This is a genomic window from Vreelandella zhaodongensis (assembly GCF_013415115.1).
GTDB lineage: Bacteria > Pseudomonadota > Gammaproteobacteria > Pseudomonadales > Halomonadaceae > Vreelandella > Vreelandella zhaodongensis.
Genome location: NZ_JACCDD010000002.1, coordinates 519,044 through 575,224, shown reverse-complemented (window position 1 = coordinate 575,224; position 56,181 = coordinate 519,044). Strand labels below are relative to the sequence as shown.

The 56,181-nt window shown below is 52.8% G+C and carries 57 protein-coding genes (2 of these 57 only partly in view); 30 read left to right on the top strand and 27 right to left on the bottom strand.

What is annotated here, in order from left to right; translation table 11 throughout:
• The 5 genes in view from HZS79_RS05985 to argE are tightly spaced (at most 59 nt apart) and all read left to right on the top strand, a layout consistent with a single transcriptional unit that may run on beyond the window.
• Positions 1–710: the 3' portion of an ATP-binding cassette domain-containing protein gene (locus HZS79_RS05985; protein ID WP_246311405.1), read on the top strand. It extends 106 nt beyond the left edge of the window; 710 of the gene's 816 nt are visible here — the last part of the coding sequence; its start codon lies off the left edge, out of view; its stop codon occupies positions 708–710.
• On the top strand, positions 707–1,471 hold the full coding sequence (locus tag HZS79_RS05980) for a transporter substrate-binding domain-containing protein (protein ID WP_179927316.1): 765 nt from the start codon (positions 707–709) through the stop codon (positions 1,469–1,471). Before HZS79_RS05985 ends, HZS79_RS05980 begins: the two co-directional genes overlap by 4 nt.
• A 52-nt stretch (positions 1,472–1,523) precedes the next feature.
• Positions 1,524–2,249, top strand: a complete 726-nt coding sequence (locus HZS79_RS05975) for an ABC transporter permease (RefSeq protein ID WP_179927315.1) — start codon at positions 1,524–1,526, stop codon at positions 2,247–2,249.
• On the top strand, positions 2,242–3,006 hold the full coding sequence (locus HZS79_RS05970) for an ABC transporter permease subunit (protein WP_179927314.1): 765 nt from the start codon (positions 2,242–2,244) through the stop codon (positions 3,004–3,006). The genes HZS79_RS05975 and HZS79_RS05970 overlap by 8 nt, the downstream gene beginning before the upstream one ends.
• 59 nt (positions 3,007–3,065) lie before the next feature.
• On the top strand, positions 3,066–4,226 hold the full coding sequence (gene argE, locus HZS79_RS05965) for an acetylornithine deacetylase (protein ID WP_179927313.1): 1,161 nt from the start codon (positions 3,066–3,068) through the stop codon (positions 4,224–4,226).
• Positions 4,227–4,513: 287 nt separating this feature from the next.
• Here the strand turns inward: argE and HZS79_RS05960 are convergent, their stop codons facing one another.
• The 6 genes from HZS79_RS05960 to HZS79_RS05935 all read right to left on the bottom strand — a co-directional run bounded on the left by HZS79_RS05960 (position 4,514) and on the right by HZS79_RS05935 (position 11,579).
• Entirely contained in the window at positions 4,514–7,087 is a 2,574-nt protein-coding gene (locus HZS79_RS05960; RefSeq protein ID WP_179927312.1) for a restriction endonuclease-like protein, read from the bottom strand.
• A gap of 81 nt (positions 7,088–7,168) precedes the next feature.
• Complete coding sequence (locus HZS79_RS16715) at positions 7,169–9,196, bottom strand: McrB family protein (protein ID WP_218927939.1); 2,028 nt, start codon at positions 9,194–9,196, stop codon at positions 7,169–7,171.
• Complete coding sequence (gene dcm / locus HZS79_RS05950) at positions 9,193–10,410, bottom strand: DNA (cytosine-5-)-methyltransferase (RefSeq protein ID WP_179927311.1); 1,218 nt, start codon at positions 10,408–10,410, stop codon at positions 9,193–9,195. Before dcm ends, HZS79_RS16715 begins: the two co-directional genes overlap by 4 nt.
• Positions 10,400–10,732, bottom strand: a complete 333-nt coding sequence (locus HZS79_RS05945) for an HVO_A0114 family putative DNA-binding protein (protein ID WP_179927310.1) — start codon at positions 10,730–10,732, stop codon at positions 10,400–10,402. Before HZS79_RS05945 ends, dcm begins: the two co-directional genes overlap by 11 nt.
• 338 nt (positions 10,733–11,070) lie before the next feature.
• The gene (locus HZS79_RS05940) at positions 11,071–11,277 is read right to left on the bottom strand and encodes a hypothetical protein (protein ID WP_246311404.1); all 207 of its coding nucleotides are present in this window, start codon (positions 11,275–11,277) and stop codon (positions 11,071–11,073) included.
• 44 nt (positions 11,278–11,321) lie between these two features.
• Entirely contained in the window at positions 11,322–11,579 is a 258-nt protein-coding gene (locus HZS79_RS05935; RefSeq protein WP_179927309.1) for a helix-turn-helix domain-containing protein, read from the bottom strand.
• Between the two features lie 514 nt (positions 11,580–12,093).
• Here HZS79_RS05935 and HZS79_RS05925 point away from each other — a divergent pair.
• Both HZS79_RS05925 and aqpZ read left to right on the top strand, forming a co-directional pair.
• Positions 12,094–12,651 (top strand): histidine phosphatase family protein, encoded by a 558-nt coding sequence (locus HZS79_RS05925; protein WP_179927308.1) that lies wholly within the window; start codon positions 12,094–12,096, stop codon positions 12,649–12,651.
• 529 nt (positions 12,652–13,180) lie between these two features.
• Positions 13,181–13,930: an aquaporin Z gene (gene aqpZ, locus HZS79_RS05920; protein WP_162218059.1), complete on the top strand. Its 750-nt coding sequence runs from the start codon at positions 13,181–13,183 to the stop codon at positions 13,928–13,930.
• On the opposite strand, the gene HZS79_RS05915 is transcribed toward aqpZ, so the two are convergent.
• Positions 13,927–14,538: a DNA-3-methyladenine glycosylase family protein gene (locus HZS79_RS05915; protein WP_179927307.1), complete on the bottom strand. Its 612-nt coding sequence runs from the start codon at positions 14,536–14,538 to the stop codon at positions 13,927–13,929. The genes aqpZ and HZS79_RS05915 overlap by 4 nt on opposite strands.
• Positions 14,539–14,608: 70 nt before the next feature.
• Positions 14,609–15,304 (bottom strand): extensin-like domain-containing protein, encoded by a 696-nt coding sequence (locus HZS79_RS05910; RefSeq protein WP_179927306.1) that lies wholly within the window; start codon positions 15,302–15,304, stop codon positions 14,609–14,611.
• A gap of 185 nt (positions 15,305–15,489) precedes the next feature.
• Here HZS79_RS05910 and gmk point away from each other — a divergent pair, with 185 nt between their 5' ends.
• The 4 genes from gmk to ridA all read left to right on the top strand — a co-directional run bounded on the left by gmk (position 15,490) and on the right by ridA (position 19,136).
• Positions 15,490–16,122: a guanylate kinase gene (gene gmk / locus HZS79_RS05905; RefSeq protein ID WP_179927305.1), complete on the top strand. Its 633-nt coding sequence runs from the start codon at positions 15,490–15,492 to the stop codon at positions 16,120–16,122.
• An 87-nt stretch (positions 16,123–16,209) separates the two neighbouring features.
• A complete protein-coding gene (rpoZ, locus tag HZS79_RS05900) occupies positions 16,210–16,470 on the top strand; it encodes a DNA-directed RNA polymerase subunit omega (RefSeq protein ID WP_009723287.1) in 261 nt (86 codons plus the stop codon).
• A 48-nt stretch (positions 16,471–16,518) separates the two neighbouring features.
• Complete coding sequence (locus tag HZS79_RS05895; RefSeq protein ID WP_179927304.1) at positions 16,519–18,651, top strand: RelA/SpoT family protein; 2,133 nt, start codon at positions 16,519–16,521, stop codon at positions 18,649–18,651.
• A 95-nt stretch (positions 18,652–18,746) separates the two neighbouring features.
• Positions 18,747–19,136: a deaminase RidA gene (gene ridA, locus HZS79_RS05890; RefSeq protein WP_162218054.1), complete on the top strand. Its 390-nt coding sequence runs from the start codon at positions 18,747–18,749 to the stop codon at positions 19,134–19,136.
• 53 nt (positions 19,137–19,189) lie between these two features.
• Here the strand turns inward: ridA and HZS79_RS05885 are convergent, their stop codons facing one another.
• Both HZS79_RS05885 and HZS79_RS05880 read right to left on the bottom strand, forming a co-directional pair.
• Positions 19,190–19,831, bottom strand: a complete 642-nt coding sequence (locus HZS79_RS05885) for a response regulator (protein ID WP_179927303.1) — start codon at positions 19,829–19,831, stop codon at positions 19,190–19,192.
• Positions 19,828–21,141, bottom strand: coding sequence for a sensor histidine kinase (locus HZS79_RS05880; protein WP_179927302.1), 1,314 nt, complete (start codon positions 21,139–21,141; stop codon positions 19,828–19,830). The genes HZS79_RS05885 and HZS79_RS05880 overlap by 4 nt, the downstream gene beginning before the upstream one ends.
• A gap of 222 nt (positions 21,142–21,363) precedes the next feature.
• Between HZS79_RS05880 and HZS79_RS05875 the strand changes: the two genes are divergently transcribed.
• Together HZS79_RS05875 and HZS79_RS05870 are read left to right on the top strand one after the other, a co-directional pair.
• On the top strand, positions 21,364–22,047 hold the full coding sequence (locus HZS79_RS05875; protein WP_179927301.1) for a hypothetical protein: 684 nt from the start codon (positions 21,364–21,366) through the stop codon (positions 22,045–22,047).
• Between the two features lie 45 nt (positions 22,048–22,092).
• Entirely contained in the window at positions 22,093–22,608 is a 516-nt protein-coding gene (locus HZS79_RS05870) for an acyloxyacyl hydrolase (protein ID WP_179927300.1), read from the top strand.
• Between the two features lie 38 nt (positions 22,609–22,646).
• On the opposite strand, the gene HZS79_RS05865 is transcribed toward HZS79_RS05870, so the two are convergent.
• Positions 22,647–23,525: an NAD-dependent epimerase/dehydratase family protein gene (locus tag HZS79_RS05865; protein ID WP_179927299.1), complete on the bottom strand. Its 879-nt coding sequence runs from the start codon at positions 23,523–23,525 to the stop codon at positions 22,647–22,649.
• Between the two features lie 147 nt (positions 23,526–23,672).
• Here HZS79_RS05865 and HZS79_RS05860 point away from each other — a divergent pair, with 147 nt between their 5' ends.
• Positions 23,673–24,602 (top strand): hydrogen peroxide-inducible genes activator, encoded by a 930-nt coding sequence (locus HZS79_RS05860; RefSeq protein ID WP_162218052.1) that lies wholly within the window; start codon positions 23,673–23,675, stop codon positions 24,600–24,602.
• The gene (gene recG, locus HZS79_RS05855) at positions 24,599–26,677 is read left to right on the top strand and encodes an ATP-dependent DNA helicase RecG (RefSeq protein ID WP_162218117.1); all 2,079 of its coding nucleotides are present in this window, start codon (positions 24,599–24,601) and stop codon (positions 26,675–26,677) included. Before HZS79_RS05860 ends, recG begins: the two co-directional genes overlap by 4 nt.
• A 15-nt stretch (positions 26,678–26,692) precedes the next feature.
• On the opposite strand, the gene yccS is transcribed toward recG, so the two are convergent.
• The 4 genes from yccS to HZS79_RS05835 form a co-directional block, all read right to left on the bottom strand.
• On the bottom strand, positions 26,693–28,939 hold the full coding sequence (gene yccS / locus HZS79_RS05850) for a YccS family putative transporter (RefSeq protein WP_179927298.1): 2,247 nt from the start codon (positions 28,937–28,939) through the stop codon (positions 26,693–26,695).
• Positions 28,940–29,206: 267 nt separating this feature from the next.
• A complete protein-coding gene (locus tag HZS79_RS05845) occupies positions 29,207–29,563 on the bottom strand; it encodes a hypothetical protein (RefSeq protein ID WP_179927297.1) in 357 nt (118 codons plus the stop codon).
• On the bottom strand, positions 29,563–29,835 hold the full coding sequence (locus HZS79_RS05840) for an HU family DNA-binding protein (protein WP_162218049.1): 273 nt from the start codon (positions 29,833–29,835) through the stop codon (positions 29,563–29,565). Before HZS79_RS05840 ends, HZS79_RS05845 begins: the two co-directional genes overlap by 1 nt.
• A gap of 104 nt (positions 29,836–29,939) precedes the next feature.
• Positions 29,940–31,133: an NAD(P)/FAD-dependent oxidoreductase gene (locus tag HZS79_RS05835; protein WP_162218048.1), complete on the bottom strand. Its 1,194-nt coding sequence runs from the start codon at positions 31,131–31,133 to the stop codon at positions 29,940–29,942.
• A gap of 87 nt (positions 31,134–31,220) precedes the next feature.
• Between HZS79_RS05835 and HZS79_RS05830 the strand changes: the two genes are divergently transcribed.
• The 5 genes from HZS79_RS05830 (at position 31,221) to HZS79_RS05810 (ending at position 35,438) form a co-directional block, all read left to right on the top strand.
• Positions 31,221–31,787: a chorismate lyase gene (locus HZS79_RS05830; RefSeq protein WP_179927296.1), complete on the top strand. Its 567-nt coding sequence runs from the start codon at positions 31,221–31,223 to the stop codon at positions 31,785–31,787.
• Positions 31,788–31,821: 34 nt separating this feature from the next.
• Complete coding sequence (gene ubiA, locus HZS79_RS05825) at positions 31,822–32,712, top strand: 4-hydroxybenzoate octaprenyltransferase (RefSeq protein WP_162218046.1); 891 nt, start codon at positions 31,822–31,824, stop codon at positions 32,710–32,712.
• Positions 32,713–32,832: 120 nt separating this feature from the next.
• Positions 32,833–33,522, top strand: a complete 690-nt coding sequence (gene phoB, locus HZS79_RS05820) for a phosphate regulon transcriptional regulator PhoB (RefSeq protein WP_162218045.1) — start codon at positions 32,833–32,835, stop codon at positions 33,520–33,522.
• Between the two features lie 2 nt (positions 33,523–33,524).
• Complete coding sequence (phoR, locus tag HZS79_RS05815) at positions 33,525–34,817, top strand: phosphate regulon sensor histidine kinase PhoR (RefSeq protein ID WP_179927295.1); 1,293 nt, start codon at positions 33,525–33,527, stop codon at positions 34,815–34,817.
• A 318-nt stretch (positions 34,818–35,135) separates the two neighbouring features.
• Entirely contained in the window at positions 35,136–35,438 is a 303-nt protein-coding gene (locus HZS79_RS05810; protein ID WP_162218043.1) for a hypothetical protein, read from the top strand.
• 284 nt (positions 35,439–35,722) lie between these two features.
• On the opposite strand, the gene HZS79_RS05805 is transcribed toward HZS79_RS05810, so the two are convergent.
• From HZS79_RS05805 to HZS79_RS05775, 7 genes are all read right to left on the bottom strand, one after another.
• The gene (locus HZS79_RS05805; protein ID WP_162218042.1) at positions 35,723–36,205 is read right to left on the bottom strand and encodes a copper chaperone PCu(A)C; all 483 of its coding nucleotides are present in this window, start codon (positions 36,203–36,205) and stop codon (positions 35,723–35,725) included.
• Positions 36,206–36,306: 101 nt separating this feature from the next.
• A complete protein-coding gene (gene cysZ, locus HZS79_RS05800) occupies positions 36,307–37,041 on the bottom strand; it encodes a sulfate transporter CysZ (protein ID WP_162218116.1) in 735 nt (244 codons plus the stop codon).
• 67 nt (positions 37,042–37,108) lie between these two features.
• Positions 37,109–37,834: a phosphate signaling complex protein PhoU gene (phoU, locus tag HZS79_RS05795; RefSeq protein ID WP_162218041.1), complete on the bottom strand. Its 726-nt coding sequence runs from the start codon at positions 37,832–37,834 to the stop codon at positions 37,109–37,111.
• 30 nt (positions 37,835–37,864) lie between these two features.
• The gene (gene pstB / locus HZS79_RS05790; protein ID WP_162218040.1) at positions 37,865–38,680 is read right to left on the bottom strand and encodes a phosphate ABC transporter ATP-binding protein PstB; all 816 of its coding nucleotides are present in this window, start codon (positions 38,678–38,680) and stop codon (positions 37,865–37,867) included.
• Positions 38,674–40,083 carry a phosphate ABC transporter permease PstA gene (gene pstA / locus HZS79_RS05785; RefSeq protein WP_179927293.1) on the bottom strand — a complete coding sequence of 470 codons (1,410 nt, stop codon included), beginning with the start codon at positions 40,081–40,083 and terminating at the stop codon, positions 38,674–38,676. Before pstA ends, pstB begins: the two co-directional genes overlap by 7 nt.
• Positions 40,083–41,201 (bottom strand): ABC transporter permease subunit, encoded by a 1,119-nt coding sequence (locus HZS79_RS05780; protein ID WP_179927292.1) that lies wholly within the window; start codon positions 41,199–41,201, stop codon positions 40,083–40,085. Before HZS79_RS05780 ends, pstA begins: the two co-directional genes overlap by 1 nt.
• Positions 41,202–41,296: 95 nt before the next feature.
• Positions 41,297–42,244 carry a PstS family phosphate ABC transporter substrate-binding protein gene (locus HZS79_RS05775; RefSeq protein ID WP_246311403.1) on the bottom strand — a complete coding sequence of 316 codons (948 nt, stop codon included), beginning with the start codon at positions 42,242–42,244 and terminating at the stop codon, positions 41,297–41,299.
• A gap of 84 nt (positions 42,245–42,328) precedes the next feature.
• On the opposite strand from HZS79_RS05775, the gene HZS79_RS05770 reads away from it, so the two are divergent.
• Positions 42,329–42,742 carry an acyl-CoA thioesterase gene (locus tag HZS79_RS05770; RefSeq protein ID WP_162218037.1) on the top strand — a complete coding sequence of 138 codons (414 nt, stop codon included), beginning with the start codon at positions 42,329–42,331 and terminating at the stop codon, positions 42,740–42,742.
• Between the two features lie 88 nt (positions 42,743–42,830).
• Here the strand turns inward: HZS79_RS05770 and HZS79_RS05765 are convergent, their stop codons facing one another.
• From HZS79_RS05765 to hexR, 3 genes are all read right to left on the bottom strand, one after another.
• Positions 42,831–43,919, bottom strand: coding sequence for a TRAP transporter substrate-binding protein (locus tag HZS79_RS05765; protein ID WP_162218036.1), 1,089 nt, complete (start codon positions 43,917–43,919; stop codon positions 42,831–42,833).
• A gap of 135 nt (positions 43,920–44,054) precedes the next feature.
• Positions 44,055–46,253 (bottom strand): DNA helicase II, encoded by a 2,199-nt coding sequence (uvrD, locus tag HZS79_RS05760; RefSeq protein WP_162218035.1) that lies wholly within the window; start codon positions 46,251–46,253, stop codon positions 44,055–44,057.
• A gap of 80 nt (positions 46,254–46,333) precedes the next feature.
• Positions 46,334–47,188 carry a transcriptional regulator HexR gene (gene hexR / locus HZS79_RS05755; RefSeq protein ID WP_162218034.1) on the bottom strand — a complete coding sequence of 285 codons (855 nt, stop codon included), beginning with the start codon at positions 47,186–47,188 and terminating at the stop codon, positions 46,334–46,336.
• Between the two features lie 248 nt (positions 47,189–47,436).
• Here hexR and HZS79_RS05750 point away from each other — a divergent pair, with 248 nt between their 5' ends.
• Positions 47,437–47,649: a PA3496 family putative envelope integrity protein gene (locus HZS79_RS05750; RefSeq protein WP_162218033.1), complete on the top strand. Its 213-nt coding sequence runs from the start codon at positions 47,437–47,439 to the stop codon at positions 47,647–47,649.
• A gap of 109 nt (positions 47,650–47,758) precedes the next feature.
• Here HZS79_RS05750 and HZS79_RS05745 read toward each other — a convergent pair whose 3' ends face one another.
• On the bottom strand, positions 47,759–49,102 hold the full coding sequence (locus tag HZS79_RS05745) for a sodium-dependent transporter (RefSeq protein WP_162218032.1): 1,344 nt from the start codon (positions 49,100–49,102) through the stop codon (positions 47,759–47,761).
• Positions 49,103–49,257: 155 nt separating this feature from the next.
• Positions 49,258–50,112, bottom strand: a complete 855-nt coding sequence (locus HZS79_RS05740) for a DUF72 domain-containing protein (RefSeq protein WP_162218031.1) — start codon at positions 50,110–50,112, stop codon at positions 49,258–49,260.
• A gap of 192 nt (positions 50,113–50,304) precedes the next feature.
• Between HZS79_RS05740 and HZS79_RS05735 the strand changes: the two genes are divergently transcribed.
• The 8 genes from HZS79_RS05735 to aspT form a co-directional block, all read left to right on the top strand.
• Entirely contained in the window at positions 50,305–50,487 is a 183-nt protein-coding gene (locus HZS79_RS05735) for a periplasmic nitrate reductase, NapE protein (RefSeq protein WP_162218030.1), read from the top strand.
• 93 nt (positions 50,488–50,580) lie between these two features.
• The gene (gene napF / locus HZS79_RS05730) at positions 50,581–51,090 is read left to right on the top strand and encodes a ferredoxin-type protein NapF (RefSeq protein WP_179927291.1); all 510 of its coding nucleotides are present in this window, start codon (positions 50,581–50,583) and stop codon (positions 51,088–51,090) included.
• A complete protein-coding gene (locus tag HZS79_RS05725; protein WP_162218028.1) occupies positions 51,083–51,370 on the top strand; it encodes a chaperone NapD in 288 nt (95 codons plus the stop codon). The genes napF and HZS79_RS05725 overlap by 8 nt, the downstream gene beginning before the upstream one ends.
• A complete protein-coding gene (napA, locus tag HZS79_RS05720) occupies positions 51,367–53,871 on the top strand; it encodes a nitrate reductase catalytic subunit NapA (RefSeq protein WP_179927290.1) in 2,505 nt (834 codons plus the stop codon). The genes HZS79_RS05725 and napA overlap by 4 nt, the downstream gene beginning before the upstream one ends.
• Before the next feature lie 20 nt (positions 53,872–53,891).
• Positions 53,892–54,377 carry a nitrate reductase cytochrome c-type subunit gene (locus HZS79_RS05715; protein ID WP_179927288.1) on the top strand — a complete coding sequence of 162 codons (486 nt, stop codon included), beginning with the start codon at positions 53,892–53,894 and terminating at the stop codon, positions 54,375–54,377.
• The gene (locus tag HZS79_RS05710) at positions 54,374–55,057 is read left to right on the top strand and encodes a NapC/NirT family cytochrome c (RefSeq protein WP_162218025.1); all 684 of its coding nucleotides are present in this window, start codon (positions 54,374–54,376) and stop codon (positions 55,055–55,057) included. Before HZS79_RS05715 ends, HZS79_RS05710 begins: the two co-directional genes overlap by 4 nt.
• Before the next feature lie 66 nt (positions 55,058–55,123).
• Positions 55,124–55,561 (top strand): type II 3-dehydroquinate dehydratase, encoded by a 438-nt coding sequence (aroQ, locus tag HZS79_RS05705; protein ID WP_162218024.1) that lies wholly within the window; start codon positions 55,124–55,126, stop codon positions 55,559–55,561.
• Positions 55,562–55,836: 275 nt separating this feature from the next.
• Positions 55,837–56,181 carry the beginning of an aspartate-alanine antiporter gene (aspT, locus tag HZS79_RS05700; RefSeq protein ID WP_202932325.1) on the top strand. Its footprint extends 1,350 nt past the window's final position, so the window shows 345 of its 1,695 coding nt (coding positions 1–345); its start codon is at positions 55,837–55,839; its stop codon lies beyond the right edge, outside the window.

The window sequence follows — 56,181 nt, the reverse complement described above, 5'->3', positions numbered from 1 at the left end:
TCATGGCTTATCGAGGAGAAGTCATTGCCCTGATCGGCAGCAGTGGCTCGGGCAAGTCCACCATGCTGAGATGCATTAACCTGCTTGAGACACCGACGCGCGGCACTCTGCGTCTGTTGGATCAGGAAATTGTCTTCCCTCAGCATGGTGCTCAGAGGCAACCGATTGATCGCAAAAAACTTCGCCGCCTCCGTGCTCGTCTGGCGATGGTGTTCCAAAACTTCAACCTCTGGCCGCACATGACTCTGGAGGCCAACATCATGGAGGCTCCCATCCAGGTGCTCCGAAAGTCCCGAGCCGAGGCCCGTGATGAGGCTCAAGCATGGCTTTCTCGGGTCGGTCTCTACGCTCACCGGCATGCCTATCCCGACACTCTGTCCGGCGGCCAGCAACAGCGCGGCGCCATCGCTAGGGCGCTCGCCATGTCCCCAGAAGTATTACTTTTCGACGAGCCCACTTCGGCACTCGACCCTGAGCTCGTTGGTGAAGTGCTGGAGGTCATACGCAATCTGGCCGATGAGGGCCGCACTATGATCATCGTTACCCACGAAATGAAGTTCGCTGCTGAAGTGGCCGATAGGGTTATCTTCCTCAACCAGGGGGTCATCGAGGCAGAGGGTTACCCGGAAGCAGTCTTTGGTGCCACCACATCCGACCGACTCAGGCAGTTTATGGGCTCGGCCTATCCACTTAATGGAGAACAACAATGAAGCATCTACTGCTTGTCCCTATCATCACCACTTGTCTCATCACTGCCTCTCAGGCGGAAACAGTTCGCGTCGGCTTCGGTGCTGAACCTTACCCGCCCTTCGCCACGCCAGACGCCGCTGGCGAATTGCACGGCTGGGAGGTCGATATCACCCGAGCTGTCTGTGCAGCGGCTGAGCTTGACTGCGAGATCATCATGACCTCCTGGGATGGGCTCATCCCGTCGCTGACCACCGGCAAGATCGACTTCATCGCTGCCTCACTGACCATCACACCCCAGCGGCTTAGAGCAATCGACTTCTCTGACAAGTACTACCAGACCAGCGCGGCCATTCTTGGCCCCCAGGGCGATGATCTATCCGCCACGCCTGAGGGGGTCGCGGGGCGAACCATCGGTGTGCAGTCGGCCTCGATCCATCAAGCCTATGCCAACCATCACTTCCAGGAGGCGAGAATTCGGGAATATCAAACTCAGGACGAAGCCAACCAGGATCTCTTCTCTGGCCGACTCGACGGTATTCTGGCCGATCAGCTGATTCTCGCTGACTATCTGACCACCCACCAGGGGCAGATCTGCTGCGAACTGAAAGGCAGCGTCGAGCACGATGAGGCGATTCTGGGGGGCGGTGTCGGCTTTGGTGTGCGCAAGGGAGATAACGCGCTACGCGAGACACTCAATGCCGCCATCGCTGACATTCGGGAAGATGGTACCTATGACGAAATCAGTGCGCGTTATTTTGATTTCGATATTTACGGCGATTGAACTCATGTCCCGCCGTTCATACTAGGTCAGGGACAACTAAGGGAAGCCTCATATGGTGAATTATCGGGATATGAGCATAGGCGAGCTGCTCGCGTTGACGCCACCCGGCTGGGGCGGCGCTCTACTGAATGGCCTGTCACTGTCATTGCAGGTCGCGGGTGGCGGCTATTTACTGGGTCTGCTGATCGGCGTGGCCGGGGCTGCCGGTAAGCTCTCTGGTGGCCCCGTGACCCGCGACCTGCTGACCTGCTACACCACCATTATTCGTGCCGTACCGGAGTTGGTGCTGATCCTGATGATCTACTTTGGTTTTCCGCTGGCGCTGAATCAACTGCTTACTACCTTGGGGTTTGGCAGGGTTGAGGTTAGCGCCTTCGCCGCAGGCATCGTGGTTATTGGTCTGGTTCAGGGAGCCTATGCCACCGAAGTAATTCGGGGGGCCATTCGGGCTATCCCCAGGGGACAGCTCGAAGCCGCCTACGCCATGGGTATGTCCTCCTTCCTTACCTTTCGCCGGATCACCATACCTGCCATGTTGCCTGGGGCTATACCGGGGCTCTCGAATCTGTGGCTGATTGCCACCAAGGATACTGCCTTACTGGCTGTCGTTGGGTTCACTGAGCTCACTTTAGCTTCTCGACAGGCGGCGGGTGCCACCAAGCACTACCTGCTTTTTCTAGGTATCGCGGGTCTCCTTTACCTGTTCGTTTCATTTATATCAAATCGGCTATTCCGAACCTTAGAGCGCCGCGTCACTCCAGGTGAGCGGCATGCCTAGTTTTCACCTGCCACCCCACCGTATTGTCCTGCTCCTCATCGGCCTCGTCATTATTGGCCTCATGGCTATCAACATGCGCTGGGATTGGATCCCCGCGTATCGTGCGGATATTCTCGCTGGCTTGCGCCTTACCCTGGTTTTGCTCGTAACCACCAGCGTGGCGGGGTTCCTGCTGGCCGTGCCGCTTGGTTTGGCGCAGGCAGCCGGACCACGACCGTTGGCTTGGCTCGCCCGTGGCTACTGCACGCTCATTCGCGGAACCCCGCTACTGCTGCAGCTATGGTTGCTTTACTACGGCCTCGGTTCACTCTTTCCATATTTGCCAGGATTGCGAGATAGCTGGCTATGGCCCTATTTGAGCGAACCATGGCTCTACGCTTTCCTGGCACTGACCCTCTCCTTTGCTGGCTACGAGGGGGAAATCATGCGCGGTGCTTTTGCCAGAGTACCTAAGGGAGAACTGGAAGCGGCTCGCTCCCTGGGTATGCATCCCTTAACGACGCTACGCCGTATCTGGTTGCCTCGGGCCGTGCGACGGGTCTTACCGACCCTTAACGGGGAGCTGATTATCCAGCTCAAAGCAACGCCATTGGTGGCCACAATAGCGGCGGTAGACATGTATGCAGTATTTGGCCGTATCCGCCAGGAAACATATATTGTCTACGAGCCTCTTTTGCTGATGGCACTGCTTTATTTGGTATTGGCTGGGTTGATCACGTTAGCCTTCCATGCTGTCGAGTCACGCCGTTCGCACTAGCCTGGGTTCTCGTCGCTAGCGCTACGAGCCCGCGAATTCAACCAACCTAAAGAGGCGCTATGGAACCCACGATCGAGCTGATCTCGTCACTGATTGGATTCGATACCACCTCGGATCGCTCCAACCTACCGTTGATCGATTTCGTCGCTGATTATCTGGCCGATTTGGGCATTGAGGCCCACCTGGTCCCTAGTGAGGATGGTCAGAAAGCCTCGCTCTTCGCAACCATCGGCCCTATGCTGCCTGGCGGTGTGATCTTATCCGGTCATACCGACACGGTCCCCGTGTCAGGCCAGGTATGGCAGTCGAACCCCTATCGGGCAGTAGTGCGCGATGGCCGCCTGTACGGGCGTGGTGCCGTAGACATGAAAGGCTTCATCGGCGTGTGCCTCGCCATGGTGCCAGTATTTCTCGATTCCCAGCTGAGCCGTCCGATTCACCTCGCCCTATCCTACGATGAAGAAACCAGCTGTCGTGGCTGTCTGCCCCTCATTGACCGAATGAAGGCGGTGCTGCCACCGGTTGAGGCGGTGATCGTAGGCGAGCCTACGTCCTGTTCTGTGGTCTCGGCCCACAAAGGTGTTTACTCCTGGCGAACTCGGGTTACTGGAGCACCCGCCCACTCCAGCAATCCCAGCCTGGGAGTCTCGGCGATCTCCTACGCGGCTCGCCTGGTAGGGGAGCTAGACCGCATTGCTGATACGTTGATGTCTAGCTCGACCCGTAACTGCCTCTTTGACCCACCTTACTCCACCATGCATGTGAGTTGCCTGACAGGGGGCAATGCCCCCAACATCGTTGCTCGCGATGCCGAACTGCATTGGGAGCTGCGTAACCTCCCTGAGGATGATCCTCTAGCGATCCTAGAAGAGTATCGGAATTTTTCATCAGAACTGGCCCAAGAGATGCGAGAGCGATCTCCGCAATGCGCGGTTGTCACCGAAGAGGATTATCCCCCCATTCCCGCCTTTAAACTCCAGCAGAACAACTCTGCAGAGACGCTCGCCTGGCGCTTGGCAGGGCAGGAGGAGCGGCGTGCTGTAGGCTTCTGTTCAGAAGCGGGCTGGTTCCAGGAGCGAGGTTTTCCTACCGTGGTCTGGGGACCAGGGGCAGTTGATCAGGCGCACAAGGCAGACGAGTACATCACGCTGGACGAGCTCGACAAGTATCGGACCATGCTCTTTCGCCTTGCCTCCGAGCTGCGTGGAGCTGAAGGTTGATTGAGAAGATGTGGGGGGAGATTCAGAATATTGAGTGATTTTTTATGGCTATGGAAGGCCGATATGCCAAAGTAATTTACGGTGGCTCTCCACGAACTAGCTAAGCCGTGTATCGCCTATAAAACCGTTGCCGATGAGGTAGAACCTGTCTGAACGTTGAGCATACTTCTGCCCACACAACTCACTCAGTGACCTGCCGCCCGTTGATTATGCTCAAAGGGCGGCATAATGAGGAGAATCTCATTGAGCCAGTGGTACAAATCTAGGGGAAAGAGCAGTGCCAACCATCACACCGCCACCTTTTTGTATACTTCGTCCACATCAGAGAACCTGATGACATTTTCTAGCCTAGAAAGAGTAGTCAGTTTCATTGAATGTGAGAAATTTCGAAGTGGCACATGACTTACTGCCAGCTGTAGCGTTAGTGGCTTACCAAGCTCAAACAAATAGTACAAACTATCCTTTTTAGACGTTACTCCCGCTTGTTCCTTGGTGATAGCGTAACGTGGTAACAACGATACTCGCTTTATCGGCCATACCTTATCTATTTGTTTCGTATTGGGATACTGTTGTGACGGTGAAGCTAGAGCTAAATAGCGAATCTCATCAACAATGTGAGTTCCAATTTGCCCCTCTAGCTGCCGAATAGCTTCTTGCTTAATGTGATACCACTTAGCAGCACCATTCTCGAACCTTTCCAGATAGCTTTCATCACGACCTTTTTGGGGACCTAAAGCAGCTGTGAGAGTTAAATCAGAGTACAACATTTGGCGCATCCCGTAATAAGGTATGCGAGCGGCCTCTTGCACGTATAATCGCTCTACCATCCCTGCTACTGGGTACATGGCTTCATTGGTTTTTCCTGGTTGCGTGCTTGGTGAGTTACCGATTTGGGTTTGCAAAAACTCCAATAACCATTGATGACCGCAATAATTACTAGCGGTTTGGCTGGGTAGTAGAGCAAATGCGCCAATACCTACTTCCTCGATAGCATTCGCGTAAGGGTTGGTCTCTTGAGTTTGATCAAAAAAGCCTGGGTATAATGCAAACGCACCAAATACAGGCCGACTTTTCTTATAGTGTTTTGATGCAGTGTAATCGTTTGATTTCTGAGTCTTGTTGTCGGGTGTGGACAAGCGAATTAACGCATCTCGGTAACGGTGCATTTGGTTAATAGCATCGTCGGGTACGTAATCTATTTCCGCGATATTTTCTTCGTTCGAATCAAAGCGGTTCTTATCGGTTTTAATGCGGTATTTCGCATCAAACAGCCAAATAAATTTCTTCTTAGTATGTGAGTCATTTGATTTAGGTAAAGTTACTTCTAAGACAATGTCAGGTTCTTGATTTACCAAATACGATCGAATGGACTTGCCCTTTTTGGTGAACTTGGGCTCATGGGCTAGCTTTGCTGTCACGCCATCATCACGCTGAAAGCGGAAAGCCCCAGCAAAACCATCTTCTAATTGATATTCAAAAAATTCATTTTGCGACAATGTCGCTACGCTATTACTGATTAATTCAAAACCAAGGTCGCGTTCTAAAATCTGTTTCAGGCAGAGAAAGCACCACACTTCGTAAATTTCAGCCACTGACTTCATTGAAATGCTCGACTGATTACCAAATACATCTAAATAAAATTTGAGCTCTTGCCATACACGATAAACGGCGCTGTACCCTGTTTTTTGTTGCAGCACTAGAGACTCACGGCTCAGCCCGCCATACGCACCTACATCTTTTAAAAAACTTCGATTCAAAACCTTTTGCAACGGTTGCTGCCAACTGTGCAGCTCAATTAAAAAGGATTCCGATAAGCGTTGGCGTTCTGGCGCTTGATTGCTAGCACGCAACGTAGCTTCAAACTCGGCCAATTGTCGCTTGCATCGGTTAACTGCCATTTTAATAAAGCGGTTTTCAGGTGTATCCACGCTAAGCTGCTTCTTCTCTATCCGATAGCGTTTATCATATTGGCCATTGGCAAAGTCTTGCTTAACCTGCTCAGTGAGCCTATAGGGTAAACGCCCTTTTAATTTGGCCGCTTTTATATTGACAACCGTCGGTTGTAAACGACTATGTGGTGCGGCACAGATCACCTTGAGTCCTTGTTCAAAGCGTTCCCTTAAAGCAGCAAAGTTGGCCAACCACATTAGTGGAAAGTGCCCCCGCTGTTTGCTGGATGCCGCATCTTGATCGGTTTTTTCAACCAAACTAAAACGCCATAGCGGGTAAACAGCATCAATTTCCTGGTACATGGCTGGTAAATCTTGATGCAACGCAATTTTGGTAGGTAATACTTCAAACGAAATATGTTGCGAGTGCGTTTTACCATCTATTTCAAAGCTCAAAGGTAAACGCATCCAGCCGACATCATTTCCTGTGTTGATCGTGCCTGTTAGGCGAGCTGGAAGTGGGCCACGTTGAGCAGCAAAACGAAATGCTTCACTAACGCTTTGACTGCGGTGTACTAAACGGGCATTCGAAACTGCCCCAAAGAAGACCCATTCAAACTGATACAGCGTGTTTTCAAAAAACAATGGGGAATGTAAGCTGAGCGTTGCCCGTTTTTCAGGCGAAACTACATCTGATACCAAAACGTCTTGTGCTTGAATCAGACTATTATCTAGCTCAAGACAGTGATGCTTATCATCAATAATGGCAATATCGACCAACTTAGCTTCTGGTGCAAAGCGCAGTGCTGGTTTAGGGGGTATCGGCTCGGGCGTTGGCTCCACACCATGCCTAACCGTTAAACTTGCTCGCTTTGCAACAGTGTCCTGGTACACCTTTGCACGGGCGCTGATATCATTGGTCCAAACCGAAAATTCAAAATCAGGCGTTTGTATTCTTAGTAGTTCAGGCATGGGCACCTCTTGCGACAAAAGGGACTAGCAAAATAGCCTGAATCGTTTTACACCCATGCTTCATGCGAGGTACCCCTTAACTTATGGCCAAAAGCTCGTGAAGGTCGCGCTGTCCAAGCGCTGCTTCATCCATGCAAGCTTGTATTTCGTGCGACAAGCAATGTGGAGGACTTTGTCTTCCTCTGATACACCCTCGCTAACGTTTCTCTCTCGATACAAATCTGGCCGCTGGCTGACTTGATTATTATCTTGCTCAGCATTCCAGATGGGAGATAGCTGTACAGATAAGACTTTATTCAGCTCAGCTAATAAATTTTCACCCGTTGCCGTTCTCAGCTTGTCGCTATCCCCTTCAATGCGTGGCAGTACTTTACACATCATAAAGTCATCCCATACAGCTTTCAGAGTGAGCTCATCCTGTGGCTGGTTGCTGACCACAGCCAGTAATAACTCATTAAGTGCGCGGTAGGCTAACTCAAATGGGGTGGTCTTTAATGCCGTATTCACAGCACTCAAAAACGCCAATGTTTGCGAGCCATCGACATCATACGTGTTGGTCAGATCATCTTTTCGCGCTTGCGACCAAATAGGGTAACTGAGTGGTTTATTATGACTGGCTGGGGCGAAAAACGAGTCGTAATCATTTGGAAAAAACTCACCAAAATCAAAACTTAAAGCGCGGTCGATAACTTTGCGCGAAAAGCCATGGGTGGTTTCATCCATATTAACCGTGCCCGCCACTATCAAGTTAAATGGAATAGCCAAACCATGCTGACAGATTAATTCCCAAAGCTCATCATAGTCTGGCAATTCAAAGCCCAAATCGGCTCTTAATTTATCCGTATCCGCAACGGCGTTAATCGTAGCAGGCTTTAATAATGCATCGCTGCTGTAAATGAAGGTATCTCCATCCCAATCCCATTCACGGGTTTCGAGCACCGACAGGTAATCAGCAAAATACTGCTCAACAGGTGCAAGATTCATTTCATCTAAACAAAGCCAATAGGGCAACACGGCTTGCAGAGTACTCCGGTCACCACTGACCACCAGACGCTCACCTTGGTCATCACTATTTTGTACATCAATCGTTAAGCTACTATCGGCGATGGCACGCCAAGCTTTGGCAATAAACTGAAGTACATCAGTAGTAATATATTCTGCCTGGCCGCTACTTGAGAGTCGCGAAATATACCCTAATAAATCACTGGGTTCATGCCAATCAGGGCGCACCGAAGTTAAACAATAGGTTTCATTAAATTGGCCCGTGGATTTTGCCTGTTCACGAACAAAACGGGTTTTGCCAGTACCAGAGATACCAGCCAGGAGTAGGAAGGGTTTGGGCAGAGAAGAAAGAGTAGTATTGTTTTTATATTTCAGAAACTCTGCTAATTTTTTACAAGCACCACTATACATAGAGTTACCATTCTTATCTGCTTGCAACCAATCATTTATTTTATTTAATTCATTAAGTGAATTTAATACTTGTTTGTGGTTTAATCTATAAAGATTTACTGCATTTATATTAGTGCTAGCTAAATATTTGTTACAAAAGGTGATTCCTGTTTCCGAATAGGATGACGCAGTTCGTTCAGATAAGCCATTTTTTATCATCCAAATTCTGAAAGATTCTTTTATGTTATCATTGTTTATTACTCCTGATTTTGAAGGAGTAATAACCACTATGTCATCCCAGTTTTCAAGAGCAACCTTGATATAATCTTTATCAAAAAAAGTATTTTTTTCAGGGGATTCATAATTTTTTCTGCTTAAAAAACCAATTAATTTTGCAATTAGCTTTGTCAAAGCTTTGGTCTGGCTGCGACCGGCTGAAGATATTATTTTCAGCTCTTCGTCGCTAGCTGATTTATATATCTCCCTGTATGATTTTTCTTCATATTGATAAATATGTTCTTTTCTTGTTGATACTTTCTCCCACGAGGAAATAACTAAATCAAAATTGTTTAGCAAAAATAAAAGGAAAACCCTGATGCTCTCCGGTGATATGCTGAATGCCTCATTCTTAGAGTTAGTGTATGTTAATAATAAAGTTTTTTCTGATTTTATCTTCTGGCCATCCTGAATCGAGTCACAGTATTTTTGAAAATTCATAGGGCATCCCTTATAATCTTTTTAGCTATTTCCTCGATGATTGGAACAACTACAGAGTTACCGAATTGTTTGTACGCAGGTGTTCGAGATTTAGGTACGATAAAGCATTCAGGGAATCCTTGGAGTCTGGCGCATTCTCTTGGAGTAAGGAGTCTTGGGTTTTTATTTTTCTGAGGGATTAAGCACTCTTTCCCATCTTTACCATAGCGAGCCACTATTGTGTTAGAGGGTTTGTCAAGATCAGCGGTATGAGCCGTAAAACCGGTCCCTCGCTCTATATTTCTCTTTGTTCTATTCATATGGCCAAGCCATAGCCTATCAGATATTGTATATATATCATCAACTTCATTTTCAAGTATCAAGCTAAGGGGTTTCGGCTCACCATGAAAATCTGGAAAACAGAATTCAACTGATATATCAGACCGTATGGCCACCATATAACAACGAACTCTTCTCTGAGGAACAACTGAACTAGAGTCAATTACTTTGTAATAAAAATTATAGCCACTCTTCTCGATAGTTTCTTTTATTGTCTGAAAAGTGCGACCTTTGTCATGCCTTTCTAAGTTTCTAACATTTTCAAGGAAGACTATTTTCGGCTTTTTGGAATCAATAATACGCATTACATCAAAAAAAAGAGTGCCTTGAGTATCACAAAGAAAACCATGTTTCTTGCCAACAGAGTTTCTAGCCGATACTCCTGCATTTGAAAATGGCTGGCAAGGGAAGCCAGCTAGTAAAACATCGTGCTCAGGTATTCCCTCTTCATCTATTTTTGTTATATCGCCAAATGGAAACTCACCATGATTGACCTTGTATGTTTTTTGAGCGGACTTATCATATTCCGAAGAGAAAACACAAGCGCCCCCGTTGTGTTGAAATCCTAGCCTAACACCGCCAATTCCAGCAAAAAGATCAATAAATCTAAACTTTGCATCCAGGTCGGGCTTCAACTTTAAACCGCTGAATACTTCGTCAAAAAATGATTCCCTCGATAAGAACAAGTTTTTCTCTTGCAAAAGTGATAAAGTTTTTTCTTTGAGCTTCTTTGGCTCAGCCAACGTGGGATTGCAATAAAATTGACTATCAGTTGCGAGTGCATGCAACCACTGGTCAATAACCGCATCAACGTCGCTTTCTTGGGGCACATGAGAAAGCGCTAATGGTTTGATGAGCTCTTCTGCTTGTTGGAGGGCCTTGGATCTATTTTTCATCATTCACTACGACTAAAAAATCTTGATGGGTGGTTTTAGGGCAAAGCATTTTTTTTGCGCTCTGCATCTCTACCAGATTGTATTTTCCTAAAGTCTTCAGCGTTCTCGATACATTACTTACCGCCCGACCTGTCAGTTCGGCTAGCTCGGTGACTGACTGTGGCTGCTGTTCAGCGATCACTTTTAATAAGTGTTGGTTTTCTTTAGACAGCACGTTGGCGATTGATTTTAGTGAGTCAAACCAAATATCTACTGGGTAATCTGGGTCGGGTGTTTGGCCGCGTATGCCAATCACACAGCGCTTTTGTCCTGTGCTTTCCATGACGCTCTCTTTGGCTAGTTTGTTAAAAACTGTACACATATACATAGGACGGATATCTTATCAACTGGTGATAATTGAGCAAGTGAATTTTCCTGTTAAAACGACATGGCCAGAAGGTACTGGGGCGGTATTATCAGGTGGGTTGGCTTCACGCTCGTAACCAACACTCGCACGGTGGTGGGCTTCAATCTATCGATAGATATCGCTCAACGAAGCCACGATACGGGATCCAATAAGAATGGAGTGCGGAAATCACCACTGGTCATCAATGCTTTAATGGTGCAGTGGACAAGTTAATAATGCGCTGCGGCTCTGAGAAATCTTGGTTTACATCGATGCTATCGACGTAAAGTTATAGGCTCCCCTGCATGCAGAGTGAGCAAGGGGGCAATTTGCAAACAGTAGGGTGATTTTAAAAAAGCGTTGTCATAGGAAAAGCTAAATACGCCGCCACGACTAGAATCACTATAAGCCAACTGACCAATTAATAATGGTTGCTCAATGGGATGCCAATCCGCATAAACCTCTACCAACTCACGGCTCATTTTGAACCTTCCAGAAGTTTGATGTTTTGCAGTTTGATGCCTAGCTAGTCATGTGCAGCCACTTCAGAGAAGTTACTTTCCATGCCCAACACAGCCATAATTTTCAAATAGGTACCAATTGCCACACCAGGATCGCCAGCAAACACCTTGTTCACGGTTTTATGATCAAAACCTGTTCGCTCGCAGAGCACTTTTTTGGTCAATCCTCGTCGCTTCATCGCTAGCAACAAATCCTCCCCAAAATGAGTGAGAATTTTGCGCTGCTTTGGAAACAGCACACGGTGTAAGTCTCGCTTTGCCATACAATCACCAAGGAAGGGACTATATTCCCATTTTTTTATTGAATTATGGGAATATAGTCCTATCTATGCACTAGCTCTGCAGCTTTGGTTGATCGCCTTTGCAAATACCCGTCGAGGGCTTGGGTATTTTCTATTCGCAGAAGGGTGCGATAGTGGGTCCAGCTCAATTCGGTATGCACTGCGTTCCGTTTTGGAAAGCTTTGATAAAAAAGCTTTGATAAAACTGGTGCATATTGCGTAGGTTGGTGACATCAAAGCCTTTGTCCAGCCGCTCGGTAAGCTGTTGTGAGAGCTGCTGTAGCTGTTGGGTAATGGCGCTCACAAGGTGACTAAAAGCGATTGGGCTCTGCTCGGTTATAGGCTTACCCTTGGCGTCATAGAGTAATTACAGCTGGCTTATGTCTAACAATATCAAATTTTGCCGATTTAAATGGTGGGATAAATATCAGCTGCATCGAAAGGCTGTGAGGCCCGCAGCATTGTTGTCTGCTCATACTGATTAGAGGACGCCCTCATGCCTATCCTACGCCACTTCACGTTAGTCCTGCTGCTTGGTGTGTTGTCGGCCTCGGCCCAGGCAAACGAATCAACCTGGCAGGCGCTGCAGGAGGGTGGTTTGGTGATTTTGATGCGTCATGCGTTGGCCCCAGGCATTGGCGATCCGGCTGGGTTTGAGCTTTCTCAATGTGGCACCCAGCGCAACCTTTCAGCCCAGGGGCGTGCTCAGGCTGAGGCCATTGGACGGTCGTTTCGTGAGCGGGATGTGCCCATTGCCGCGGTGTATTCGTCTCGCTGGTGTCGAGCGCTGGAAACCGCTGAGCTGATGGCGTTGGGCCGCGTGGAGCCAACCCCATGGTTAGATTCGTTTTTTCGCCAGCGCAGCGAGCGAGATGCTCGCACGCAGACGGCGCGTGAACAGATTACTGCTTGGCAGAGTCCAGGCAATTTATTGCTGGTGACCCATCAGGTTAATATTACGGCGCTGGCAGGCGGCGCAGTTAGCTCAGGCGAAATGATCGTCGTGCGCCCATTGGCTGGTTCGTTTCAGGTGGTGGGGCGGTTGAGTGATTAGCAGACGTGGTGAGTAGTGTTAATGCTTCCTTTATAGTTTGAATTAAAGCGTTAAAAAGCATGGTATTTAAGAAATGATTTTTAGCGATTCAATATTTTCATGCTTTTTTATTACGGGTGGTTAACACGCAAAGTGTTTCTTACTGTTTATTTTTAGGCTTCTTGTGATATTTAGTTGCCCGTTTTTTGAGGCTGGTATATAAAAGCTGAGCTATATTATAGGTGCTCGGTTAAATGTGCTTCACACTGAGTTATCCATAATAAAATTTAACACTTTTTCTGATTCGGGCCTTTACTAGCCAGGTTTTAAGGGCTTTTCAATAGCTTTTTTAAGAGCTTGGTTTTAAACGTGCGGGTTATTAAAAGTCGGTTGTTAAAACAGAGCGGTTAAAAACTGTTTTCTTCTTAACTAATTAAAAAATACCGTGCCCTGAGTGCGTGCATTACTGCGTGAACAACAGGTGGCCATAACGGTGCTGGGTTAGGTGGCGCGGTATTCCCAATGGTGCGCGGGCACTAAGGAGAGGGTTGTGAAAAAATATGCAGCGGAGCTAATCGGTACGTTTTGGTTAGTGTTGGGAGGGTGTGGCAGTGCGGTGTTGGCAGCGGCTTATCCAGACGTAGGTATTGGTCTGTTAGGAGTATCGCTGGCGTTTGGTTTAACGGTTGTCACGATGGCATATGCGATTGGGCATATTTCGGGCTGCCATTTAAACCCTGCGGTATCAGTAGGGCTTTGGGTGGGTGGGCGCTTTCCAGCTAAAGAGTTGCCTTACTATATCGGCGCGCAAGTGCTGGGTGCTATTGTTGCTGGCGGCGTACTGTATCTCATTGCCAGTGGTCAGGCGGGGTTTGATGTATCGGCCGGGTTTGCCTCCAATGGGTATGGTGAGCATTCACCCGGTGGCTACAGTATGACGGCGGCGTTACTGGTTGAGGTTGTGATGACCATGATGTTTATCTTTATCATTATGGGGGCAACCGACGGTCGCGCACCGGCAGGCTTTGCGCCTTTGGCGATTGGTTTGGGCTTAACGCTTATTCACCTAATCAGCATTCCGGTTACCAATACTTCGGTGAATCCGGCACGTAGTACGGGCGTTGCTCTGTACGTGGGGGATTGGGCGACGGCGCAGCTATGGCTGTTCTGGGTAGCACCGATGATCGGCGCGGCGTTAGGGGCATTAGCTTATCGCTTTATCGCTCAGCCTGAGGCACTCATCGCGCCGCCATCACCTTCTGATCATGACGATGATCTAACGGGTAAGGCTGTTCCTTAAAGCGGCTCTCCTCGGTAGTAGTGCCATAGAAACAGCGAACCCACGCTGCGCCAGGGAGCCCAGTGTTCGATTAACTGGCGAGCCTGTTTAGGCGTGGGTTTGTCTTCCAGCTTCTTTAGGCGGCCAAGCGCTACGCGTAAGGCAAGGTCGTCGGCCGGAAATATATCCGCGCGCTGGAGCGAAAACATCAGGTAAATTTCGGCGCTCCAGCGGCCAAAGCCACGCAGTTGAGTGATGGCGGCAATCGCTTCGCCATCGCTCAACAATTCCAGCCCGTCGGCGCTGAACGTGCCTGCAAGCTCGGCTTCCGCTAGCCCTTTGGCATACTCAACTTTGCGCCAGGAAAGCCCTGCATCTCGAAGCGCCTGCTCTTCAATATCCATCACCGCCTTTGCATTCAATTCGGGCAGCAGTGCCTTCACACGGCTCATAATGGCGCGGGCTGCTTCCGTCGAAATTTGCTGGCTAACAATCGTGCTAAAAAACGTGGCGAAGCCGGGGTCGCGTTGGCGCGGTGCGGGCGCGCCAACGAGTGGGTAGGCACGGGCGATATCTGGGTCGGCCTCGGTGAGTGCCGCCATGGCGTGCTCAATAGTATCTAGTGTCATGAACGTCTCGCTTCTTTAACAATTTAAAACGCACCTTCCAGACTGCTGAGGGTTATAACTAACCCGAGGTTTAACGACAAAGCCTAAAACCGCGCATGCCCAGGTGAAAATGATCGGCATGTGCGGCGTTATAGTCTGGGCCTAGCACATTGCCAAAGGTGTTGCAGGCACCATCTCTGGCCGCTCTTAAGAACTCTCCCGTTTCGCCTTCATCATCCCAGTGATCGATCAGCGTAATGCGTTGGCCGTTTTCGAACTGGAACCCCGCTACATCTAACGCTTCAGCGGTGGCGTGTTCACTGCGTCTGCCTGTTTCTCGGCCATAGACGTTACGGCAGGCAAAGCTGCCAACGTGATTTACCTGTGCCACACGACTGCCCATGATCTCCTGGGCGGCAGGTTGTAGGGCGTGACGCTCGTACATCACCCATGACAGTGCTAATGGGCAGGTGGCCACAAAGCTTTGATTGAAGCGAACGCTGCTAGACTGCATGCGGACAATATTGGTGAGCGGACAGCTTTCGGTTGGCGAGTAATCTGCTAACGGTGTGTAATGAAGCTCTCCCTCTGGCACGGTGTCCAGTGCTGCTAGGCAGGCTTCTGGATCATTGTTTAGGCGCTTGAGTTTTATCTGAGTAATGGGTGTCACTGGGTCGTCGATATAGAGCGGTGCCCAGGGAGCCCAGTGGCGGGGGATCTCAATGAGTCCTTTTTGTAGCGCTACTCCTAAGGCAATTAAGCATAAAATAACGATAACACTGCGCATAGTGAGCTCCTGGTGACTGCGTCGAAACGCTACAGTCCATGGCATGTGTGTGCGATACTGCGCGCAACGTTTTATATGGCAGTATGTACGCCGGTTGTCTTACTGGCCTTGGCCAACTACTCGTCCACTATTTTTTTCGCCAACTGTTTGTTGCTAACTATTTTTGCTAATTAGGGAAGCGCTTCATGTCCCAGGGTACGCTTTTTATTGTTTCTGCCCCGTCGGGTGCTGGTAAAACCAGTTTGGTCCGCGAGCTGATCGAGAGCCTTGATGGCATACAGGTGTCGGTATCGCATACCACACGCGCTAAACGCGAGGGCGAAGTGGATGGCGTTAACTACCACTTTACTCACGTAGCCGACTTTGAAGCGATGATCGAGCGCGGCGAGTTCTTTGAGTATGCCAAGGTCTTTGATAATTACTACGGTACGTCTCGCCGTGCGGCGCAAACCGTGCTGGATGCGGGGCAGGACGTTATTTTAGAGATCGACTGGCAAGGCGCTCAGCAGGTACGTGAACAAATACCCTCGGCGGTGTCGATTTTTATCCTGCCGCCTTCGCGTAGCGAGCTGGAACGTCGCCTTTCTAACCGGGGTACCGATGAGCACGCTGTCATTGCTCGGCGTATGCGTGATGCGGTGAGCGAAATGTCCCACTTTGATGAATATGACTACTTGGTCATCAACGATGACTTCACTACGGCACTGCAAGCGTTGCAGTCGCTGGTGATCAGTCGCCGCTTAACACGTGAAGCGATGCAGGCACGTCACGCACCACTGCTCGATGCGCTCTTGTCACAGGCGCCTAGCGTCGAGTAATCTAGCAGGTTCCATTACCACTTTTTTGCTGGGTCAGCGGCGTTTCACCACAACGCTGGCCCAGCGTTGTCATTACAGGAAGGCCCCATGGCTCGCGTAACCGTTGAAGATTGTCTGGAAAATGTTGAGAACCGCTTCAAACTGGTGATGATTTCTACCCAGCGCGCGCGCCAGCTTGCCCGTGGCTCCCGTGAAGCGCAACTCCCCTGGGAGAATGACAAACCTACCGTTATGGCACTGCGTGAGATTGCCGCTGGCCTAGTAAATCACACCGTGCTAGATGAGCCGGTTGAAGCTCCAGTTCGTGCGCGTCCAGCGATGGCACCGACCACACATATCGACGACTAAGGTTTGTGAAAGAGAGACTGGGCTTAGAAGCGACTAGGGGCGCGGTAAATGTTCACCATTGATGACCTGGCCGATCGACTCGGCGGCTATTTACCTCCAGACGAAATACAGCAGGTCAAACGCGCTTTCTACTATGCTGAACAAGCCCATGACGGCCAACGCCGTCGCTCCGGTGAGCCTTACGTCACTCACCCATTAGCGGTCGCTAATATCCTGGCCAATATGCACATGGACCATCAAAGTTTGATGGCTGCCATGCTGCATGATGTCATTGAAGATACCGGTGTCTCAAAAAAAGCCCTGTCTGCGCAGTTTGATAAACCTGTCGCCGAATTGGTGGATGGCGTTTCCAAGCTGACCCAGATCACTTTTGAAGACAAAGCCGTCGCCCAGGCGGAAAATTTCCAGAAGATGGTGTTGGCGATGTCGCGGGATATCCGCGTCATTATTGTTAAATTGGCTGACCGCCTGCATAACATGCGTACGTTAGGTGCTCTGCGCCCAGATAAAAAGCGCCGCATTGCCCGTGAAACGCTGGAAATTTATGCCCGTATCGCAGGGCGTCTAGGCATCAATACCATTCGTGTTGAGCTGGAAGACCTCTCTTTCCAGGCGATACACCCTATGCGTGCAGAACGCATTAAGCGCGCGGTGGCTAGCGCGCGGGGTAACCGTCGTAGTGCGATGCGAGAGATTCAATCATCGCTACAGCAGAGTCTGGACGACGAAGGGCTTAAAGGGACCGTGATCGGTCGGCAGAAGCATTTGCTATCGATTTATAAAAAGATGCGCGACCAGCGTAAACCGTTTGCGGAAATTATGGATGTCTTCGGTTTTCGCATCATTACCGAAGATGTCGCTAGCTGTTATCGCATCTTAGGCGTTGTTCATAATCTCTATAAGCCTGTGCCAGGGCGGTTTAAAGACTACATCGCCATTCCGAAAGCCAACGGCTACCAAAGTCTTCACACCACGCTGTTTGGGCAGGGTGGAATGCCAATTGAAGTACAGATCCGCACCCGTGAGATGGAAGCGATGGCGAATAATGGCATCGCTGCCCACTGGCTCTATAAAGCAGGGCAAACCACCCATCCCATTGCTGAAGGCAGCCATGCCCGCGCCCGTGCTTGGGTCAAAGGGTTGCTGGAAATGCAGCGTCATGCGGGTGATTCGCTGGAGTTTATAGAACACGTCAAAAACGACCTGTTTCCAGACGATATTTACGTGTTTACCCCCAAGGGCGACATCATGGAGCTGCCCCAGGGGGCGACGGTGATCGACTTTGCTTACAGCGTGCACACCGACATCGGCAATAATTGCATCGCTTGCCGCATTGATCGTCATTTAGCACCGCTCTCGACTCGCCTTGAAAGTGGTCAAACGCTGGAAATTATTACTGCTCCTGGGGCACGGCCTAACCTGGCATGGCTTAACTTTGTCACCACTGCCAAGGCGCGCTCTGCGATTCGTCATGCTTTGAAGCACCAGCAGCAGGCGGAAGCCATTACATTAGGGCGGCGGCTGTTGAACAAAGCCCTGACACCGTTTGAGACAAGCCTGGAAGAGCTGGACGAAAGTATATTTACGAAGGCGCTGAAGGAGCTGGATGCCGCTTCATTAGATGCGTTATTGGAATCCGTTGGGCTGGGCAACCGTATGGCTCATGTGGTGGCACGGCGCTTGGTTGATGTCGCCCACGGGGGGACTTTCGACTATGTTCTTAGCACCGATAGCGAAAAAGCGGTAGTGATCAACGGCAGCGAAGGCATGGTGATTAACTTTGCTCGCTGCTGCCACCCGTTGCCAGGCGACCCTGTCGTTGGACATCTATCGGTTGGCAAAGGGCTGGTGGTTCATCGTAGCGAATGTAAAAACCTCGCCGAGCGTAAAAATGACCCTGAGAAATTGTTTGCCCTTGAGTGGTCAGATATTGTCGATGAAGACTTCCCAGTCGCGCTGCGTATTGAAATTGAGAGCCGTCGTGGGCTGGTGGCTGAACTGGCCGGTGTGGTAACCGATGCTGATGCGAATATTGAGCGCATTGGTATTGAAGAGCGTGATGCACGGCTTTCCATTGTTAATTTGACCTTATCTGTAAAAGGCCGTGTTCATCTTGCCCGCATTATTAAACGCATTCGTAACCTGCCTAACGTTGGCAAAATAACAAGAATGACCAATTAATCACCCGCTTATCTACCGCTGGCGACAGGCTGGCGGCGAAGGCTATGGCGGGCCACAAGAATTAATGCCTAACCCATACAGGAGCATAAGATCTTATGAGCAACAAAGCGGTTATTAACACCGAAAAAGCCCCCGCGGCGATTGGCCCTTACTCTCAGGCGATCAAGGCAGGCAACACCGTGTATCTGTCGGGTCAGATTCCGCTGAATCCAGCGACGATGGAAATTGTCTCCGACGACTTTGAGGCTCAGGCGCGTCAAGTGTTTACTAACCTGCAGGCGGTTTGCGAAGAAGCAGCCGGCTCGCTTGGCGATATCGTAAAGCTTAACCTGTACCTGGTTGATCTGGATAACTTCGCGATTGTTAACAAGGTGATGGAAGAGTTCTTCTCTACGCCGTTCCCCGCTCGCGCGGCAGTCGGCGTAAAAGCGTTGCCTAAAGGCAGTCAAGTAGAAGCAGAAGCCGTGATGGTCATTGGCGACTAAATATTATTTTTAGGTGCGCTGGTGCGCTCGCCCGTGCTTGGCCCTTGCTCGCGTCAGATCCAGCCCAGCTCGATGCCGCGTAGCACCGCACGCACCCGGTCGCGTACGCCCAGCTTGGAAAGAATGCTCGAAACCTGATTCTTCACCGTTCCCTCGGCAGTACCCAGGGCCAGCGCCACCTCTCGGTTGTTGAGCCCACTGGCCAGCAGGCGCAGGATCTCGGTTTCTCGCACGGTCAGCTGGGAAGGCGGATCGAGGCAGTCGAATTCAGACACCGTCTGGCGGACGCCGGCCAACACCCGTTCGGTAATCGAGGGGCGGATGGCCGTGCCTCCCGCGGCGACATGCCGGATATCATCGGCCAGCTGTTCCAATGAGATATCCTTGAGCAGAAAGCCGCGAGCCCCTGCACGGATGCCAGCAAGCAGCGCCTCATCATCGTCGAAGGTCGTCAAAAGGATGGTCGCTGGCAACCGCTTCTCCGCGCTCAAACGGGTAAGAACCTCAATGCCGCTCATGACGGGCAAGCGTACGTCTAGCAGCATCACATCGGGTTCTCTGGCGGCAACCAGCGCCATGACTTCCTCTCCACTCGCTGCCTCGCCGACAATTTCGATATCATGCGTGAGCCCCAGCAGCCCGGCGATGCCACTTCGCACCAGATGCTGATCGTCGACCAGGAGTACTCGAATCATGCTTTTCCACTCTCCATAGGCAGCCATAGCCGAACCTGACAGCCTGCACCAAGCTGTGCTTCTACCTCCATACTGCCGCCAACCTCCTCGGCCCTTTCACGCATCCCCGTGAGCCCATTGCCGGGCAGGATACTGGCGGCGCCACGACCGTCATCGACGATGCAAACGTGAATGTTGCCGGCTTTGCACCCCACGCTGATCTCGACCTTGTGTGCATTGGCATGGTGCAGGGTATTGGAAAGCGCCTCCTGCACACTGCGGAAGATTACGTGTGCCAGAGCCGGATCGCGCACCTGGCAGCGTGGATCGTAGTGCAACTCGATGTAGGGCTCGGGTATCCCAGAGCAGAGCGTCTGCAGGCTGCGAGAGAGATCGATCGGCACGGCAAGGCGCTCGCGCTCGATCGTTCTCCTCACTTCCTGATAGAGCTCCTTGGCGATGTCTCGCGCGGTGCGCACCGAGGACATCATGCCCTCCGGCTTGCGTATGGCAAGTTCCAGGTGCAGGTTCAACGCCGCCAAGTGATGGCCGAGCCCATCGTGCATGTCGCGGGAGATGCGCAGGCGTTCACTGGCGCGCGTGCTATCCGCCAGCAGCTGACGAGTGGCCGTGAGTTCGGCGTGGGCCTTGGCCAGTCGGTAACGTTGGCGGCGTTCGGACATGGCCATAAACCCCAGACAGAAGGCGAACAGCTGCCAGAAGAAAAACATCAGGAAGGCCATTCCCAGTAGGCTCATCAGGCTGATGACCGGCAACTCGATATCGGCCAGCTCGGCCGCTATGAGGACAGCCTCCATCGGATCTGCCGTCATCAAGATCACACCCCACAACAGTGCCTTGAGCAGGGCTTGGGTCAGTAACCAGGTAAACGCCAGAGGCAAGGGGTAGAGGAAGGGAAGCTGAGCGGCCACGATCAACAGAAGCTCTTCATTGAATATCAGACCGATGCCGATCTGGACGGCCAGCACCCAGGGCGTTCGGCTCTGACGGTAGGCATACGGCGCCATCGCCAGACAGAACGCCGCGACGAAGATGACGAAGCCAGCCAGAACCGACGTTTCGCTGAAAATTAACGTCGCCACCGCGTCACTGAGCCATTGGCGCGCCAAGGTCTCGCCACTTAGCGTGAGGATCAGCTCGTTTTCCGTGGACAGTGCTTCGCGTATACGATGCAAGGCATAGATCGCCACACAGGCGATCAGGCAAATGGCGCGAAATAATCCGGTCGGAGAAGCGAAGAAGCGCACGAAGGCGTGCCATCCCGCGAGGGTTCCATGGCGCCAGTCCGGTATCGATGATCCGGCACTCATCCGACAGTTCTCCTATGTACTGGCTTGCCTGTACCTCCCCGCAAGGCACGGCTGACACCGATTTCCGCAAGTCTATCAGGTTCTGCACAGCCTGGCGTATGCAAGAAGTCACATGAGCGGCACCTGACGGACGGGACATGTGGATGCTTCTATAGCGCTCTATTCTGGCGTCTCGTCGAGGCCGGTTCAGGTGACCGGCCGACTATTAACGAGGAGTTAAGAATGAAGAACATTTTCATCGCGGTGGCATGTCTGACAACCCTATCGTCTGCCGCGGTCCTGGCGGAGGGGGGCACTACTGGCTCAGGCGTCTTCGTCTACAGCAAACTCGGCACTGGCGTAGGCGCTGGCGTCGGCTATGCCATCGACAGCCAATGGGCACTGCGTCTAGGAATAAAGGCCGAGACCAACGAGTTCAAGACGGACCGTACCTTGGAGGAGATTGAGTACGAACTCAAGCGCAAGCAGGGTACTGCCATCGAGGCGCTGGTCGACTGGTATCCCATTATGGGTAGCGGTTTTCGTGTGAGCGGTGGCTTGCTGTTCGCCAACCCCGAGACACGTCTAAAGGGTAACCGCGACAGCCAAGGTGGCTATACCATCAATGGCACGCGCTACTCCTCGGCGGAAGTGGGCGACCTGCGAGGCAAGGTGGAACACAATCGGGTCGCGCCCTACTTGGGGCTGGGCTGGGAGTCGTCCCCACCCTCGCAGCCGGGCTTGCGCTTCACCAGCGACGTGGGCGTAGCCTACCACGGCAGCGGCAGCGCTATCCTGGAGGCCTCGCGGAGTGGCAGCAATAGCAACTTACGCGCAGACCTGCGCGCCGAGAGCGATCGGCTCTCGCTGGAGAAGCAGGACGAGTTCGGCCTGAGCATGTCGATTGGCGCCGCTTATACCTTCTGACGCAGGCAACATGTCGCGGCTGTCACCTTGGTAGGGAATAACCATATGCAACGAATTTTGCTTCGCCGCCTTGTCGCAGCGCTGCTGCCGGGTATTATTCTGCTGGGCGCCCCAGAGATGAGCCAGGCCGACGGCTACATCACGCTGGGCACCACTAGCGAGGGCACTCCGGCCGTCAGCCTGGGGCTGGATCGCACCTTCGACCTTGCTCGCTGGCATCCGCAACTGACTCTAAGGCTCGGCAGCGGGGTATTGCTGCTGCCGGGGGATGATGGCGAAGATAACGTCGCCTGGACGCTGACTCCAGCCCTGCGCTGGAGTTTTGCCGGTGAGCGCGGGGTGTTCGTCGAAGCTGGCATCGGTGCGGCGCTGTTCCTCAACACCCATCATGAGAAGCGCCGCCTCTCCACCGCCTTCCAGTTCGAAGACCGCCTCGCCATCGGTATGGCACTGGGCAGCGGTGAACTTTTGGCCAGTCTGATCCACTACTCTAACGCGGGGATTAAACGACCGAACAACGGCTTCGAGACCCTATCACTCGGCTACCGCCACCCTTTCTAACGGCGCAGCGCTGGGCGCGTAACGCCTGGCGCCATCGCCTACGCCTGGGTGGGCAGAAAGCCGCCCTCCTTGAGCACCTGGGCATAGCCCTCTTTATAGCTTGGATAGCGAAACTCATAGCCCGTTTCACGGATACGGCTATTATCGCAGCGTTTGCTGGTTCGGCGGCGCAGTGGCGACTGCATGGTCTCGGTAGATTCAACCTTGAGCTGTTTGGCTAACCACGCCATAACATTATGTAGGGTGACCGGCTCGCAGTCGCAGCCTAGGTATAAGTCTGCCAGCGGAGATCCGCTTTCCTGACAGCGAATTAAGTGCGCCAAGATACCGGTACAGTCATCACGGTGAATGCGGTTGGAGTAAATAACCGGCGTTACGGCAGCAATGCGGCCTTCTATCACTTGGTGAATTAAACGGTCACGACCAGGGCCATAAATGCCAGCAAAACGCACCACCGTGCCGGGAAGCGGGTGATTAAGCAGCGCCTGCTCAGCGTCGCACATCAGTTTACCTGAGAAGCTAGTTGATTCCGTCGGGCTTTCCTCGCTAACGACTTCGCCTTCTTGCTGACCATAAACACTGGTCGATGAGACAAAGAAGACGCGCCGTGGCGGTGTTTTGTGCTGCTCTAATACGCTAAGTACACGCTTTAGACCGTCAGGATAGGCGCTTTGGTAAGCGCTTTTCTCAAAGTGGTCTGCGCTGACGGTGTAAACAACATAGTCAGCTTGAGGCAGCGCGCTAGCGTCAGCCCCTTCAAGATCGTTGAGATCAAGTGCTAACGGCTCGATGCCCGTATCTTTTAATGCGTCGACCTGGCGGCGTACGCCAATGACGCGATGTCCTTCACTGAGTAGCTCACGCCCGAGTGTTACGCCGAGATCTCCACAGCCAATAATCAGTACCGTTAGCTTCACCTTGCTCTCTCCTGTTGATAAATATTCCCTATCAGATACAAAGTCCCTATGAGATGTGCCATCTTCATAGGAGAATTTGTTCTTTTCCATACCGTAACCACGAATACGTGTAACGAGCTGCAACGAGAGGATGCCACTGGCACCGCTATGACTTTAACAGAACTACGCTACATCGTAACCCTTGCCCAAGAGCGACACTTTGGCCGCGCCGCAGAACGTTGCCATGTTTCACAGCCAACACTCTCGGTAGCGGTGAAAAAGCTTGAGGATGAGCTTGATATTCCATTGTTTGAACGCTCCAAGTCGACCGTTCAGGTTACCCCGCTGGGTGAAAAAATAGTGGCTCAGGCGCAGCGCGTATTGGAGCAGAGCCGCCTGATTTACGAAATGGCCAATTCGGGTAAAGACCAATTAGCCAACCCGCTGCGTATCGGCGCTATTTATACGATAGGGCCCTATTTATTTCCCCACTTGGTGCCAGCCCTGGCGAACGCCGCGCCACAAATGCCGCTGTATATTGAAGAAGGGATGACCGGCTCGCTGAGGGCGAAGCTGCGCAGTGGCGAGCTGGACGTGATTATCGTGGCGCTTCCTTTTACGGAGACCGATGTGGTGACCAAGCCGATTTACGACGAGCATTTCGAAGTCTTGATGCCCGCCAGCCATCGTTGGGTAACCCGTGACGCGATCCACAAAGAAGATTTGCTCGAAGAGCGGCTGCTGCTACTGGGAGAAGGGCACTGCTTCCGCGATCAGATTTTAGAAGCGTGCCCGGCGATTACGCAAAAGCTCAACAGCCCGAATAATACGCTGATTGCTGAGGGCGGCTCGTTGGAAACCATTCGCCACATGGTTGCCTCGAAACTGGGGATTACAGTATTACCCCAGTCGGCGTTGGGAACCGACCAGTATGAAAACGCCATGCTGGTCAGTCGTCCCTTTGCTGACCCTGCGCCCTCGCGCACGGTCGCCATCGCCTGGCGGGCAAGCTTTCCCCGCCCGAAAGCGATTGATGCGCTGGCCAAGGCAATTAGCCAATGCCAACAACCCGTCCACAAGACCCGCGTATCCTCATGAGTGACCTTTCTGCACCAGTTTCGTCGTTGAAAGGGGTTGGCGAGGCGCTTGCGCTAAAGTTGGCGCGGTTGGGCGTAGAGTGCGTCAGCGATTTGCTGTTTCACCTGCCACTGCGCTATCAAGATCGTACACGGCTAACGCCTATTGGCCTTTTGCGGGCCGGTAGCGAGGCCGTCGTGGAAGGAGAGGTCACTGCCTGCGACGTGGTGAAAGGGCGTCGGCGTAGTTTGTTAATCCGATTGCGTGATGGTAGCGGTATTTTAAGCCTGCGTTTTTTTCATTTTTCCCCTGCCCAGCAGCAACAGATGCGCCCTGGCGTGACAGTGCGCGCATTTGGCGAGGCGCGCGCGGGGGCAACCGGCCTGGAAATTTATCATCCGGAGTATCGGCTAAGCGGCGGCAGCGAAACGCCGGTAGAGGAGTATTACACGCCGATTTACCCCACTACGGAAGGCCTGCACCAAACACGCCTGCGCGCACTTACCCAGCAAGCGCTAGCGCTATTGCAGCGCTCCCCTGAGTCGCTGCCGGAGGTGATTCCCGAGACTCTACGCCAGCGCTTCAATCTACCTGAGCTACACGCTAGCCTACAATTGCTGCATCAGCCGCCGCCGGATGTGGATATAGAGCAGCTTGCCCATGGCCACCATCCCGCCACGCGCCGGCTGGCGCTGGAAGAGCTGCTGGCGCACCAACTCAGCCTGCGTGAAGTGCGTCTGCGTATTCAAGCAGATGGCGCGCCGACGCTTCCTTCTGGGCGCAGTCTGCAAACCCGCTTTTTAGCCCAACTACCGTTTGCCCTTACTGGGGCACAGCGGCGCGTGCTGGAAGAGATAGCCCTGGACCTTGCGCGGCCTGCCCCGATGCTGCGGCTCGTGCAGGGCGATGTCGGCTCAGGGAAAACCGTTGTCGCCGCGATGGCGGCACTCTCTGCGCTGGCGGGCAACTGCCAGGCGGCCATGATGGCCCCAACGGAAATCCTCGCTGAGCAGCACTATCGGGCGTTTAAAGCCTGGTTTGAGCCGCTGGGTATTGAAGTGGCCTGGTTGGCAGGCAAGCTAAAAGGTAAAGCGCGATTAGATGCTAAAGCCGCTATTGCCGATGGCCGTGCGCGCATGGTGGTGGGTACTCACGCGCTGTTTCAAAGCGATGTGCATTTTCAGTGTTTGGGGTTAGCAATTATTGATGAGCAGCACCGCTTTGGCGTTCATCAGCGCTTGGCGCTGCGCGAGAAAGGCGAAGCCGGTGGGCTAACGCCGCACCAATTGATCATGACCGCGACGCCGATTCCCCGCACGCTGGCCATGAGCGCTTACGCTGACCTGGATGTATCGGTGATTGATGAGTTGCCGCCAGGGCGTACGCCGGTCAAAACCGTGGTGGTGTCTGATGAGCGACGACCTGAAGTGGTCGAACGCATCCGCAACGCCTGCAGTGATGGTCGCCAGGCCTACTGGGTGTGTACGCTGATTGAAGAGTCAGAAGCGCTGCAGTGCCAGGCTGCCGAAGTCACCCGCGATGAGCTGACCCAAGCACTGCCTGAGCTCGCCATTGGCCTGATTCATGGGCGTATGAAGGCCAGCGAAAAAGCCGAGGTCATGGAGGCCTTCAAGACCGGCGAACTCGACCTTCTCGTGGCCACCACGGTGATTGAAGTGGGCGTGGACGTGCCCAATGCCAGCCTGATGATTATCGAGAACCCTGAACGTCTGGGGCTTTCCCAACTGCATCAATTGCGCGGCCGGGTAGGGCGCGGCAGCACCGAAAGCTTCTGTGTGTTGCTTTACCATCCGCCGCTATCGAAAAGCTCTCGTGAACGCCTGGGGGTAATGCGCGAAACCACGGACGGCTTCCGCATTGCCGAAAAAGATTTGGAAATTCGTGGTCCAGGCGAAGTCCTCGGCACCCGCCAAACTGGGCTTGCTCAGATGAAAATTGCCGACCTTGAGCGCGACGCCGACCAGCTAGAGCGTGTTACCGCCCTTGCCCAGGCGCTTCAGGGTAATGCAGAAGTCACCGCGGTATTAGTGCGGCGCTGGCTAGGCGAAGCTGCCGGACGTTATGGGCAGGTCTAGGAAGAGACACAATGCTTAAGCGGCGGGGCTTGCTTCATGGTGGTTTTCTGCTGGAACGTCAGTTAACCGGTTGGCAGCGTCACCAAGGGGGCCTAGCTGCGCGGCGATCAGGCGTAGTTGGCTTTGAATGGGGCGATAAAGAGTAACGGCTTTTTCATTTTCCTCTTGGGCCTTTTCATCCACAGCCTTCTTCTCTGAAGAATCTGAGGCATTCTGCTCAAGCTGCGCTAGTAGATTGTTGACTTGATCAGCTAAGGGCGTGACGGGCTGGCGCTTGTTGAGTTGTTCTGCCAATTGCTCAAGCAGCTCGCTAATGCGCTTGGCAAGCGGCACTAAGGCAGCGTCGTCTTCATCGTCTGCCAGCTGATGGCGGTGAGCGCCAAGGGCGGATAAATGGCTTAGTAGCGTGTTAGAAAGCACTAGAAAGCGCAGGCCGTTATCAGCGTCTTGTTTGCGGTAGTGACCTGGCTCGTGGAGCATATTGGTGAGCAGCGTTGACAGCGCCGCATCGGCATTGTGGGCATTGCGGCGGGCTAAACGGTAAGCCAGATCGTCCTGCTTGCCCTCTTCGTACTGGTGAACAATTTCATCTAAATAACGGCGGTGATTGTTGAGCACGTTGGCCGCTTCCCGATACAGTTTGCGGCCCTGCCAGTCGGGTAGAATAAAAAATACCGCGAGTCCTGCAATTAACGAGCCGATCAATGTATCAAATAGGCGTGGCCAAATCAGATTAAAGCCGTCACCTACTTGGTTAAAGCTGCACAGTACCAGCAGCGTGATAGAGGCAGTGGCAATAACGTAGTGACGTTCGCGGTTAGCAAAAAAGCAAACCCCCGCGGCCACCGCAATCATGCTTTGAATGCTGGCCTGGGGAAACAAGCTAATCGATGCCCAACCCGCAATGAGGCCCAGCACAGTGCCTAAAATGCGCTGTGAGAGAAAACGGCGCGTGGTGGCAAAATTGGGGCGGCAGACAAACAGGGTGGTCAGCAAAATCCAAAAGCCCTGTTCAGGGTCGAGCCACTGGAGCAGCCCATAGCCCACCAACAGCGCGGTAGATAAGCGCACCGCATGGCGAAACGTAGGTGAACCCAGCGTCAAATTTAGCTGAACGCGTTTCCACGCTTCTAGCGCGCTAGAGGGCGAGCGATCATAAAGTGAGCTATCGAGGCGGTTGTCAGCGGTATCGGGATTATGGGCGCTGGCAATTTGCGCTTCTAAGATGGTGAGGTTGTCGGCAAGCGCGTTAAGCGGATGCATGAGCGGACGCCACTCTGGCTTGCCCTGCTCGCTTAGGTTGTGGATTGAGGCGCGCAAGTCGGCCAGCGCTTGCTCGCTTTGTTCATGGCCAAAGGGGCGGTTAAGCAGTAGCGATTTGGCTAACTGGCGACAGGCGCGGCCTTGCTGGTCTAAGAGTCGCTGGCAACGAAACAGAACGTCATGGTGAAAAAACGCTTCGGTGAGCGCGCTATAGGGGTAGTGGGTAGAGCTTGCCCGCTCGTGGATATCCTGGGCAATAAAGTAAATCTGCAGGTAGCGGTTTAGCTTGCGGCTGCCGCGCTGCCCTTCTAAACGGCGAAAAATCATCTCTTTCGCTTGGTTGAGGGCATCGACCACCTTGCCGTTTTGCCTGGCTAGCGCCACACGACGCGCCTCCAGATCTACCCCACGGACAGGCTCAAACAGCGCAGACTTCAAGATTAAAAACTCACCTAGCGCTTTATATACCCGCGCCATACTTTGTTTAACTGGCTGGCGCGAAAAGAGGGCGCACCATAGGATTGAGATAACCCCATACCACGCGGCTCCCGCAAGCAGCAGCAACTGCCGGGAAGCCACATCTTCATCCACGCCACCATGCTGTTCAATATTGATCATGGAGTAGATCGAGAGAATTAACGTGCCTGAGGCAATCGTTGCGTAACGCTGGCCGATGGCTCCCAGCATAATCAAGATAAATGTAGAGATTGCCAAGCCCACCGCAAATAGCCACGGCCAGGGGAACAGCCACTGCACCACAAACGAGGCCGACGCAAAGCATATAAGCGTTACCAGCAGCGCTTGTAAGCGCCCCTGCCAGCTGTCATCGGTTTCTGACAGGGCGCAGGCGATAATACCAAGAAACAGGGGGATCACTAGCCCGACATCACCCATAAGGCCGCTAAACAGTAGCGCCCCGCTGAACGCAATAAACACGCGCAGGCTGTAGGCGAACTTGTCTAGGGTCCAAAGACGCCTCAGGGGCAGTGAAATAGGCATAGAGTTTCTAATGGATCCCTTTATTAGACTTTAGTTTAATCTCCAGTATGCGGGTTACGCCGTGCACTTGTCTTCAACGATAGTCTAACAATGAGAGGTTTGTGATTACTCAACCAACGGCTTAGCCAGCATGAAGCTTGGCAGCCCGTGATGATACCGATCGATGGGGAACGCGCTGGGGGAGGCTACTGGGAAAAGTGGAGAAGAACTAGTGAGAAAATAGCAGGAAAAATCACGCCACCTTGAGGTGGCGTGGCGTGCTGATTGTTACATATTTTTCAACAGCTTTTGCAGCTTGGTCATATCGGCGGAATCGCCTACCAAGCGGACTTCACCTGCCACCATGCCATCGAGAAATGCCTGTTGAGTGGGCTTCTTGAGAATTTTTAACGCGGCATCCTGGTCGCGAAAACGAAGCTCAAGATCCAGGTCAACGGGCAAACCTTTGCCAGTGACAATACTCTTCGGCGTCATCCGATAATAACGAGCAATGCTTAAGTCTTCCGTAGCAATGCCCCAGTCCAGGCCGCGCATTCGTTCAAGCTGTTCACGAAAGCGCGGCTTGCGGCGCAGGGCTCTTTTGAGTAAGAAGCTCAGTAGCCACAGCGTCAACTTGAGTTTCATTAGGAAACGGCGTCCTTGAGCGCTTTGCCCGGCTTGAACGCAACATTTTTGCTGGCGGGAATCTGCAGAGGCGCGCCAGTTTGTGGGTTTTTGCCGGTACGTGCGGCACGCTGACGTACGGTAAACGTACCAAAACCAATGAGAGCGACATCTTCGCCTTTGGCAACGCTGTTAGTGATTTCGTCCAAAATAACATTCAGGACCTGGCCTGCTTTGTCTTTGGATAGATCAGCGCTTTGAGCAATTGCGGCGGCGAGTTCAGGTTTGCGCATAAAGGTATCTCCCTATGTGAAAATCAAGCGTAAGCTCATCAGTGTTGTTAGAAGCACTGCCTGGCTGGTTAGCTATTTTAGCCTAGCCGTGAATGCGGCGAGAATCAGCCTAGCAGCGCAGGTGCTACTCTGGAAAGCTCCACTTTCCTTCTCACGCAGCCGCCTGTCAACGCAAATCCAATCAAACGTCCGTCTTTATTTTCAGCAATCGCTGCCATTTCGCGCCCTTCTCCCTCGATTCGCCACCGTGTTGGCGTGGTTGCTGGTGGGTAGGCAACCACCGGTAGCAATGCGGTTTTTACAATAATTGGCCACGCGCCAAAGCTGACGCTCGCCGAGTTTCCGGATAGCGTTGAAGCCAGTGCTTTAACACTTGCTTGCAACGGCTGCACGTACATAGCGTTAACTCCCTCAACGCAAGCCACATCGCCCAACGCAAATATGTTCGGTTGAGAGGTGCGCAATTGTCGATCAACCACGATACCGCGGTGGGACACCGCCAGTCCGGCTGCTTCAGCAAGCTGAGTGCGCGGGACTAAACCGGTGGCCAGTAGTGCGATGTCAGCAGAGTAGTGGTCATTATTATCAAGGCGCAGCGACAGGGCGCTGTCTGCGTCAAGTGCCAGCGACTGCAGGTTGCGCCCTAGCGCAAGTTGGATTCCAGCTTCCTGGAAAGCATCAGCCAACGCTTGGCCTAGCGGTTCGGGTAGCAAGCGTCGCAGCGGTGTGTCCTCTGGCGCAATCAGTGTGACTTGATGGCCGCCAGCATGTAGATCATTGGCGAACTCGCAGCCTACCAGCCCGGCGCCTACAATCGCTACGCGGGTAGGCGCTGGCCCTAACGCGGCATAAAAACGGCGATATTCGTCTAAGTTGTTCACCGTGAAGCATTGTGTGGTGACGCTTTCAGGCACGCTGAAAGGCGTACGTGGTGCCGCGCCAGTCGCCAGTACAAGATCATCGTAGTGGAGCTGATGGCCGTTACTGAGCTCTATGCGCTGTTTATCCACATGCAGTTGTACTACTTGGGTGTGGGTAATTAACTCGGCATTGAGCTCTTGCGCGACGCCCCTGGCATCCCGCTGGGTGAGCTGGTCTGGCGCTAAGCGTTTTGTGAAGCCAGTGGATAGCAGCGGTTTACTGTAATCATCGCCACTATCAGCGCTGATAAGGGTAATGGCACGGGTATCACCTTGTCGGCGTAGGGCGCGGGCAAGGCCGATCCCCGCCATACCGGTGCCAACAATAATCAGCGCTGATGGCGAATGGGAGGGAGTTTGTGTCTCGGATGCGGGCATGCAGTCACCAAAAGTCGGTGGAACAAAAGCCTGTGAGGTCACCATGTTACACTAGCTTTCTCTGTATTGACCGCCTTGGAGACCCTGGTGATCGCCCCTATTTTTCGGCAAGCCTCTTTATTTCCTCACTGGCTCCCCGTTGCTGCGGCTCGTCCCGCGATGAGCGCTTCTTGGTGGCAATGGGTGGCATCGACGGATTCCTTAACGACGCGACTAACCGTTGCTGGCGGCGCAAAAGCGTTTCGGGTGCGCTTGCTACGTCAAACGATTGGCTTGCCCCGGCGGGACGAAGCGCTAGCGTTGGGAATTGCACCGCGCCGCAATGCATGGCTGAGAGAAGTCGCGCTGTGCTTGGACGATACACCTTGGGTGGTTGCGCGCTCGGTAGCACCGCTCAGCCAGTTACAAGGTAAGGGGTTAGAAGGGCTTGGCGAGCGCTCATTAGGCAGTTGGTTGTTTCAACAGCCTGACTTGGTGCGTGGGCCGCTCTACGTCACCCGCCACCGGCCACGCTTTGTCACCGAACAGTCAGCTTCACTTTCAGACAGCGTATGGGGGCGGCGCTCCGTGTTTCAGCACAGCGGACTGTCGCTACTGGTACAGGAATATTTTTTATCGGCCATGGCAGATGATCTTGGCCTGCCTTCGCGCTAGGCTATCGCCAGCGTTTTCTTTCTGAGAGGTAAGCATGGACCGTTCTCTGTTGCGGCCAACGGGATGGGCCCGAGTGGCAGATTTCTTACATTTAATGCGGTTGGACCGCCCGATTGGTACTTGGCTATTGATGTGGCCCACCTTATGGGCACTATGGATAGCGGCAGAGGGCGTGCCTGGGCGGAATGTGCTGTTGATCTTTATTGCCGGAGTGTACGTGATGCGTGCCGCAGGCTGCGTGGTCAATGATTACGCTGATCGCCACTTTGATGGCCATGTAAAGCGTACTAAGCATCGCCCTTTAGCCACTGGGCGTATTAGTGAAACCGAAGCACAGCTGTTGTTTGTGGCGCTGGTGGCTGCTGCTTTTATTTTAGTGTTACTCACCAACTGGTTTACGGTGCTGCTCTCGTTTGGTGGCGTGGCGTTGGCCTTTATCTACCCGTTTATGAAGCGCTACACCCACTTTCCCCAGGTGGTCTTGGGAGCGGCCTTCTCTTGGGCGATTCCCATGGCATTTGGGGCGGTATTGGGGCATGTGCCTTTGGAGGCGTGGCTGTTGTTTAGCGCGAACTTGCTGTGGACAGTGGCTTACGACACCCAATATGCCATGGTCGACCGCGATGATGACTTGAAGATCGGTATCAAGTCGACGGCGGTACTGTTTGGTAGTGCTGACCGTCTTATGATTGGCTTGCTGCAAATGGCCACGCTGGTGTTGCTCGCATGGGTGGGGCTACGCGTTGGTTTAGGAGGCTTTTTTTGGCTTGGGTTAGCAGGTATGGCCACCACGTTTGTTCACCAACAGCGGTTAATTCTTCACCGTGAACGTGATCGCTGCTTCCAGGCGTTTCTTAACAATTACTGGTCGGGCTTATTGATTTTTGCTGGTATTGCACTGAATTGGTGGCCGATAACTGGCTAAATATCGTGAGTGTCATAAAATTGTCATCAGGTCATGGTGTTATCGTCACTGACATGTCATTTAACTATTTTTTGAACTGTTGTTTGAACTAGTTTTCATTGGACACCGTGAGGCTCTGGAATGACCGCCAAGACCGTTTTGATTGTCGATGATGAGGCGTCTATTCGCGAGATGATCGCAGTGGCGCTGGAAATGGCTGACTATCGCGTGCTTGAGGCGGATAACGCACAGGATGCTCACGCTATCGTGGTCGATCACCAGCCTGATCTAATATTGTTGGACTGGATGATGCCAGGCACCAGCGGTATCGAGCTGGCAAGGCGTCTGAAGCGTGAAGAGGCCACTGCTGAAGTGCCCATTATTATGCTGACGGCTAAAGGCGAAGAGGACAATAAGATTCAAGGCCTCGAGGCAGGGGCTGATGACTATATTACCAAGCCTTTTTCGCCTCGTGAGCTGGTGGCTCGTTTGAAAGCAGTGTTGCGCCGCACTACGCCTCGTGGTGTTGAAGACCCTATCGAGATCAATGGCCTGCTTTTAGATCCCGTTAGTCACCGGGTGAGTGCTTACGGTAAGGCGCTGGAAATGGGGCCTACGGAGTATCGTCTCCTGCAGTTCTTTATGACCCACCAAGAACGCGCTTACACACGTAGCCAACTGCTTGATCAAGTATGGGGCGGTAATGTGTATGTCGAAGAGCGTACGGTAGATGTTCATATTCGCCGTTTACGTAAAGCCTTAGGGGAAGCCCACCAAAACCTCATCCAAACGGTGCGGGGCACGGGGTACCGCTTCTCTGCTCGGGTTTAACTGTGCGTTTGTGGAGCCGAGAGCTATGGCGAATCGTGTGGTGGGCTATTCTAGGCGTTTGTTTAGGATGGTTCTTAGATGCTCCAGGCCTTGGGTTGGCTGCGGGGGTTGCCATTTGTCTCGTCTACCATTTACGCCAACTGCGCGCACTATTCCAGTGGTTAACACTCCAGCCCCACGATGAGCCGCCCGCCGCTAGGGGAATGTGGGGGGAGCTGTTCGACCGCTTGTACCGTTATCAAAAGAGCCAGCGGATAACTCAGAGCCGTTTGCGCTCTACCCTTGCACGTATTCAAGAATCATCCGAAGCTATGCGTGACAGTGTTGTCATGCTTGATCGGCACGGAGACCTTGAGTGGTGGAACAGCGCCGCTGCTGACATGCTGGGGCTGCAAACCGCTCACGACCGCGGTCAACATATCACCAACCTTCTACGTGACCCGCGTTTTATCAGCTATTTCAATGCGTGCAAATATGGCGAGCCATTAACACTGACATCGCCGATAGATGAACGGCGCATTCTTCAGTATCAAATTACCCTCTATGGTGATGATGAGCGCTTGTTGATGGCGCGTGATATTACTCGTTTACATCGTCTGGAGCAGATGCGCCGTGATTTTGTTGCCAACGTCTCCCATGAGTTGCGTACCCCGCTCACGGTGCTAACTGGTTATTTAGAAACCTACGGCGAATTACGGGAACAGCTGCCACCACGATTAGGCCGAGGTATCGGCCAGATGGAGGAGCAGACCAAGCGCATGCAAAACTTGGTCAACGACTTGTTACTACTTTCGCGGTTAGAAATTGACCAGGGGGGAGAGGATCATCAGCCGTTGGCGGTAGGGCCTATGCTAGATCGTATTCGCCGTGATGCGCTGGCGCTTTCTAGCCAACAGCATAATGTTCAGGTAGTGCTTGAGAGCGATGCCCGTCTGGTTGGCAGCGAGCAGGAGCTACACAGTGCAATTTCTAACTTAGCGTTTAACGCTGTTCGTTATACGCCAGAAGGTAGCCAGATAACACTTCGCTGGAAAACCATGCCGAATGGCAGTGCTTGCATCGAAGTCGACGACGACGGTGAGGGTATTGACCCTGTGCATATTCCACGCTTGACCGAGCGCTTTTATCGCGTGGATAAAGGGCGTAGTACTGCAACGGGCGGGACAGGACTCGGGCTGGCGATAGTGAAGCATGTGCTATTAAGGCACGATGCGTTGCTACAAATTGAGTCGCATCCTGGCGAAGGCGCTCTTTTCCGCTGTGTTTTCCCTTCTATTCGCGTTGTTCACACCTAATATTTGACCAGAACCACCTGCCTGAAATGTAGTTTTTGTATAAGTGTGTCATGTTGTCATATAAGCATGGTCAAACAATGCTCATGTGTCATTTTTAAACACATATTAGTGTGCGCTAGCTAATAGTGACAATGAAATAGTATCTCTATTTTTTTGTTAGATTGTTGTTTTATATATATTTATTATTATTTAAATATTTATTGGCATGATGGCTGCAAAGTTATAGACAAGAAAGGAAGAATAGCGCTAGAACTGGTAAGCCATTAAGGCAGTCTTCCTTGCTTAAGCGGTATCAAACAGCGATCGAGGAGATGGAATATGATGTCCAAGGAACTACTCAAGAAAGCTGGTATTTTAAGTGTAGCGTTCGGTCTAGTTGCTAGCCCTGCGGCATTTGCTCAAGAGCCAGCAGACCCAGCGAATAATATTTCTCCAGATGAGCAGCCTGTAGAGTCACATTCAGGAAGTGATGCAGACCCTGCTGAATATACCCAAGATGATCTTATTCGTGACGAAGGCGAGCATCCTAGCGATATGGAGCCAAATTCAATGAGTCATGATGACAGTGATGCAACGTTTGATGGCCCAGATGACTTGCCAGAAGAGAACAGTGGGATGTAACATTAACTTTGGTTACATATCTTTTCATAAAGTAGTAAAGCTTTTACGCTAAGAAATGAGCCAATGAATGGCAAGGATGTCTATATTGAAAGGATGCTCTTAGATTCAAGGATTGAATCAAGTAACGATCAAAGCGTTAGTCAGGGTTAATTCCAAGGTTGGAGCCCCTCAAAAGGATAGGAAGCTAGCGTTACGCATCGCGAAAAGTAATAAGTGCTCAGAACCCCACTTCGGTGGGGTTCACTTTTTTGATACGTTGTTTGGCAAAACGCCAACTTACATGATTAATGATGGTGGTGGTGAGCATCCGCATCTTGACTGCCTTGCTCGGCGCTTTGCACCCAAACTTCTACCTCAACGTCGCCATGTTCAGCGAACTCTAGTGTCATGGGAAACCGCTCGCCTTCTACCAGCGGCTGCTGTAGTCCCATGAACATGATGTGGTAACCACCGCCTGGGCGCATCGTCAGCGTTTCTCCCGCGTCAACGCTGATTGAGTTGACCTGACGCATCTTCATCATATCGCCTTCCATCTGCATATCGTGCAGCTCAACGCTCTCACTTACTGGCGAACGCACGCTGACCAGGGTGACGGAATCAGAGTAGGCTTCTATATCTAGGTACGCAGCGCCGTTGGTGACACTGGGAGGCGTTGGGGTGGCAAAGGGATGAGCAATCCTTAAGTGTTCGGTTTGGACATCGTGAGCCGAGGCAAACGAGATAGAGCCAGTGAGTAGAGCTGTCAACCAAAGAGCGCGGGTTAGCATGGTCATATTCCTTGTATGAGCCTTATCGTTAATCAATGCCTGTCAGCCAAGCAACCTTAAGGTAGCAAATAGGTTTTGCCAGCGTTAGAACAAGTTAGCCATTAGCGATGAGGCGAAATGTCGCGCGCGCCTCGGTAGTGGTGATCCCACATCAGCACTGCGCCGGCCACCGCGCCGGGAATCAGGAATAAATTGGCCAACGGTATCCACGTCACTAGCATAATTAGCCCACCGTAGGTGAGGCTGGGCCACCAGCGCTGTGATAGCCGAGCACGCATATCCCGAAACGTTACCTTGTTGTTATCCATCGGGTAGTCTAGGTAGGTAATAGCCATGATCCAGGCGGAAAAGAGCACCCATAAAATAGGCGCTACGACGTTGATGCCAGGAATCCAGCTAATCACAAATAGGGCTGCCATGCGAGGCAGGATATAGCCTAGCTTGACTAGCTCCCGCCCGATGGCATCGACCGCTGTTTTCGCTAGCCCGCGGTCGTCCAGCGGTTCGCGCCCCGTTGCTTGGCGCTCTACTTTTGCCGCTAGAAAGCCGTAAAAAGGCGCAGCAATAAGGTGTGTTATCAAGGTGAAGGTAAAAAAAATTACGACCACCAAGCTGATGAAAAACAGTGGCCAAATCAGCCAGGATAACCAGTCAAGCCAGCCAGGTACTGCGGCCATAGCGCTATCAAGCCAGCCAGAAAAACGGTTAACCACGACGCTGAGCATGCTAGCGTAAACGATGAGATTGACCAGAATCGGTAGGAATATGTAGCGTCGCAATCCCTTTTGATAAACCAAGCGAGTGCCGCGGGTTAACGCCGTCATGGCATCCAAGATGCTAACTCCTTATGAAAACGCCCAGATAAAGTATCTGGGCGTATTGCAGGAGGAAATGCGTGTTTGGTCAAGATTTTTTCAGTACTTCCTGATCTAGTTTGTCTGGATCGCTATGCCGAATGTCTAAGCCTTTCACCAAATAAACAACGTACTCCGCTAAGTTATTGGCATGATCGCCTACCCGCTCAAGTGCTCGCAGCACCCACATGATGCTGAGTACAGAGCTAATCGAGCGCGAGTCTTCCATCATAAAGGTCATCAACGAGCGCATGGCACTGCCATACTCGTCGTCAACGAGCTCATCTTCGCGAACGACCTGCATCGCTAGTTCTGTATCGAAACGAGCGAAGGCCGTGAGGGCATCACGCAGCATTTTACGCACATGTTCGCTGATATGACGCACTTCTACCAAGCCACGAACATTGCCATTGCTTTCACTTAATAGCATCGCGTTACGGGCTATTTTGCTGGCTTCATCGCCAATCCGTTCAAGGTCTGAGGTAGCGCGAATAACTGCTAGAACCAGGCGTAAGTCAGAAGCCGCTGGTTGGCGGCGTGCCAAGACGCGAGTACATTCATCGTCAATTTGCAACTGTAAGTCATTCACTTGACGATCGTTGTCGCGCACTTTTTCGGCTAGATGACTGTCGCCTTCTAACAACGCAAATACGGCATCTTGCACCTGCTTTTCCACCAGGCCGCCCATGGCCATCAGGTGGGTTTTTAGCTCTTCCAGCTCTTGGTTAAACTGGCGGGAGATATGCTGGCTGTGGGTATCGCTCGTAATATCCATTGAGCACTCCTGACATGAGGTCTGTGGGGCCTAAGTGGTGCGGCCGGTGATGTAGTTTTCGGTGCGTTGTAAACGCGGGTTGGTGAACACTTGATCCGTTGGCCCATACTCAACGAGTTCGCCGTGCTGCAAAAAAGCCGTGTAGTCAGAAACTCGCGCGGCTTGCTGCATGTTGTGGGTAACCAGCACAAGCGTCAGCTGTGATTTTAGGTTACGGATTAACTCTTCTATTTTGAGCGTTGAGATTGGATCCAACGCTGAAGCCGGTTCATCGAGCAGTAGCACATCCGGTTGAATGGCAAGCGTTCGCGCAATGACAAGGCGCTGCTGTTGCCCTCCGGAAAGCTGCCATGCCGAGCGGTGTAGCCGGTCTTTAACCTCATCCCACAGCGCGGCCGATGTAAGCGCCCACTCGATGATGTCATCTCGTTTTCGCTTGGGTAAGCGTTGCTGTAAGCGCAGGCCAAAGGCGACGTTTTCATAAATCGACATAGGAAACGGGTTGGGTGTTTGAAATACCATCCCAACCCGTTGCCGCAGTTCGGTGACGTTCATTGTCGCGTCATGAATGTCTTGTCCTTCGAGCTGAATATGGCCGCTGTGTGTTACCGATTCGTTAAGGTCGTGGAGCCGATTAATCGCGCGCAGCAGTGTCGACTTACCACAGCCTGAAGGGCCAATAAACGCCGTCACTCGGTGGCGAGGTATATCCAGTGTCAGGTCGCGCAACGCCGCTTTCCCTGCATAAGCAAGGTGAAATTGGGCGATGCTCAAACAGCACTGTTCCGCTGAGAAACGCATCACCGGCGCTGAAGCCGCATTGGCAGACGAAAAGGACGCTAGCATTCGTTTCCTCGTTGACGCCTAAGATAATGACGCAGAAATATGGCAGTTAGGTTAAGCGCCAATACAATGAGCACTAACAGTAATGCGATGGCGAACACTAACGGAATTGCGGCTTGTACATCTTCACCATGAAAAGCCGTATCAAATAAATGATAGCCGAGGTGCATAAACTTGCGTTCTAGATGCAGGTAGGGGAATTCGCCATCGACGGGCATTTGCGGCGCTAGTTTGGCCACTCCCACCAGCATTAGAGGGGCAACTTCGCCTGCGGCTCTGGCCACGGCTAATATCATCCCGGTCAGTATGGCGGGGGTCGCCATGGGCAATACCACTCGGGTTAACGTTTCAAGCCGAGTGGCACCCAGAGCAACAGCGCCTTCGCGCTGAGTATCGGGTATCCGAGCAAGTCCCTCTTCGGTGGCAACAATCACCACTGGGAGCGTTAACAAAGCCAGCGTTAGCGACGCCCATAACAAACCGCCGGTGCCAAAGGTGGGTGAGGGTAGCTCGTCACTAAAAAACCAGCTATCGATAGAGCCGCCGATGCCGTAAACAAAGACGCCAAGGCCAAACACGCCATAAACAATTGAGGGCACACCAGCAAGATTGCGCACGCCAATGCGCACCAGGTGGGTTAGGCGGTTTTGGTGAGCGATTTCGTTCAGATAAATGGCTGCCAGTACGCCAAAAGGAGTGACGATAACTGACATTAGAATCACCATTAATACGGTGCCAAAAATAGCCGGCCACACCCCACCGCCCGTATTGGCCGCACGAGGCCCTTCGCTGAGGAACTGCCAAATACGCTGTCCCCAAGTAACCACTTTTTGCCCCCATGACATCGCATTGGGTGTTTGAAAGTGAGTCACGCTATCCAGCGACTGATATAGCGTTTGACCATCGGCAGTGGTTAACAGCAACTGCCCGGCAGGCCGTTGGCTGGCTGGTTTGGCAAGGGTGTTGTTGACGAAGGCCCAGGCTTCTTGACCCGTTAGTCGTTGGCCCTCGCTCTCTACGGCGGTCAGGCGGCCAAGAAAATCGCCCCATGGGGAACGCTCTAAACGAATCAAGTCGTTTGGCACGGTCTGGTGACGAATATCTTCGATCGCTACCCACCGCCAATTCGCCCCGGTAATGTCCCGGTTGCCAGTGAAATAAAGCCGTTCCAGGCTGTCTGCGTTCGGCAGCGGCGCTTCTCGTACGGGTTGTCCTATGACAACGTCCCCTGATACCAGGGTGACCTCTTCAAGCGTTGCTGGCCAAAAATGCCCCAGCCCTCGGGTGATCAACAGGGTAAGGAGTGCTGTCAGCATTAGCAGCGATAACGCCACGCAGGCAGCGCAGAGCCAAGGCCATAGCCCGCTGTGGAGGGCGTTATAGAGGCGAGGAGTCAACCTGCGCATTAGAGTGCGCCCCCTAAGCGTTGGTAGCGCCGTCTCAGTCGTTGGCGTACTACTTCTGCTAACGTATTGACCACAAAGGTAAAGATAAACAGCGCCAAGGCGGCCAAGATGAGTAAGTGGTAGGTGAGACCGCCTGGGGTCGCTTCAGGTAACTCAATAGCGATAGAGGCCGAAAAAGAGCGCAGCCCCTCAAACGGACTGGCGCTGAACAACGCGGTATTACCGCTGGCCATCAATACAATCATGGTCTCACCGACGGCGCGCCCAGCACCAATCATGACGGCTGAAAATACCCCAGGCCCCGCTGTGGGCAGCGCCACTTTCCAAAGCGCTTGCCAGCGGCTTGCACCTAGCGCCTGGGCTCCTTCCATTAGGCTATGCGGCACATCGGCTAACGCATCTTCTGCTAACGAGTAGATACTGGGAATGATCGCAAATCCCATGGCAATGCCTACGATTAGCGCGTTTCGCGTTGCATAATCTAACCCGTAACGTTGGTCGAGTAGGCGTCGCAAGTCGCCACCTAACCAGTGCTGTTCAATGAGCGGGGCCAACCAGAGTGCCAGCGCGGCCATGCAGGCAAGCCAGGGAATAAGCCATATACCAGCTAAAGAGAGCGGCAGCCGCTTGCGTAGTCGCGCAACAGCAAGGTGCCACAAGCCACCGGCCAGCGCTGCGCTAAGCGGCAACCACATAATCAACAGTAAGGTGCTGGTCAGGTTTCTCTCAACCCATGGGGCGAGCAATAACCCTGCTATAAAGCCAATTACCACACCTGGGATTGCTTCCATTAACTCCAGCGTGGGCTTAATTCGACTGCGCAGTCGCGAGGACATAAACAGTGCTGAATACATCGCCGCCCCTAGCGCGATGGGCGTTGCGAACAGCATAGCCGCGAGCGCAGCTTTTAACGTGCCCCAGGCCAGCGGGGAAAGTGTACTGAGCGTTAAGGCATCACCAAAGGACAGGAGAGGCAGCGTTTCCCAGATAAGAAAAACACCGATGGCAAGAATGGCCAATAATACGCCTATGCCACCGGCGGTAATGAGCCCGGTCGCGATGCGGTCTTGCAGTTGGCGCAGCGGCTGACGCGAAAGAGGGAGCCGAGGGGGAGTCATGTCGACATCATAAAGGAGCAAGTGCAATCACAAAAATGAGCATGCATGGGCGATTCCCTCATATTACGGCACTTTTATGACAGTTAGGTGACAGTTTATGGCCACTGTTGTTGAGCACCTCGATGATGCTCGGGAAGTGGCACAAAGCCAGCGGCCTGAACAATTTGTTGCCCCTTGTCGGAGAAAATAAGCGAGATAAATGCTTGTTCGGCAGGTGGTAGCACGTCACCAGGTGGTAGGTTAACGTACAAATAGAGGTAGCGTGAAAGAGGGTATTCATCGCGTTGAATCGCCGAGACGCTCGGCGCAATGGCATTGCCCTGTGCATCCATTAGGCTCAGCCCTTTCACCATCGGGCTTAAGTGGTTGTAGCCTGCGTAACCCATGGCATTGGGAGATTCTCCGACTGCCGCAATGACGGCGGATGAGCCGGGGTGTTCACTGATATCGCGGCGAAACTGGCCATTGCACAGCGCACTGGACTGAAATAAGCCATGAGTGCCCGAAGCAAGATTGCGACCATGCAGTGCGATTTGTCCGAAAGGCCACTCTGCCGTGGCGGGAAGTGCATCCCAGCGTCGGATTGGCTGTTGGGCGCCGCAGGCAAGGCTGGTGGAAAAAATCGCATCCACCTGCTGGCGGGTTAAGGTATTCAGTGGGTTATGGCGGTGTACCACGACAACTAATGCATCACGTGCAACGCGCAGTTCAAGTGGTGGATAGCCATAGCGGTCTAGGAACTGCTGGCGCTCGTCTTGAGTCATTGGGCGTGACATGGGAGCAAGACGTGTCGTACCAGCTACCAGCGCAGGAGGTGCGCTGGCGGAGCCACCCGCTTGGAATTGCAAGGTAATATCTGGATAGCGAGTGTTTAGCGCTTCTCCCCAGCGCAGCACCAGGCCCGCCATGGTGTCCGAGCCGACGGCACCTAAAGTGCCGCCCACGGTAGCGGTTTGTCCCGATGCCATCGTTGTCACGAGCATTAGCCAACCTGTGAGTAGCAGGCGGTACTTATTGCCACGCCGTATACAGTAGCTCTTCAAACGACACTCCTCTTATGATTAACTAGCCCCAGCCTATTGCGATGCAGCAACTTCACAACAATAACCTTACGAAGCGACCACCTTATGACACCGCTGGACTCCGATTTAGACGACGCACCTGCACCTCAGGGGCAGCTCACCTTAAAGTTACTGGCTTCTCGACAAGATACCAATTTCTATGGCGATATTCCCGGCGGGTGGCTGGTTAATCAGATGGATCAAGCGGCTGAGCTTGCCGCAGGTCGTGAAGCGGGCGGTCGCACGGCGACAGTAGCGATTGAAGCGATGGATTTTTTGAGCCCTGTGCGCGTGGGGTCAATGGTTAGTGTGTACACCAACGTGCAGGAAATCGGTCATAGTTCGATTAAAATTGACGTTGAAGTCTGGGTGAGACCACCCCATGGGCGCCATGTAGAAGAGCGCCAAAAAGTGACGGAAGCGCGGTTTGTGATGGTCGCACTGGACGATAATGGTCGGATTCGTGCGGTTCATGGCTGAGTGCCTACCTGACGTACGAAAGGGCGCCTAGGCGCCCTTTTTGGTAGTGCGATAGTGCTAGCTCTCGAGGCTTCTAGCCTCGCTGTTTTCAGGCACCGACGCTGTCGCGACCTTTTAAATAAGCGTACTCGCCAATATCGCTGAATGGGCGCACTACTTTCTGGAAGGCTGAATAGGACTCCCAGACGCGACGTGATTCATCATCGTTGTCGACTTGGCGTTGGATAGCTTCTTTTGAAGACTCATATAACGCCGCCATCACGTCTTCTGGGAACGTACGCAGTTGCACACCATGTTCATCCACCAGGGTTTCCAGCGCCTGGGCATTACGGTAGGCAAATTCGCTGATCATGGCGAGATTGGAAGCTCGCGCGGCTTCTCGGATAACGTCTTGCAGGTCGTCTGGTAAGGCATTCCAGGCATCTAGATTGACAGTGCCTTCCAATACGGCCGTCGGCTCATTCCACACGGAGGTGTAGTAATAGTCAGCCACCTGATGCAGGCCAAACGCCATGTCGTTGTATGGACCTACCCAATCGGCGGCGTCGAGGACACCGGTTTGCATCGAGGTAAAAATCTCTGAGCCGGGCATATTAACCGTCGTCACCCCGATACCATTCATTGCTTCACCCGCCAGTCCAGGCAGGCGAAGACGAATGCCTTGCATGTCGGCAAGTGAATTAATCTCTTTCTTGAACCAGCCTGCCATCTGCGTACCAGTGTTGCCGACGGCGAAGGGCTTCAGGTTGTGGTTGGCGTAGATGTCATCCCACAGCTCCTGGCCACCGCCGTGATACAGCCACGCATTCATTTCAGTGGTGTTCATACCGAACGGTACCGCGGTGAAAAACTGTGAGGCTGCGACCTTGCCGCGCCAGTAATAGGAAGCGGAGTGGCCCATTTCGGCAGTGCCTGCAGCGACAGCATCAAAGACTTCAAGCGCTGGAACTAATTCACCCGCGCCGTGCACACGGATGCGCATACGGCCATTGGAAAGCTGTTCGACGCGACGTGCAAAGTCGTTGGCACCAGTGCCAAGGGCGGGGAAGTTTTTCGGCCAGGAGGTGACCATATCCCAGGTGTAAGTTTCACTGGCATTAGCCGTGGCTACGAAGGGGGCGGCAGCGACACCGGCGGCACCTATGCCGGCGGTTTTTAAGAATTGGCGGCGTTGCATGGCGGGTATACTCCGAAATTATAAGATGTTTTTATCAGCGCGCAGTTGAGCGCAATGTCCGTTAGCCAGTATGCGCTAAGCAGGTTTTAATCGGCAAGTACTCGCCTTCCTGCTTTACGCTTACGTTAACACCGCTTAAAGAGGGGTGAGTTTGGCAAACCCCAACACCAGCCATTTTACGCCTTCGCCTTCAAAACTGACCTGTACGCGGGCGCGAGCGCCTTCACCTTCTGCGTTAAGGATTATCCCCTCGCCAAATACCGGATGAGCAACCCGCTGGCCCACATGCAGTGCCGGTAAGTCGCCGTCACTTTCAATGCGTTGCTGTGCAAAGCTTGAGCGTGAGGCGGTAACAGGGCGGGAAATATGGCCGCGTAGACGGACTTCTTCCAATAGGTGTGGCGGAAGTTCGCGTAGAAAACGCGATGGCCTGGGGAAGACCTCTTTGCCGTGTAGTCGGCGGGTTTCGGCGTGGGTCAGGTAGAGTTTCTGCATAGCGCGAGTGACGCCCACGTAACAGAGACGGCGCTCTTCCTCTAGCCGCCCAGGCTCCTCAATGGACATTTTATGAGGGAACAAGCCCTCTTCAACGCCCGCAATAAACACCACGGGAAACTCCAGGCCTTTGGCGGAGTGCAGCGTCATCAACTGCACACTGTCTTCAAACTCCTCGGCTTCGTGGTCGCCAGCATTGAGAGCTGCTTCGGAAAGAAACGCTTCCAGTGCCACCATGCCTTCACCTGCTTCAGGAGTCTCGAAGGCATCACCATGGGTAAAGGCGCGAGCAGCGGTCACCAGTTCTTCCAGGTTTTCCACCCGTGCTTGGCCTTTTTCACCACGCTCGCTTTTATGGTGCTCAATGAGGCCGGTATGAGCGGTGACGTGGTCAATGATTTCGTGCAACGGCAGCCCAGAGGCGTCGTTGTCTAGCTGCTCAATTAAGTTAGCAAACGCTTGCACTGCATTGGCGGCGCGGCCTTTCAAGGTGCCATCATGAATCGCATCGTGCAGCGCCTGCCATAGTGAAACGCCTTGTTCACGAGCGCGGTGGCGTACAATTTCGACGGTGCGCGTGCCAATCCCCCGTGTGGGTACGTTAATCACGCGCTCAAGAGAGGCGTCGTCATCGCGATTGAGTAGCAGGCGTAAATACGCCAGCGCATTTTTGATCTCCAGGCGCTCATAAAAGCGATGACCACCGTAGATTCGGTAGGGCATTCCTTGGCGTATCAGTGTCTCTTCCAGCAGACGTGACTGAGCGTTGGAGCGGTAAAGAATGGCAATATCGCGGCGGTTAAACCCTTCATCGACCTTTTCTTTGATGGTATCGATGATGTAACGGGCTTCTTCTAAGTCGTTAAACCCAGCGTAAACCGAAATAGGGTCGCCTTCGACACCGTCAGTCCACAGGTTTTTGCCTAGCCGCTCGCTGTTATGGCTAATCAGTGTGTTGGCTGCCTCAAGAATAGCGCTAGTGGAACGGTAGTTTTGCTCCAGGCGTACGGTGTGAGTGTTAGGAAACTCCTCCTCAAACCGGCGAATATTTTCCACTTTGGCACCGCGCCAGCCATAGATTGACTGGTCATCGTCGCCTACCGCCGTCATGGGTGTTTGCAACCCTGTGAGAAGTTTTAGCCATGCATACTGAAGCGTATTGGTATCCTGAAACTCGTCTACCAGCACATGACCAAAGCGTTCGCGGTAATGATTTAAAAGCGGCGGGTTATCGCGTAAAAGTTCTAGACTTCTTAACAGCAGTTCGCCGAAATCCACCAGTCCGCCGCGTTCGCAAGTAAATTGGTAGCGCTCATAAAGCTCTACCATTTGACCAAGATAGCCGTCGCCGTCCACGTTCACTTGGTGGGGGCGTAACCCTTCTTCCTTGCAGCCTGAAATAAAGTGCTGCACTTGGCGGGGTGGAAAACGTTCATCATCGATGGCGTAATCTTTAAGCAGTCGCTTTACCAGCCGCAGTTGATCGTCGGAATCAATGATTTGGAAGTGTTGGGGCAGCCGAGCATCCTGCCAGTGAGTGCGTAAAAGACGATGGGCGATGGAGTGAAACGTGCCTACCCACACATGGCGCATGGAGATACTTAACAATGCTTCCAGCCGCGTGCGCATTTCCCGCGCGGCTTTGTTGGTAAACGTAACCGCCAGCAGGGCATAGGGGGACAGCCCTTCAGCCTGCATGAGCCAGGCAATGCGATGAACCAGCACTCGGGTTTTACCGGAACCGGCTCCTGCCAGTACCAATAAATTACCCTGAGGAGCGCTCACCGCCTCCCGCTGAGCAGGGTTGAGCTGATCAAGTATCGCCGTGACGTCGTCCATAATAAGCCGCTGCCGGTTTGAAAAAAGGGGCAGCCAGTTTAGCACAGCCATGGAACTGGCTGTGCATACAGGATCGGTGATTAGGTATCTTCAGGATAGCGTAGGGGATTCAGGCTCTTCTTAACCGCTTTCAGCTGTTCAGCAAGCTTCGGGCCGCGGGTTTTGGCAACGCCAACGGCGAGGACATCAATGAGTACCAAGTGGGCGATACGTGAACTAAGCGGTGTATAGATTTCGGTATCTTCGTGAACATCAATATACAGCGGAAGACTTACTTCGCTGGCCAGCGGTGAATCACTCGGGCAGAGGCCAATAACGGTCGCTCCCGCTTCACGGGCTAAGCGAATGCTGGCAACCAGCGCTTTCGTTCTTCCCGTTTGTGAAATGGCCACCACCACATCGCCTTCTTTTAGCGTCACCGCCGACATATTTTGCATATGGGGGTCAGCGTAGGCCGAGGTCGATATTTGCAGGCGGAAGAACTTATGTTGCGCATCGAAAGCCACTGCGCCTGATGCCCCAAAACCATAGAACTCAACGCGATTCGCCATCGCCAGTGCATTAACGGCTCGCCCTAACGCATCGTTATCGAGTCGATCGCGCACCGACAACAGGGTGCCGACAGTGGAGTCGAAAATACTGTGGGAAAACTCCGCCACAGAATCGCTGTCGTTCATGGAAAACTGCGCAAACTGACTCCCGCTAGCCAGCATCTGAGCAAGTTGAAGCTTAAAATCCTGAAACCCGTTGCAGCCGAGTGCACGACAAAAGCGCACAACGGTAGGCTCGCTCACTTTGGCCTCTGTTGCGAGGTCGACAATCCGCATGTGGATGACCTCGTCGGGGTTGCGCAGCACGAATCGCGCTACCTTTTGTTCGGAGCGACGAAAATGCTCCATGCGGCGTCTCATTTCATCGAACAGGGCGCGACTCACGTTCAGCTCCTTAAATTCTTTGTCGTGCGTATGCTTTCACCACAACAGTATGCCTGAGTGATAAAGCACGAACAGTAGGCAAGTGATTCACCCATGCGTTTAAATGTCGTTAATACATTTCAGCAGGATTCGTCATCATTTTGTCAAGTAGGTTATAGTAAGAAGTGAAGTGCCGCACTGCATCATTTGATGATAGTCGTCATGGATGCAGGTGGACGTAGGCATATTCACCTGGAGGAACGTCGATTATGAGAAACGTCGAACGAATTACCTCGGTAAAAAGCGAACTACTCGACATCTTTATGAGCATGGAGGTCGATGAGCATGCCCAGCGTCGGCGCAGCGCCGCCCAGCGGAGCCTAAGAGCGCGCCGAGGCATTGAGCTGCATCGGGAAATTCAGAAGTTATCGCGGGATATCGCCCCCTTGCCAGAAGAAGAGCAAGAAAGCGAATTGCATTAAAAAAGTGCACTAAAGAGTGCACTTAAAGATAGTCGGGCGGTGATGCAGATCCGCCCCGTTCATGCACAGGGCGGCAACCTGCTCAACAGTGCAAAATGCCAGCGAGGGCTTAAAGTAGCCCTGTGACGAACACAATGATAACGCCAACGGGCGCAATATAGCGCGCGATGATGTTCCATACGCTAACGCCTGTAGACGATAGCCCCAGTTCGGCTTCTACGCTGTCACGCTTCAAACACCACGCGACAAATATAATCGCCCCGAGACCGGTTAATGGCAGCAGTATTTTGCTGGTAAACGTATCTAGTAGGTCGAAGATATTAAGACCGAAGAACAGCACATCCGCCCACACGTTAAACGACAGCAAGGCAGCTACCCCGAGCGCCCATACGGCGACGCCGCTCGCGAGTGTCGCCACAAAACGTGACATTGAGGTGCGCTCTTCCACGGTTTCTACCACGGGCTCCAATAGCGAAATCGCTGATGTGATAGCAGCAAACGTGAGCAGCAAAAAGAACATCAGGCCAAGAATAGTACCGCCTGCCATATTGCCAAAGGCCAACGGCAGCGTTACAAAAATCAAGCCTGGACCTTCGCCAGCACTGAGACCATTCGCAAACACAATCGGGAAGATAGCCAGCCCCGCCAGCAAAGCAATCACCGTATCCAGAATGATCACCGTGCGTGCCGTGCTAATGAGATTAACGTCCTCCCCCAGGTAAGATCCATAGGCCATCATGATGCCCATGCCCAGCGACAGCGTGAAGAAAGCCTGTCCCATCGCCGCTAACACAATGCCGCCGTTAAGTGCGCTCCAGTCGGGGCGGAACATAAAAGCTAATGCTTCGCCAAAATAACCGCTGGCAACGCCGTAACCGACTAGCACCAACATCAATACGATGAGGGCGGGCATCATCAACCGTGCGGCACTTTCCAAACCCTTGGTAACACCACGTGCAACGATCCCAATAACAAGCACCATAAAGGCGGTGTGCCATAGCAGCAGCGTTACCGGGCTACCCAGCATGCCGCCAAAGAGGCCGCTAATAGCGTCGGCGTCTTGACCATTAAACGTGCCAATCACCGAGCTAAGGGTGTAGTTCAACGACCAGCCGCCAATGACGCTGTAAAACGACAGGATCAAAAACGCTGCTAATACGCCGCTTACGCCCACTAGCGCCCATGCCTTGGATTTACCGTGATTGGCTGCTAACTCTGCCATGGTGTTAATCGGGTTTTTCTGACCACGGCGGCCGATCATCCATTCAGCAACCAAAATAGGCAGGCCCACTAACGCCACGCAGGCAAGGTAAACGAGCACGAAAGCTGCGCCACCGCTGTCGCCCACCATATATGAGAAGCGCCAAATATTGCCTAAGCCAACTGCCGAACCCGCGGCAGCAAGCACAAAGGTCATGCGTGATGACCATTGTGCATGTGCAAGTTTTGCCATAAATCACCTGTGTTTAATCGATTGTAATGAGGCGTTATTAGCCTGATGTGCTGATTTTCGGAAAACAGAGGGATTGCCAGCGTTATTTTCCGAAAGTACGGGCAATTTATCCGATCATGCCTGTGCTTGCCAGTCAGTTGTCCTAAAAAGCCAAGTTAAAATAGCTGGCTTTGCTGATCACTGGCAAATGAACCAAGCGCTGGTAGTGGAAATTGCTGTTGCACGGCGTGATACAAGCTGCGCGCCATTTCAGGTGACTCTCGGTTATCTGCAGTATGCACAAATAAGAAAGGGGTTTTCCCCTGTTTTATCCACAGGATAAGTCGGTCTATCCACGGCATGAAGTAGCCAGTATTAATCGTTTTGTCAATATGCCCAATAAAGCGAATGACCGGTTTATCTGCTGTGGAAAGCACGTGTAGTGGGAGTTTCGGCTTTTCTTGTTGAGCATGGGCAAGCCCAAGGTGGCCATTAGCGGGTGTTGAAAACACTGGGCGAACATCAAGCATCACACGGTTGGCCGAATAAGTTATCAACAAGCGGTTGAGGGCTTTTTCAGCGTTACCTTTGAGGTAAAAATCAGGATGACGCACTTCCACTGCGCAGGGCAAATGAGCAGGCCACTGCGCTAGTAATGCTTCTAACCTGGGGAGCTCCGAAGGGCCGAAATCTCGGGGTAACTGCACCATGGTGGGGCCAAGACGGCTATGCAACGGCGCGAGCGCGTTCAAAAACGCCCAAGCATCATCTAGCCGGGTTAAGCGCTGGTCATGAGTCACCATCGCGGGCAGTTTAAAGCAGAAACGAAAGTAATCGGGCGCCTGGCGTGCCCAGGCGGCCACCGTTTCTGGTTTGGGAGCACCGCTATAAAACGTGGTATTGCCCTCAACGCTCGAAAACACGGCGGCATAGTCGCTTAACAGCTCTGTTTTTGCGTGTCGCGGATACAGTGTGCCAAGCCAGTCCTGATTGGCCCACATGGGCAGGCCGAGGTAAAGCGGAAGCGTCATGAGTGCCTTTTATTCGTATTTAGTGGGTACTAGGTGGGTCGGTACTAGGTGAGTTAGTACCCAGCGAAATAATTACAAACCTAGAGAAACTGATCTAGATCAAGTGACAAGTAGAACTTAGTCACTACGCTTTATATATAACTATTTTAATACACATCTACATTGGTGTGTTCTTCCCTTGGGGAGTCACTAATGCTTAAAAAATCTCATCCAACAGCGGTGGAAAAAGCGCCCCGAAAACGTCAGGAGCTGGGACTATTTCTCTTTATTGTCGTGTTGCTATTTCCCATTTTGGCAGTAGCGGTGGTAGGGGGGTATGGCTTTTCGGTATGGATCTTTCAAATGTTTACAGGGCCGCCTGGTTCGCCGTTGTAACGCCGCATACCGCAACGTTTTAAAGGAGCAGTCACTGTTTTATGCACTGTTCATAAAACAGTGCATAAATGTTTATTAATGCTAGGAATGCTTATGACGCGCACGGATAACAATAATAATCGGCGCAATTTCTTTCGCCGCTTGTCGGGGCGTGGTGATGTACGACGTCCCCCCTGGAGCTCTGCCGCCTTTCTCGACCGTTGTAGTGGTTGTGATGCCTGTATCGATGTTTGCCCGGAAGGCATTTTGACACGCGGTGGTGGTGGCTATCCCGAGCTTAGCTTTGCCCAGGAGGGGTGTTCACTGTGCGGTGATTGCGTGACGGTATGCGAACCGCAGGCGATACAGCCGCTCGGTAGTGTCAGCAAAGCCTTCCCATGGCACGCCGAAGTGCAGCCGCACTGCTTGGCGCTTGCCAGCATCCATTGCCAAAGCTGCCAGGACGCCTGCGAATCGAACGCGATCCGCTTTCCGCTGCGCCCCGGTGGGTGGCCGCCGCAACCTGATATCGATTTAGAAAGATGCACTGGCTGCGGTGCCTGTTATGCCGCCTGTCCTAACCAAGCGATCTCACTGTTAACAAAAGACACCGCCCATGTCTGAACAATTGCTGCACATCATTAGCTTTATCGTTCATACGCGACCCGAAGCGCTGACACGGACGGCGGAGTGGGTTAACCAAAATAGCATCGGAGAAGTGTTGGGCGAAGATGTGGCAGGGAAGCTCGTGGTGGTCGCCGAACATACCGACGAACAACAACTATTGGCTTTAATGGATCACGTACGCGAGCAGCCTGGCGTCATTAACGCCGCGTTTGTTTACCACGAAGTCATCGACGCCAAGGCAGCGGATGAGCCGCACGTCCAGGAGGGGGAGCAATGAAACTAACACGCCGAGAGTTTGTAAAGGCGAATGCAGCGGCGGTGGCCGCTGCCACGGCAGGCATGTCTATTCCCGCAGGCGCCAGCAATCTAATTACCCAGGCGGACATGAACCGTTTGCAGTGGGATAAAGCACCCTGCCGTTTTTGCGGTGTCGGCTGTAGCGTCATGGTTGGCACCTATAACGGCCAAATCGTGGCGACTCACGGTGATAACCAGTCCGAAGTGAACCGAGGCCTTAACTGTGTCAAAGGCTACTTCCTCTCCAAAATCCTCTATGGAGAGGACCGATTAACCCAGCCACTGCTACGAAAGCGCAACGGCGAGTACGCTAAAGACGGTGATTTTGAGCCGGTCTCCTGGGACGAAGCACTTGATCTGATGGCAGAAAAATTTACCAGCGCCATTCGTGAGCACGGCCCGGAGAGCATCGCGCTGTTTGGCTCTGGTCAGTGGACCATCTGGGAAGGTTATGCGGCCAGTAAGCTATTTAAAGCGGGGCTGCGCTCGAACAATATCGACCCTAACGCCCGCCACTGTATGGCTTCGGCAGTATATGGTTTTATGCGCAGCTTTGGCTCGGATGAGCCGATGGGCGTGTATGACGATATCGAACATGCGGATGCTTTTGTGTTGTGGGGCTCTAACATGGCCGAGATGCACCCGGTGCTCTGGACCCGTGTCACCGATCGGCGGCTCTCTTTCCCAGATACCCAGGTGGCTGTGCTGTCGACCTTTGAACACCGCAGCTTTGAGTTGGCTGATATTCCCATGATTATGTCGCCCAATGCGGATATCGTAATTCTCAACTACATCGCCAACCATATTATTCAGGCCGACCGAGTAAATCGGTCATTTGTTGATAAGCATGTCAACTTCGCCCGAGGCACCGATGATATCGGCTATGGCCTGCGCGAGGAGCACCCGCTGCAACAGGCTGCAGAGAACGTCGATAACGCCAATAGCTGGACGGACATGAGCTTTACGGAGTTCGCTGACTATGTCGCGCCTTACACCTTAGAGCGGGCCGCGCGGGAATCCGGTGTCTCTGAAAGTCGTCTTGAGGCTCTGGCGGAGCTGTATGCCGACCCTGATAAAAAGGTAATGACCTTCTGGACCATGGGGGTCAATCAGCATACCCGCGGGGTGTGGATCAATAATCTGATTTACAACCTTCACCTGCTCACCGGCAAGATCTCTGAGCCTGGCAACAGCCCTTTCTCCCTCACCGGCCAGCCGTCTGCGTGTGGCACCGCACGGGAAGTGGGCACCTTCGCCCACCGCCTGCCCGCCGACCGCGTGGTCACCAACCCTGAGCATCGTCGCGATGCGGAGAAGATCTGGCAACTGCCCGAGGGGACGATACCAGCATGGGTAGGGTTTGATGCGGTGGCCCAAAGCCGTCACCTTAAAGATGGTGATATCAAGGTCTACTGGACCCAGGTGACAAATAATATGCAGGCTGGGCCCAACGTTATGCAGGAGATTCTGCCTGGCTGGCGCAACCCCGAAGCCTTTGTGGTGGTCTCTGATATCTACCCCACCGTTTCAGTACAGTCGGCGGATCTGATATTGCCCGCAGCGTCCTGGGTGGAAAAAGAGGGTGCCTTTGGAAACTCCGAGCGGCGCACCCAGTTTTTCCATCAACTGGTAAATGCACCCGGCGAGGCACGCTCGGATCTCTGGCAGACCGTGGCGCTCTCCCAGCGCATCCGCGTGGCTGACGTATGGCCCGAGGAACTTCTGGAGGCTGCCCCTGAGCTACGCGACAAAACCCTGTTTGATTTACTGTTTGCCAATGGGCAGGTAGACCAGTTTCCCACCTCCGATATGGAAGAGGGCTACGCCAACGCCGAGGCAGATGATTTCGGTTTCTATATCCAAAAAGGACTGTTTGAGGAGTATGCCCGATTTGGCCGTGGCAAAGGCAAGGATTTAGACCACTTTGATGCTTACCACGCCAGCCGTGGTAAGCGCTGGCCAGTGGTGGATGGGCAAGAAACCCTCTGGCGCTACCGGGAGGGGCTCGACCCTTACGTAGAACCCGGTAGCGGCTGGCAGTTCTATGGGAAGCCCGATAACCGTGCTTTGATTTTTGCACTACCGGCCGAGCCACCCGCCGAAGCCCCAGATGATGACTTCCCCTACTGGCTCTGCACAGGGCGGGTATTGGAGCATTGGCACACCGGCTCCATGACCCGCCGCGTGCCTGAATTGCACCGGGCAGTGCCTGCCGCGCTGTTATATATGCACCCAGAAGATGCCCGCGCCGAAGGGTTTCGGCGGGGAAGCGAGGTCAACGTGGCGAGCCGCCGCGGGGATGTGAATCTACGGGTAGAAACTCGCGGGCGTGTTAAACCGCCTCGTGGCTTGGTGTACGTGCCCTTTTTTGATGCCTCTTATTTGATCAATAAGGTCACCTTGGATGCCACCGACCCGATTTCCAAACAAACCGATTTCAAGAAGTGCGCGGTGCGCCTTGAACTCGTCAATCTGGCTTAAACAGACCAAGGAGAACGACGATGAAATGGCTTTTTCCTCTCTGTTTATCCATGTCCTTGTTGGCTAGCGCGACCAGCGCTGATCAAACCCGTGATGCAACAGCCCCAGATGGCTTGCGGCTTGGCGGCACCATTAGCCAAACCCTATCCGCTGCGCCTATCGCCGGCGAACCGCGGGATAGCGGCCGCGAGGTGCGCAATTACCCAGAACAGCCGCCAGTGATTCCGCACTCGATCCGTGACTATCAAGTCGATATGCGGGTCAACCAGTGCCTAAACTGCCATAGCCGGGAACAGGCGGTCAGCGCGGGCGCCCCCATGGTGAGCATTACCCACTTTATGGATCGCCATAAGCAGGTATTAGCGGCAGTATCGCCGGATCGCTACTTCTGCACTCAGTGCCACGTGCCTAAAACAGACGCTGACCCGTTGGTACCCAATCGTTTCAAGTCCGTGGAAGAGGTGATTACGGAGGTGCTTAGTGAGCATCAGGAGGGTGGGCAATGAAGCGCTTTTTTATCCGTTACTGGCGTATCTTAAGCCGTCCCAGCGTTCACTTTAGCCTAGGGTTTTTAACCCTGGGCGGCTTTATTGCAGGTATTATTTTTTGGGGTGGTTTTAACACGGCCATGGAAGCGACCAATACTGAGCAATTTTGCGTCTCTTGCCATGAAATGGAGCGTAACCCGATGCAGGAGCTTAAAACCACCATTCACTACACCAACCGCTCTGGGGTTCGGGCGACCTGCTCGGACTGTCATGTTCCCCATGGTTGGACGCATAAAGTGGCGCGCAAAATGGAAGCTTCTAAAGAGGTATGGGGCTGGGTATTTGGCACGATACGCACCGAAGAGCAGTTCGAGGCAAAGCGCCGCGAGCTAGCTGAGCGCGAATGGGCGCGGCTAAAGGCGAATGACTCACTAGAGTGCCGTAACTGTCACGAATTCGACTCTATGGACTTCACTCTCCAGAGCACGCGTGCTGCTCGCGCCCACTCCACCAACCTTGCCTCGGGTGATGCGACCTGCATCGACTGTCATAAAGGCATAGCCCACGAGCTACCGGATATGAGCCCTAGAATAGGCGCTGCTATGGGAACGCCTGATATCGTGTCTTGGGCAGCGCATTTAGAGCTGGAAAGTGGATCAGTCGGGGCATCGTCGATTGAAAAGGCGCTGGCGGAATAGACGCATTAAGTGCTAGAACAGGCTATATCGTCAATTCATGTGCCAATGCGCAGGGTGGAAGAGAGAATGAGTCAGGGAAAAGTCTTGGTTTTACATGGGCCTAACCTCAACTTGCTGGGTAGCCGCCAGCCAGAGATATATGGCTACGACACCTTAGAAAATGTGAATAATCTTCTACGGGAGCAAGCGGTGATGGCGGGGTGGGATATTACCTGTCAGCAGAGTAATCACGAAGGTGAGTTGATCGATGCTATCCACGCGGCACGCCTGGATGGCACCCAGGCAATTATTATTAATCCGGCGGCTTATACCCATACATCTATTGCAATACTGGATGCGTTGAATGCGTTTGATGGCAAAGTGATTGAAGTACATCTATCTAATGTGCATAAGCGTGAAGCTTTTCGGCACCACTCCTACGTTTCACTTCGTGCTGACGGTGTGATTGCCGGATTGGGCGTACAAGGTTATCGCGCTGCGTTAGACGCGGTAATGGCTAATTAATACGCGAACGGATTTGCGCGCCGGTGTTTTACAACACAAGTTCGTATAGTTACCTATGTGTAAGTAGGCATTAACTAATTAGGCTCGTCTGTTGAATTTCAAGAGTTGACAGCCGTATATGGTTACATGTAATTGTAATGGCTAATAAAACTTTATATTGCTCGGTAAGGTTGCACGCAATACGCTGAAATAAGAGCGCAATAAATACTTGCTATAGCTGGTGAGCTCGATCGGAACCCCCGTCATTCGGAGAATAACAAAAGGGAGTATGCGATATGGCCATGTGGGAATGGATGTTGGAGATGCTCCGCGAGCATCCAGAACTGGCGATTTTTCTCACGCTTGCTGGGGGGTACTGGATTGGCGCCAAAAAGTTCGGCAGCTTCAGTCTTGGCGCGGTGACCGGCACTTTACTCGTCGGTATTCTGATCGGTCAGGTCGGCATCGACATCTCGCCACAGATCAAGTCAATCTTTTTTATCATGTTTCTGTTCGCGATCGGTTTCGGTGTGGGACCGGAATTCGTTCGTGGTATCGCCTCGAATGGCCTACCGCAGGCTCTGTTCGCCGTGGTGGTCTGTGCACTATCTCTTGCTTGTGTCTACATCGCCGCCGTCGTT

What these genes read in the sequence shown, in the direction of transcription:
- HZS79_RS05980 (WP_179927316.1), top strand. Translation starts at nt 707, where the DNA reads ATGAAGCATCTACTGCTTGTCCCTATCATCACCACTTGTCTCATCACT.
- HZS79_RS05975 (WP_179927315.1), top strand. Translation starts at nt 1,524, where the DNA reads ATGGTGAATTATCGGGATATGAGCATAGGCGAGCTGCTCGCGTTGACG.
- HZS79_RS05970 (WP_179927314.1), top strand. Translation starts at nt 2,242, where the DNA reads ATGCCTAGTTTTCACCTGCCACCCCACCGTATTGTCCTGCTCCTCATC.
- argE (WP_179927313.1), top strand. Translation starts at nt 3,066, where the DNA reads ATGGAACCCACGATCGAGCTGATCTCGTCACTGATTGGATTCGATACC.
- HZS79_RS05960 (WP_179927312.1), bottom strand. Translation starts at nt 7,087, where the DNA reads ATGCCTGAACTACTAAGAATACAAACGCCTGATTTTGAATTTTCGGTT.
- HZS79_RS16715 (WP_218927939.1), bottom strand. Translation starts at nt 9,196, where the DNA reads ATGAATTTTCAAAAATACTGTGACTCGATTCAGGATGGCCAGAAGATA.
- dcm (WP_179927311.1), bottom strand. Translation starts at nt 10,410, where the DNA reads ATGAAAAATAGATCCAAGGCCCTCCAACAAGCAGAAGAGCTCATCAAA.
- HZS79_RS05945 (WP_179927310.1), bottom strand. Translation starts at nt 10,732, where the DNA reads ATGGAAAGCACAGGACAAAAGCGCTGTGTGATTGGCATACGCGGCCAA.
- HZS79_RS05940 (WP_246311404.1), bottom strand. Translation starts at nt 11,277, where the DNA reads ATGAGCCGTGAGTTGGTAGAGGTTTATGCGGATTGGCATCCCATTGAG.
- HZS79_RS05935 (WP_179927309.1), bottom strand. Translation starts at nt 11,579, where the DNA reads ATGGCAAAGCGAGACTTACACCGTGTGCTGTTTCCAAAGCAGCGCAAA.
- HZS79_RS05925 (WP_179927308.1), top strand. Translation starts at nt 12,094, where the DNA reads ATGCCTATCCTACGCCACTTCACGTTAGTCCTGCTGCTTGGTGTGTTG.
- HZS79_RS05915 (WP_179927307.1), bottom strand. Translation starts at nt 14,538, where the DNA reads ATGACACTAGATACTATTGAGCACGCCATGGCGGCACTCACCGAGGCC.
- HZS79_RS05910 (WP_179927306.1), bottom strand. Translation starts at nt 15,304, where the DNA reads ATGCGCAGTGTTATCGTTATTTTATGCTTAATTGCCTTAGGAGTAGCG.
- gmk (WP_179927305.1), top strand. Translation starts at nt 15,490, where the DNA reads ATGTCCCAGGGTACGCTTTTTATTGTTTCTGCCCCGTCGGGTGCTGGT.
- rpoZ (WP_009723287.1), top strand. Translation starts at nt 16,210, where the DNA reads ATGGCTCGCGTAACCGTTGAAGATTGTCTGGAAAATGTTGAGAACCGC.
- HZS79_RS05895 (WP_179927304.1), top strand. Translation starts at nt 16,519, where the DNA reads ATGTTCACCATTGATGACCTGGCCGATCGACTCGGCGGCTATTTACCT.
- ridA (WP_162218054.1), top strand. Translation starts at nt 18,747, where the DNA reads ATGAGCAACAAAGCGGTTATTAACACCGAAAAAGCCCCCGCGGCGATT.
- HZS79_RS05885 (WP_179927303.1), bottom strand. Translation starts at nt 19,831, where the DNA reads ATGATTCGAGTACTCCTGGTCGACGATCAGCATCTGGTGCGAAGTGGC.
- HZS79_RS05880 (WP_179927302.1), bottom strand. Translation starts at nt 21,141, where the DNA reads ATGAGTGCCGGATCATCGATACCGGACTGGCGCCATGGAACCCTCGCG.
- HZS79_RS05875 (WP_179927301.1), top strand. Translation starts at nt 21,364, where the DNA reads ATGAAGAACATTTTCATCGCGGTGGCATGTCTGACAACCCTATCGTCT.
- HZS79_RS05870 (WP_179927300.1), top strand. Translation starts at nt 22,093, where the DNA reads ATGCAACGAATTTTGCTTCGCCGCCTTGTCGCAGCGCTGCTGCCGGGT.
- HZS79_RS05860 (WP_162218052.1), top strand. Translation starts at nt 23,673, where the DNA reads ATGACTTTAACAGAACTACGCTACATCGTAACCCTTGCCCAAGAGCGA.
- recG (WP_162218117.1), top strand. Translation starts at nt 24,599, where the DNA reads ATGAGTGACCTTTCTGCACCAGTTTCGTCGTTGAAAGGGGTTGGCGAG.
- yccS (WP_179927298.1), bottom strand. Translation starts at nt 28,939, where the DNA reads ATGCCTATTTCACTGCCCCTGAGGCGTCTTTGGACCCTAGACAAGTTC.
- HZS79_RS05845 (WP_179927297.1), bottom strand. Translation starts at nt 29,563, where the DNA reads ATGAAACTCAAGTTGACGCTGTGGCTACTGAGCTTCTTACTCAAAAGA.
- HZS79_RS05840 (WP_162218049.1), bottom strand. Translation starts at nt 29,835, where the DNA reads ATGCGCAAACCTGAACTCGCCGCCGCAATTGCTCAAAGCGCTGATCTA.
- HZS79_RS05835 (WP_162218048.1), bottom strand. Translation starts at nt 31,133, where the DNA reads ATGCCCGCATCCGAGACACAAACTCCCTCCCATTCGCCATCAGCGCTG.
- ubiA (WP_162218046.1), top strand. Translation starts at nt 31,822, where the DNA reads ATGGACCGTTCTCTGTTGCGGCCAACGGGATGGGCCCGAGTGGCAGAT.
- phoB (WP_162218045.1), top strand. Translation starts at nt 32,833, where the DNA reads ATGACCGCCAAGACCGTTTTGATTGTCGATGATGAGGCGTCTATTCGC.
- HZS79_RS05810 (WP_162218043.1), top strand. Translation starts at nt 35,136, where the DNA reads ATGATGTCCAAGGAACTACTCAAGAAAGCTGGTATTTTAAGTGTAGCG.
- HZS79_RS05805 (WP_162218042.1), bottom strand. Translation starts at nt 36,205, where the DNA reads ATGCTAACCCGCGCTCTTTGGTTGACAGCTCTACTCACTGGCTCTATC.
- phoU (WP_162218041.1), bottom strand. Translation starts at nt 37,834, where the DNA reads ATGGATATTACGAGCGATACCCACAGCCAGCATATCTCCCGCCAGTTT.
- pstB (WP_162218040.1), bottom strand. Translation starts at nt 38,680, where the DNA reads ATGCTAGCGTCCTTTTCGTCTGCCAATGCGGCTTCAGCGCCGGTGATG.
- pstA (WP_179927293.1), bottom strand. Translation starts at nt 40,083, where the DNA reads ATGCGCAGGTTGACTCCTCGCCTCTATAACGCCCTCCACAGCGGGCTA.
- HZS79_RS05780 (WP_179927292.1), bottom strand. Translation starts at nt 41,201, where the DNA reads ATGACTCCCCCTCGGCTCCCTCTTTCGCGTCAGCCGCTGCGCCAACTG.
- HZS79_RS05770 (WP_162218037.1), top strand. Translation starts at nt 42,329, where the DNA reads ATGACACCGCTGGACTCCGATTTAGACGACGCACCTGCACCTCAGGGG.
- HZS79_RS05765 (WP_162218036.1), bottom strand. Translation starts at nt 43,919, where the DNA reads ATGCAACGCCGCCAATTCTTAAAAACCGCCGGCATAGGTGCCGCCGGT.
- uvrD (WP_162218035.1), bottom strand. Translation starts at nt 46,253, where the DNA reads ATGGACGACGTCACGGCGATACTTGATCAGCTCAACCCTGCTCAGCGG.
- HZS79_RS05750 (WP_162218033.1), top strand. Translation starts at nt 47,437, where the DNA reads ATGAGAAACGTCGAACGAATTACCTCGGTAAAAAGCGAACTACTCGAC.
- HZS79_RS05745 (WP_162218032.1), bottom strand. Translation starts at nt 49,102, where the DNA reads ATGGCAAAACTTGCACATGCACAATGGTCATCACGCATGACCTTTGTG.
- HZS79_RS05740 (WP_162218031.1), bottom strand. Translation starts at nt 50,112, where the DNA reads ATGACGCTTCCGCTTTACCTCGGCCTGCCCATGTGGGCCAATCAGGAC.
- HZS79_RS05735 (WP_162218030.1), top strand. Translation starts at nt 50,305, where the DNA reads ATGCTTAAAAAATCTCATCCAACAGCGGTGGAAAAAGCGCCCCGAAAA.
- napF (WP_179927291.1), top strand. Translation starts at nt 50,581, where the DNA reads ATGACGCGCACGGATAACAATAATAATCGGCGCAATTTCTTTCGCCGC.
- HZS79_RS05725 (WP_162218028.1), top strand. Translation starts at nt 51,083, where the DNA reads ATGTCTGAACAATTGCTGCACATCATTAGCTTTATCGTTCATACGCGA.
- napA (WP_179927290.1), top strand. Translation starts at nt 51,367, where the DNA reads ATGAAACTAACACGCCGAGAGTTTGTAAAGGCGAATGCAGCGGCGGTG.
- HZS79_RS05715 (WP_179927288.1), top strand. Translation starts at nt 53,892, where the DNA reads ATGAAATGGCTTTTTCCTCTCTGTTTATCCATGTCCTTGTTGGCTAGC.
- HZS79_RS05710 (WP_162218025.1), top strand. Translation starts at nt 54,374, where the DNA reads ATGAAGCGCTTTTTTATCCGTTACTGGCGTATCTTAAGCCGTCCCAGC.
- aroQ (WP_162218024.1), top strand. Translation starts at nt 55,124, where the DNA reads ATGAGTCAGGGAAAAGTCTTGGTTTTACATGGGCCTAACCTCAACTTG.